Origin of the sequence: Lysinibacillus sp. CNPSo 3705, from assembly GCF_028674935.1 — a bacterium.
Lineage (GTDB): Bacteria > Bacillota > Bacilli > Bacillales_A > Planococcaceae > Lysinibacillus.
In genome coordinates this window covers 57672-115342 of record NZ_JAQZSD010000008.1, presented here as the reverse complement: position 1 = coordinate 115342, position 57671 = coordinate 57672, and the positions used below count along the sequence as shown (strand labels likewise).

Sequence of the window (57671 nt, the reverse complement as noted above, 5' to 3'; positions counted from 1 at the left end):
TGCAATCTCTTCTGGCGATGCGAAACTTCGCATCGTTCGTTCCCCTCTGGATTCGTCTCTATTCCCTTCAAAATCTATTCTCTAGCAGGACATATAGCTAGAACCATATTCGAGGCTGCTATTACAAAGGGGATTTTTCTCATCCCCTTTGTTTTAAATTTAATCACTATTAATACCCTGTTCTTTTCCTTTTAATCGACCATCAATCGACCAATTCGTCCATATCCGTAAAGCCTGCTCAAATGGCCCACGCTTGAATTTTTTTAAATAGAAGACGCTGCCAATGCACTGCACACAATAAATACCTAATCCAAATAACATCCCATTCAAGACACCTAATTTTCCAAACAACCCAAAACCATAGCCAAAAAATACTGTTGTACAAATAATAGATTGCATTAAATAATTAGTTAAAGACAGCTTACCAACACATTCAAAGGCATGAATAATAGACGACGTACGCCATTTCCTATAGAGTAAGGCGGCCACACATACATAGCCTAACGCTAAAACTTGTGCCCCACTCATCTGCAGCATAGTCGACAAATCTCCTTCTTTTAAGCTCAAATATTTACATAGTAACCCTATAGGTACAAGTATCATACCAAACTTATACCATTTTTGTTCCCGCTCCATATTTACAAATGCCCGCATTTTTGCAAGCGCCATACCAAGTAAAAACAACGGTGCATAAAATAATGGCGCTACAAATAATAGGATAGATGTTTCTTGTTCCGGCATTAGCCTATTTAGACGAAAATTAACGACATCTAAATAACTACCATGTGCATAAATGGCATCTGCTTGTTCAATATACGCATTGATATCCTGCTGATTTGCTGGGAGATCTAAGTTAATATTCATTATAATTGTGACTGAAAATACAAAGAAAATACTAGCCCATATGATAATTGTTTTTGCTTTTCGATTAATGAATGGTAACAAAAACAGAATCATACAACCATAATATAAGAGTATGTCACCTTCCCATATAAATGTAGTATGCAGCCAGCCTAATACAATGAGCCCCACGCTCCGTCGAAGTATAATCCATCGACTTTTCACCCCTTTTTCGCGGACCGATTCAATTAGCTTTATAAAAGAAAATCCAAATAGCAGCGTAAAAATAGGCATAAAAGAGCCACCAATAAATACCCTCACAAAATCCCCTGTACTTTGTGATGATAAATTTTTTAAGGCTCCATGCATGCCATATTGAAAAATTACTAAATTAGCAAGTAAAATCCCAAGCAAACTAAATCCACGAAGACTATCAACGAACGAAACCCGTTTCAATCCCATCATGTTTCCCCTCTCCATTCATTTAAAGAAAGAATAACGTAATAACCTTATAGCTATTTAATCGTAACCTTAAGACGGTCTTAAAAACAGAAAAATAGGACTATTCTGTTATAAATGCACTGGGGGACATGGGAATGGACGTTTGAATTTTGTTCGATACAAACAAAGACTTCTACTCATTGAGTAGAAGTCCCATGTTATTGATAAGCTATTTTCTTACTTGAACATTCTTCAGAAAACGAAGGGTAAATATCCGTTCCGACTGAGCGCCTTCCACGGGTCGTCGTTTGTCCGAAAAGCGCAGCGACAGCAAAAGGGTTTTTATGCGCAAATGCGAAGCAGCAGCGCTTTGACTATTCTTTCCGTCGTCTTCGGCCTTTCTTTCCGTCGCTCTGACTCTTCCTTCCGTCGATTCGACTATTCTTTCCGTCATCCTGACCTCTTTCCGTCACTTTGGCTTTCCTTTCCGTCGCTTCGGCCTTTCTTTCCGTCGCTCTGACCCTTCCTTCCGTCGATTCGACTATTCTTTCCGTCGATTCGACTATTCTTTCCGTCGTCCTGACCTCTTTCCGTCGCTCTGACTATTCTTCCATCGCTTCGGCCTTTCTTTCCGTCACTCAGACCCTTCCTTCCGTCGATTCGACTATTCTTTCCGTCGTCCTGACCTCTTTCTGTTAGTAAAGGGTTTATCTGCGCGAATGCGAAGCAGCATCATCAAAAAAGGCGTTATTAAAATACCTTAATGCATTTAGCCTCCGTTCCCCTAACTCGCTTCACCAATCCAGGATCTCATCTAAGACTTACCCTCGAGGAAGAATTTAAGCTTTACATATTCATTTACTTCCTTGATATGCTTTAGCATCTATAGAATAATGAAGCAATCCTTCAAAATCCTTCAGTTCTGAATTAAGATTGTTATACGTATATTCATAGCTCATTCCCAGTTTATCTACAATTCGTAAAGATGCCACGTTTTCAGGATGAACAACAGCAATAATATTAGGTAAACCAATCTTATAAAATGCATAATTCATCAAAGCTTTTGTTGCTTCAGATGTTATTCCTCGCCCTCTATAAGCTTCAGAAATACCGTAATAAATTTCGATTTCTGTGTCTTTTACATCATCGGGGCCAAGCCCGCAATAACCAATTAATTTTTGACTCTGCTTCTCTACAATAGCTAGATTAAGCTTATGTACCTTAGTAGGCGTGTTTTTTAAGTTACATTGAATGGACCACTCTATTACTCGCTGAACATCATCGCGGCTTGGCACGTCCTCTGGGATAAATCGGTAAAAGTCAGGCTCAGAAACGACTGCATATAACTCATCCAAATCAGTGAAAGCATATGGACGAATTACTAGTCTCTCGGTTTCAATATGAAGATTTAAAAACATAATGATTTCTCCTTAACAAATAAAATAAAATAATATACTAGTCCCAATAATTCTTCATTAAATCAGTTGCCCATTGTGGCTGTTTTATTTCACCTTTCGGTAGAAATTCTTTCATTACAGGTTTTATATCAATGATTGGTGTGCCATCAATAGCATCTAAGCCTTTAACGATTATAGTTCTATCTTTTAATTCTAGTAATTCTACAACTGTTACGCCTATTTTATTAGGTCTATTTTTACCTCTCTGTGCAAAAATACCGACTTCCGGATAGTCCGTATTATTTCTTGGATGCCTCGCTTCATATTGGATTTTTTCAGCTGCCACTTTGTCAAAATAAAAAATTATTTCTAAATGAGAAAAATCATCAATCTTCTTTAAAGATGATTCATGCATACCTTTTGTCAATTCAATAGTAGAAATGACATCACCCCAATTGTCGTCTTCAATCATTGTTCGACTATTGCTTACCACAGCTATTGGTTTAATGTTATAAAGCATATCAAGACCTCTTCTCTTTGTAGATTTCTTCATGCATAGTTCCATTTATTCCTAGTATACTTCAGCAACAATCAATGTCAATTTAAGGTAATGTACTTGTCATTTCAAATGAGTTTCCCTATTTAATAAAGAACCCATAGCCTTATACAAATGATCAACAAATCTCATAAATGCATATATTCAATGTTCTTTTTAATTTTATTATTCGTAAAAATAAAATACATGAAAATGTTGCAAGGGATATGATATGGTATATTATCTACAATGAAATTTTAGAAGGTGGAAAACATGCTTGAAGTAAGTGAAAGTAAGTTATTACAATATATTTTACATTTTATTGACGATACACTTGTGTTAGGTGAGGAATCATTATCACAGCCAGAGGTCATGCTAGAGGCAGCTTTTACACAGCTAGCGTTTAGCAAAATCGATTTAGAGCAGCAATTCGAATTTTTTCATGAAACAGACATTGCCTTAAACGAGGTTTACACATATGTGAGGGCAATATTTGATCAGGAGACTAGTTTCTTAGAACAATCCATCAACATTGCTAAACACTTACATAGTGTATCTCAACATCCTAACATTAAAAGTGGCGAATTGTTTATTGGATTATTTGACAATTGTTTTCTAGCGACAGAAGCTAAAAAAATAATTGCCATCGTTAAAATTGATGAAAAGGAAATGTTTTTAGATGTAAAAAGCGATCACAACAAAATGGTCGTCAATGGTGTTGATGGAATTAATGTAAAGAAAATTAATAACATGGCCATTATCGTAGATATGGGAACGGATGTGGCACCTGCTGTCTTCATGAAAACAAAAAGGAAAGAAGATACTGTCTACTGGCAAGAACGATTTTTAAAGATTAAAGCAGCTGATGAACATTATTACAAAACGAATTTAGCATTAACAGAATGCAAAAAATATATTTTAAAAGAAGAGAGCTTTACAAATACTGAGAAGCTTGGGCTTTTAAACAAAACGCTTGATTACTTTAGAAATGAAGATGAATTTCAAGTAAATAATTATATTGAAACAGTATTTGATAATGCTGAACCAACACAAAAAGATATTATTATAAATTCGGTAAAACCATATGAAACCGTAATTTCCGAAAGTGCGCTTGAAAAGGCTGAAAAAAAATATAAACGTAAAATTAAACTCGATTCTAATATTGAAATTCAGGTAAATGTACAGGATATCGAGCAAGTGGAAGAACTAATTGAAGTAGGCTACGATGAATCTACGAATCGGAAATTCTACAAAATTTATTTTCAGGAAGAACTATAATGATATACTTGTGGCTTTCCAAATATTTATAGGAAAGCCTCTTTTTATAGTTAAAAAAACGTATTTCCAATCTCAAAAAGAATCGCACCTTTCAAATCATCACCTAATGTGTTACAATTTCCCAAAACAATTAAGGTGGGGCGTTTGTAATATGTCCTATATAAGCGAATTACTAAATTATATTGATAGTGCTTCCATCGAGATTTTACTTGAACTTCTTTTAGTAACTACATGTATTTCAACCATCATTTATTTAGTAACGAAAAACCAATATATTTCATACTTATCGTCTGCACCAATATTTTATTTTCTCTCATTAAATTTCAATCACAATTCTCACTTTATGCTGCTCATCTTAGCAATGACAGTTCAAGCCTCTGTCATTTTATTTATCCAAAAGAAGGATCTTCTAAAAGTCATTACAGCAAAAGAGCAAAGCTCACGTCAATATTTAAAATGATACACAATAAAGGACTTGTTTGTATGATGTATCCACAAGTCCTTTTACTTTATTATCCTATTAATTTGGCATAATTGCGTCGAAGGCTTTAGCTTCTCTTAGCGAGTGTTTGGACACCCGCTGAAATACCACCTTAAACTCTTCCATATTTTAATGCTCTGGCCCAATCAGACCTATTTTGAATTTCACTTTGTTTAATAGCGACCTTAGTATCATAAGGAATGCTTAACTGCTCAATCATCCATTCACCATTCCGCTTTTCTACAACTGTATAATTCGCAAATGGTGTACCGGATTCCATCTTATAATTGAATGGTTCAACTTCTTCATAAGCAGGCAAACCGACACTGCCTGGATTAATAATGATTTTGTTATTAGGTAAATAAACAATCGTTGGAAAATGGGAGTGGCCACAAAAAATAATATTTTGTGGGATATCTTTTACTAATTTCATTATTTCCTCTGTCTGTTTTAAAGTAACACCATTTGGCGTTATATCATTCAACATATATAGCTCATCATTTTCAGGTGAAGCATGACAAAAGTAAAAATCATCTGTCTGAATGGAAAATGGCAGGTTAATTAACCAGCTTTTTTGTTCTTCTGAGAGCACGTCTATTACATATTGCACGGTTGGATTTTCCGATGAAGACGCCAACAATATCCGATCACAATTCCCACTTACACTTTTAATATTTGTACTCTTTATCATTTCATATGTTTCTAACGGGAATAACGGTCCGTAAAGAGTGTCACCTAAATTATATATCTTATCGATACTTCTATATTTTATATCCTCTAACACTGCTTTTAATGCATCTTTATTTCCATGAATGTCTGATAATACAGCTATTTTCACACTATCATCACCCTAATTAGTTTTACATTTTTGGAGCTTCCATACCGAAATTTATCCATTCCTCTTTAGCTGGCCCATAAATGCCTGGGACAGTTAATCCCGCCTGTCGCATAAGAACCGTCATTTGTCCCCGATGGTGATTCTGATGTTGAATCAAGAACATTAACAAAGTACCAATTCGCATTTCTTGACCGAAAAAATGGATGTCCTCGTGAAGGGTTTGATCAGTCCAATTTGTTTTTATTGCCTTCACAAATGCATTATTAGTTTGGGAATAGCTATCTGCAATAAATTGCGCAGAAGTGGGAACAGGATAATCTTTAGATGGAGCATCAAATGGTAAACTTGTATTTGAAGTAATGATTCGAATTGCAGTAACAGTATGCCAAGCAATACGTCCTAAAGTCCAATTGTCAGACGTTATTTCCTGTTTAAGCGATTCATCAGTTAGATTATTTAATAACCTCTGTGTACAATTTGCTTCGAACGCCCAAGACTTAAAAAAATCATTTAAACTCTGATACATAATAATCCCCCTCTTTCTTAAAAGTGACGCCAATAGAAAAGTGCTCTCATCATAAAGGAAATGTTTATAGATTAGTAGAGGTTTTCAATATATTTATTTAATTCTTTTTGATTAATCGATCCTTTTATCGTGTACATTAATTTACCTTTGGAATCAAATATAAAAGTTGTTGGATAAGCCATTATTTCAAATGATTTTTGAAGTGTACCATCTAAATCAAGAAATATAGGGAAATTCAATTTGTATGACTCTTGAAATTTCATGGCATTTTCTCTACTATCTTTAGAAGTTGCATTGATCGCTAACAGCTCAACATTTTCTGGTTTATTGGTATAAAAATCCGTAAATTCAGAAGCCTCTTCTTGGCACGGTCCACACCAAGATGCCCAAAAGTTAACGATTAGGACCTTGCCATTGTATTCTTTAAATGTTGTTGATGATTCGTCTAATCGTGTTAATTTTGCATCAAAAACAAGCTGTTTTGTTCCATCTTCATTTTCTACTATCGGTTTGACTGTTGTTTCTTTTATGAATACATTTTTCACAACAATTCCTACAAGTAATACGACTAACAAAGCAGATATATATTTACCTAAACGCTTTTTATCCTGCACAAACAATCACCTACATAACCCTTTTTAATTATCGTTTTCTCTTAAAACGTACTAGATTGAATTTCGATAAGCTAACATTAATTTTTCTTTGGCTTTCTGACCTGCTATGCCGTTTTTTAATAATTCATTAGATTTTTGGTGATCTAAAGTTTTTGTAAATTGATTGAATAGGTTATCCAACAAAACGTCCGTCATCCCGCCTGTGCTTTGCTCTGTATCTTGTCCCTTTGGTAATTTTGTTTCTTTAATCAGTACTCTTTCACCATTTAAATTTGTTACATAATGACGAAGATAACCACCTTCTCTTATAATTTCATATTTCGCTTTTGCCTCTTTCTTTTTATCTAAAAATAAATCTGGAGATAGTCTATTAATTTCACCTTTTTTAATCGTATGTATGTAATTATTATTTGTAGATTGGATTCTCATTCTATTACCCTCTTTCATTCGTTTTTCCGATATTCAAAGAATAATGCTTATTTGATTTCCATTATATAAACCAATTGGATCATAACCAAAACGTGTGGTTGATTTCCGTTCCGACCGGGCGCTTTGTTGCTGACGCTTCGCTTTCGCACAGTCAAAACATTTGTTGCTGTCGCTTTGCTTCCTCACAGAGCAAAGCTTCTTGGGGGTGTCTAGTCTCCACTCCAATCAACTATTTACATAGTAGAAGTTTTAACAAAAGTCATTCACAACTTTTGATGATGAACCAACCAATTACCATTTTAACCAATTTAATGAATTCAGTCTACTCTCTATATAACTATCCCATTTCATCAATGCAGTCTTACAAGATAACATTTTAACTAATTTGTTCATCTGATCCATTATACAAAAAATTTTCCATATAAAGATTGACCTCCGAATTTGTCCAATGTTATATTTACTAATGCAGTAATTTACTAAATTACTAAAAATTAAACGAACAAAGGGGGATGTAATTATGAAAATACCTACTCATTTAAAGCATAAACCTGTTATTGTTGCTGAAAATTATGCCAATATTGATGGGCGCTCTGCTTATCATACAGATGCGCAAGGGCTGTCACTTGGCTTAGCTCAATGGAATGACAGAGGTAAGGTTGATATTTCAGCTAAAGTATGGCGTCATACAGGTGGTAAATGGTCACGTCAATCGGAAGAATTACCGCTTCATCGCGTGCTTGACCTTGCTATATTAATTTGTGAATCTCAGCTTCATTTTAAGGAAGCTTATCGCTACGATCATTTATATGATGAAGAAAACCCTGTTATTAAACGTATTGGCTTACAAGGGGATGCAATGACAGTGGAAGTATGTATGGAAAATGAACAAATTGAAGAGGATATTAAGCTCTTTAATCAAGCTTTAAGTGCGGATGGTGAACTAATTGGCGAACGCCTGCGCACGCTATCACATATTTTAAAGGAAATGGGTTATTAAAACCCAAGAGGGGATAAAAATGAACCAACAAATTTTACATGATGATAAGAAACTGCAAAAAGCTTTTTTTAACTTTTTAATCCCAGTTATGCTAGCGAATGTGCTGCAGTCACTAGGGCAAGTCTTTGGCATGTTTATAGTTGGGCGCAATTTAGGTGTTGATGCGCTAGCCGCAATTTCAGCATTTTTTCCATTCTTCTTCTTTTTAATGGCATTTGCTATTGGGATTGGCTCAGGTAGCTCGATTTTAGTAGGGCAAACGTATGGGGCTGGCAATCATGAGAAGATGAAGGAGGTTGTAGGGGTAACTTTAGCCTTTACAACAATTTTATCGATTGTTGTCGCAATTTTTGGTGGCTTTTTTATTGAGTGGATTTTACGCTTTATGCAAACACCCGCAAATATATTAGATATGAGTATCAGCTATGCTCAAATCTTATTTTTCACATTACCAATTATGTTCTGGTATTTGGTGTACACAACCTTTATGCGTGGTGTAGGTGATTCCAAAACACCTTTTTTATTTTTAGTCATAAGTGTTATTTTAAATATCGCATTCCTACCACCATTAGTTTTCGGCTGGCTTGGTCTGCCTAAATTTGGTTTGAACGGCGCTGCCTATGCCTCTGTTTTATCCAATCTAGTGACGATGTTATTATTATTTGCCTACTTGCATAAAACAAAGCATATTTTACGCTTAGACAAATCGATTCTACAGCATTTTAAATTAAAGAAGGATATTTTAGCTTCATTATTAAAATTAGCCATTCCGGCAAGCATTAGTATGGTTGCAATCTCTGTAGCAGAAATTGCTGTAATAGGCTTTGTTAATGTTTACGGCTCCGATGCTACTGCTGCTTACGGTGTTGTCAATCAGGTCGCTAGCTATGCACAGGTGCCGGCGATGAGTATTGCTATTGCGACCTCAGTATTTGTGGCGCAAGCTTTAGGGGCAAACTCTACGGATATGATTAAAAAAATTCGTCAATTTGGTGTGCTCGTTAACTATATTTTAGGTGGCGCGATTATTTTAATCATGTATTTATTTGCGGAGCCTATTTTATCTTTCTTTATTGATAAACAAGATACGGTACTTATCGCCAAGGATTATTTATATATCGCGTTTTGGAGTTATTTAATTTTCGGCCATACACAAACCGTTTCAGCTACAATGCGAGCTACGGGTGTTGTCTTATGGCCTACAATTTTCCTAGTCATCGCTATTTGGGTAGTCGAGGTACCATTGGCGTTTGTTTTATCGCACTACACTACATTCGAGCTAAATGGCGTTTGGATTGCTTACCCTACTGCCTTCTGTGTACATTTTGTATTACAATACGCATACTTCAAGCTAGGCTGGCAAAAACGAACATTAAAAGCAATGCTCAGCGATTAATTATATGATAGGGTCTGTAGACAAAGTTATATGTAACTTTGTCTACAGTAATTTTCTATAGGTGTATAAAGTAAATAGTTTTGTTGACCCACCATTATTTAAGCTTGTTATATATCCTCCTACTCTTCAAAGTTTACCTTCTAACTATGTATACGGATTGATTTTTTATATAGTTCCAATTTTACACTTATTAACAATTCCATTTTGATTACAACTCTTCTTTTTTTGCATAAAAAAAAGGCATCCTACTGAAAGGATGCCTTTTTTATGGTTACATCATTAAAATTAAAGTTTTACGATGTTTGTAGCTTGAGGTCCGCGTTGGCCTTCTTCTACTGAGAACTCAACTTTTTGGCCTTCTTCAAGTGTTTTGAAACCATCACCTTGGATAGCTGAGAAGTGAGCGAAAACGTCATTTCCACCTTCTACTTCGATGAATCCAAAACCTTTTTCTGAGTTAAACCATTTTACTGTACCTTGTGCCATTTTGCATGACCTCCATTAATTGTATTTAAGTAAAATCATTTTACTTCAAAAGAAAAAATCCACATATTACAAAAAGCATCAAACAAAACACGATTACTCTTTGTAATATGTGAATTTATTGTTCTCTTGAAAACGATTTTATTATACTTAATATATAAGAAAAAATCATATTTGTCTAGTGTAAAAGCAGATTTTCTAAAATTTAGTTTCTTACTTCCCCGCTTCGTTACAAAAATAAGTTCAACTACGAGGTATATTTCATCCTTTTTAGATCCATGTACTCCGTTAGTTTACTCCTAATATTTTAAGAAAGAAGATAAAAAAGAAAACCAATTTGAGCAAATATTACAATGACATAAATTTTAGTTATCCTTTAAAATAAAGTTTAACAAACGAGCTTTATTAAGCTAACACAAGCACATTCTTTGTATTAGTAGGTCCGTCTGGTTCAGGGCGTACATTTGCGGCTTGGGGTAACAGCGACAGGATGCTTTTTTGAGCGAAAGCGAAGTGGTCAGCGACACGAGGTTGGTCACGCAAGCATTATCAAAGCCTGTGATGGTCTTAGCCTTCGTTCCTTTACTTGCTCGCTCTAAGGTCTCATCTGTCACGCTAATCCCAAGGAGCCGCTCCCATCTTCTGAATGACACCCAAATTTTTAGTGCTGAAAGAAGTTAAAGCGTTTGATATATAACTTGTCCCATTTGAGTGACGTCATAATCTCCTAGTGCGACTACTTCTGATTGGAATTCAGGTGAATTTAAAATCTCTTTTACCGATTCAACCAGCAGTTGGTTTTCAGGTGTTTTTAATAAAACAATATCATAACGTTCTCTAATAAGTGGTATAAAGTCAACCTCTATGAGTTTTGATATTTTTTCAATGCCTAGTCCAATGTCAGCATGCCCATTTGCGACAGCAGAGGCTACATCTATATGGCTCATTTCTTCTTCGTTATACCCATCTATTGAGGTTGGCGATATGTGATGAATACGTAATTGTTCATCTAGGAAAGTACGAGCACCTGAACCTTTTTCACGGTTCATCAATTTTAATGATTTGGTCTTAAAATCATCCATTGATTTAATTTGCAACGGATTTCCTTTTTGAACATAAAAGCCCGCTCGGCGTGAAATCAGATTGAGAAGAATATAAGAGTGACTTACAAAAATCTTTTTTAAATAAGGTGTATTATATTCCCCTGTATCCCCATCGTACAAATGTAAACTAGCAATGTCACAATCCCCGTTATACAGCGCCATGACACCGTTAAAGCTACCTTCATGCGAGCGCAACACTTTAATTGATTGTTTTTTCTCTATATATTTTCCTAATAAGTCTAAGGCTAAATCTTGTCCGCTAATAATAATTTTTTTATTTTTTGTCGAAGGAGTTGTCGAGGCAGTAGATGCAGCAGGAATGACCCCTGTCTTACTCTTTTGTATATATAATTGTAAATCGGTTTTATCCACTCGCATTTGTCGGCCTACACGAAAAATAGGTAAATCTCCCTTTTTTACTAAATCGTAAATCGTTAATTTTGAAACCTTTAATAATTGAGCCACCTCTTCAATCGTATAGGAATGTTCATGTGACATGTAAAAAATCTCCCCTTCTGCTTCTATTGATTCTATAGTATCGTAATTATCATATTTTTTACATCTTAAAAGTTTCTAGTGATTTGGTATTTCTTTTTTAGACATAACTAATTATAATTAGTTATGTCTTGTTATAACGAGTTATAAAAGGAGTACAATCAACGTGAAAAAGTATTATAGTTTAATAGCTTCAATGGTACTACTTATCGGCATTTTAGCAGGTTGTGGTAGCCAAGGAAGCAACAACAAAGTAAACGAACCAGTCGAATTAACGATTTCCGCAGCAGCTAGTTTACAAGATTCATTAGAAGAACTTCAAAAAAACTATGAAAATGAACACGATACGATTAAAATCACATTTAACTTTGGTGGCTCTGGTGCTTTACAACAACAAATTTTAGAAGGTGCTCCTGTGGATCTTTTCTTTTCAGCAGCAGAAGATAAGTTTGATGAGCTAGTTCAAAAAGGTTTAATCGATAAAAAACAAGGAACGGATCTTTTAGCAAACGAATTAGTGTTAATCGTTCCGAAGAAAAATGACAAACATATTCAATCATTTGGAGACTTAACAAAAGTTGATAAGATTGCTATTGGTACACCTGAAACGGTTCCTGCTGGCAAGTACGGTATCGAGACATTGAAAAACATGAACCTATGGGAAAATGCAGAACCAAAAGTAGTGTATACAAAAGACGTACGACAAGTTCTTACTTATACAGAAACTGAAAATGTTGATGCAGGGCTGGTTTATAAAACAGATGCCCTTGTATCAGAAAAAGTCGATGTCGTTGCTACAGCTAAAGAAGATACACATACACCTATTATTTATCCTGTAGGTGTTATCAAAGATAGTAAGCATGCAAAAGAAGCAGAAGATTTTTATCACTATTTACAAAGTGAGCAAGCGATGAAAGTATTTAAAAAATATGGCTTTCAGGGAACTCATTCATAGATGAGTACGGATTTCTGGTCACCGCTTAAACTTTCTATCGAAATAGCGCTTGTGTCAGGAGTAATTGTAATAGTAACAGGTATTCTATTAGGTAAATGGATGGCAAAGCGTAATTTCAAAGGAAAATTATTTTTAGAAACAGTGTTACTTTTACCATTAGTATTACCTCCTACTGTAATAGGTTTTCTTCTAATTGTTATTTTTGGTAAAAACAGTGTACTTGGTAACTTGATTACATGGCTTTTTAATCAACCCATTATGTTCACATGGTGGGCGGCGGTCATTGCCTCTACTGTTGTGGCATTTCCTTTAATGTATCAATCAGCAAAAACTGGCTTTGAAGCTGTTGATGTGGACATTGAAAACGCTGCACGTGTTGATGGTGCTCACGAATGGCAAGTTTTTTTCTTTATTTCTATCCCTCTTGCATTAAAATCAATTGTCTCAGGTGGAATTTTAAGTTTCACACGAGCTTTAGGTGAGTTTGGTGCAACCTTAATGTTTGCCGGAAACCTTCCAGGCAAAACGCAAACTACGCCACTTGCTATTTATATGGCAATTGGTTCAGGTAACATGTCACTCGCTTGGTCATGGGTGATTTGTATGATAGGTATTTCCTTTCTTATGCTTCTGAGCGTTCATTTCATGAAAGCATAAAATGAAACGTTAACCAGTAGCTCTTTCCCTACAAATATAGTAAAAGATGTAGTCGGTGCAAACTAAACTGTACCAACTACATCTTTTCTTTTACCCGCCACTAATGGGTGGAATAAACGCGATTGTATCCCCTTTTTTTACAACCGTTGCATCTGTTGCAAATTCCTCATTTACTGCTGTCATGACATGTTGTAAATTAACTTGTGAATATTGCGTTTCCATCCATTCTTTAATTTGTCCAACTGTATGGTCAGCTAGGTCTATACATAATTTTGACTCACCGATCATTTCTTGTAAGTGCGCAAACAATAATATGTTAATCACAAGATTCCTCCTCACCCATTGATGGATTTCCATTTGGATAAGGGACATTTTCTAATTGATCACCAATCCATTCAGTCCCATCTTCCCAATACTCTTTTTTCCAAATAGGTACAATTTGTTTAATACGGTCAATAGCATATTCATTGGCTTCATAGGCTATTTTACGATGTGGTGATGATACCGCAATTACTACGGCAATATCTGAAATTTCTAAATGACCAACACGATGTGTAATGGCTACTTTCGCTTCTGGCCATCGCTCTTGTATTTCTTTACATATTTGTTCAAACATTTTAATAGCCATAGATGGATAAGCTTGATATTCCAAATGTAGTGTTTTCTTGCCTTTCGTCATTTCACGTACTGTTCCGATGAAAACAGTGATTGCACCAGCATTTCGATCTGTTACTTTTTGTCTAACTTCTTCAACATCAATTGGTTTATCAATGATTTCAAACAACGATGTAGTCATGATTTTCTCCTCATTTCCTGCATAAGAAAATCCATATATTGTGCTTTTTCATTAATTAAAAAAGTTGGATAATCTAACGGTTTATTTAGTGGATATGTTGGCCAATAAAGAACACAGACGATATTGGTTACTTTTCCTAGCAAAGATTCATCTTCCGCCTGTCGCAAAAGAACAACCTTCGGATAGTCTTCATTTTTATAGCCTTCAATGAAAATGATATCCATCTGAAATGTTTCATAAATAGCTAGTATATCAGCAAGCTGCCAGTTACTTTGGTGAATACTCATGCGCAAAGTACCTTGTCCTTCAACTGCTGTTATACTTGCGCCAGCCTTCTCATGACGAACACTATCTTTTGAACTTTCGATCATAGGGATACCACCGTGTCCATGGTGCTTGATTGTTCCTACACGAAAACCTTCTGTCGTGGCTTGTGTAATGAGCTGTTCCATTAACGTTGTCTTGCCACTATTTTGGTAGCCTACGATTTGTAAGATTTTTCGATGTTGCCCCATGGCCACTCACTTCCTTGCAAATCTTCTAACAATAAAACAACAACTTGCATGCCTTTTTCGTATCCACGTGATCCACCTGGTAATACAATAAAGGCATTTGCCTCTGCTAAAGAAGAAACGGCACTAGATTTATCGAACCCAGAAGGAACTGCCATTAATTGACCGTTTTCGTAAGACGCATTCGCACGCACAAAACGGGTAAATGGATTCGGTTTTTTAAAGTCCGCATTTAAAATAGCGTGCTCTCTACGTAAATGTGGTTGCTTATTGCCAAAAGCCGTACGAATAATCGGTCGTGTAAATAATTCAAACCCAACATAGCACGCTGATGGGTTACCTGAAAGCCCAAATAATAATTGACCATTTCGAGCCGCAACAGTTGTGACACTACCTGGTCGCATTGCTACTTTATTAAAAAGTACTTGTGCGTCAATGGCTTCATAAATGGCAGGTAAGTAATCATAATCACCTACCGATACTCCTCCTGTTGTAATCAATATATCTACTTCCTGAAGAGCTTTTTCAACAGCTTGAATACATAAATTTAGCTCATCGCTAAACTTACCAAAATATTTGACGGTTGCTCCAGCACGTTCAATTTGAGCCATTATCATATAGGCATTACTATTACGAATTTTTCCAGGCTGTAAAGCATCACTTGGTTCTAGTAATTCACTTCCTGTTGCAATTACGCCAACGATTGGTTTTCGAAAAACAGGTACTTGATCATAGCCAAAAGTAGCAAGTAATGCGACAACACCTGGATTGATGTATTGCCCTTTCTCCATAAGAATTGCGCCTTTTTGAACGTCCTCTCCCTTATAGGAAATATTTGTTCCTGGTTCATAAGCGCGTTTAATCGACATATAAGGTTGATTGTCTTCTTCAAATGTGTGCGTTAATTCGAGCATTACGACTGCATCACATCCGTTCGGGATAGGAGCTCCTGTCATAATGCGCACCGCTTCACGATCACCAACTTCTCCCTCAAATACATAGCCCGCGCCAATTTCCCCTACTACTTTAAAGATTACTGGATTGTCTGAACTTGCCCCTTGACTATCGACCGAACGAATAGCATAACCATCATAGGGTGAACGATCAAAAGCTGGTACATCTTGGTCAGCAGCAACATCTTCTGCTAAAAAACGTCCATGTGCTTGCTGTAGTGAAACGACTTCTATTTTTTCTTGGAAGGCAAACTCCATGACACGTTGAACAGCTTCTCCAACAGCAATTGGTTTTCTTTTTTCTAACATTTTAGAACACTCCTTTATCCGAATAAACGATAATAAATGGTTTTAGCTTTTTGTATATCTTGTACACCGTGAATGACAACTCGTCCATCTTGGAAAATCACTAGTCGATAATCTTCAGCTTGGCAAGATAGTAAATAAGGATTTTGTTGAATATCACCATAGGGACTAAGTTGAACTGCGAGCTGATCAAAATTATAATGAATCGTTTTTACCGGACGTATTTGAATAGCATCGCGACCACATAATACGTTTAACTTTGTTTGATTTTCATATGATAAATACGGATAGGTCGGATTTTTGCCACAGGATGGACAATCATGATTGCGAACTTTTTCAACGTTAATTTCATAATGTTGATTTTGCCAAACATCAAAAGTTAAATAACTTTTTCGTAATGCTTCTTCAGCACCTACTAAAAACTTTAATACCTCAGCCACCTGATAAGCAGCTACGATTTGAACAGTCGGACTTATAATTCCTACTGTATCGCATGTCATCCCTGTATTGGGCATCGCTGCTAGCAAACAATGTAAACAAGGTGTTTTACCTGGCACAATCGTATAAGTAGCGCCATAACTGCCAACACAAGAACCATACACCCAAGGAATTTGATATTTTTGTGCAAGATCATTCATCATAAAGCGAATATCAAAATTGTCCGTTGCATCCACCATCATATCTACACCTGCAAGCAGTGGAATTATTTGCTCTGTATACGCATCAAGAATATATTCATTAATTTCCACCTCTGCGTTAATGCTTTGTAGTCGTTTTTTTGCAGCGATTACTTTCGGTACTTTTTCTTGCGCATCTTGTTCGGTAAATAGTTGTTGTCTTTGTAAATTACTCCACTCTACATAATCACGATCAATAATCGTCAACTTTCCGACGCCTGCCCTGACAAGCGCCTCAGCGCTAGCACTACCTAAAGCACCAACGCCTATCATCAGGACATGCTTTTCTTTTAGTAGTAGCTGCCCATTCTCTCCGATTGGGCTGAATAATTGTTGTCTAGAATATCTATTATGCATAAACGTTTTTGCCTTTCTTTCTATGAATTTTAGTTTGACCTTTTAATATATAGCTTTATAATAAAAGCAATGTTTTTCAGCAAAAACAAAAATCAACTTTATAAAAGGAGGTCTTTTACCTTGCATCCCACACATAGTGAACTTCTTATCCGAGCTGCCATTTTAACAGTGAGTGACACACGCACGAAGGCGGATGATCGTGGTGGTCAGCGTATTCAATCATTACTTCAAGAAGCTTCATTTGAATTAGTAGACTACCAAATGTCAAAAGATGAACCTCTTGAAATCTCCAATCATGTACTTAAATGGTGCGATGATCAAAGCATTAATACCATTATCGTAACAGGAGGAACAGGATTTACACCGAGAGACCAAACTTACGACACGATTCTCCCTCTTTTCGAAAAAGAAATGATGGGCTTTGGTGAATTATTTCGAACACTAAGTTATGAAGAAATTGGCCCAAAAGCCATGTTTAGTCGTGCAACAGCGGGTAGTCGCGATAAAACGGCTATCTATGTGCTACCAGGTTCCACGAATGCCGTGTCACTTGCCATGACAAAACTGATTCTTCCAACTGTGCAACATTTTATCGGTGAGTTGAATCGCATATGAAAATAGCTGGTGTTGTCTTAGCTGGCGGTCAATCTTCTCGGTATGGTCAACCGAAAATGTTTGAATTATTTGCTGGTCTGCCTTTATATAAGCACAGTCTCATAGCCTTCCAAAAAAATCAACTACAGCCTTTAATTATTGCTACAAATGCTAGCTTGCAATCGAAGTTTGTAGAAGAAGATGTCCAATGGAGCATTGAAAAACAGCCTCATCAAGGACCACTATTTGCCTTGCATCATATCATGACAAACTTCCCAGAAGTAGAGTGGTTTTTCGTCATAGCAAGTGATATGCCTTTTATTAATGCAGAATTTGTCCAAACTATGCTCACATTTATCGATAATCGTTATGATGCGATTGTTCCTAAACAAGCTTCAAGATTACAACCTCTTGCTGCTTTATATCGACGCAGCGCTTTACCAAAAGCACAGCAATTAGTCCAACAAAACAAGCGAAGTATGAAAGTCTTGTTAGAGCAACTTCAAGTATGTTATGTCCCATTTGAAGAAAGCTCCACATTTATCAATATCAACTCTCAACAAGATTGGTTACAAACATTCGAAAGGAAGTCTAATAATGAGTAATTTTACACACTGGAATGAAGAAGGTCGTCCGAAAATGGTCGACATTTCAGATAAAACAATCACAAACCGTACAGCGATCGCTCGTAGTACAATTACGTTATCCGATGAAGTCTATCAAGCTATCCAACAAGGAGGCATTAAAAAAGGCGACCCAACGCAAGTGGCACAAATTGCAGGGATTATGGGTGCTAAAAAAACTGCTGATATTATCCCAATGTGCCATCCAATTATGTTACAAGGAACAGATCTTCAATTTGACTATTCAAAAGCAGAAGTAGGTTACGAACTTCACATTCAAGCTACAGTAAAATGTAATGGTAAAACAGGTGTTGAAATGGAAGCACTAACTGCTGTATCCATTGCTGCTCTGACTTTTTATGATATGTGTAAAGCCGTCGACAAATCTATGGTGATTAAAGAAACATTCCTCGTTCAAAAAACGGGCGGGAAAAGTGGCAACTTTGTGCATAAATAAACAGAAAAAATCCGGCATTATTTTGCCGATTTTTTCTGTTTTTTTATCCCCATACGAACAGCACTAACTAATACCAACGCTATTTCGTCTAACCACCGATATGTGACATTTCAATTTTTGCGTGTTTCCTTTTTTCCATTGTCTGTTCATTTCGTTCATCGGAATAGCGATCTTTTCTATTTTCCCAAACATTCGAAATGCATTGGGTAATCGTTTCATCATCTTCCCCTGACCTTAACAATTCTCGTAGATTCGTTCCTTCTGTAGCAAATAAGCACGTATATAATGTTCCCTCTGCCGAAATACGGGCACGTGAACAACTGGAGCAAAACGAATCTGTTACAGATGATATTACGCCAATTTCACCTTGAGCATCCTCATATTGATAACGTGTAGCCACTTCCCCTTTATAATTAGGCGCAACAGGATGCAGAGGGGAAAGTTGATGGACTTGGTCAATGATTTCTTTCTTCGACACAACTTCATCTAGGCGCCAACCATTCGAATTACCGACATCCATATATTCAATAAAGCGAAGAATATGCTGTTTCTCTTTAAAATATTGTGCCATCGACATGATATCTTGCTCGTTTTTTCCTTTTTGAACGACCATATTAATCTTCACTTGTAAGCCTGCTTCTGCCGCTTTTTCTATACCTTCTAATACCGTTTTCACCTTTCCACGATGGCCATTCATCTCGAAAAAACGTTCCTCATTTAGAGAATCTAGACTAATAGCTACTCGTGATAAACCTGCTCTCGCCAATTCATTAGCATATTTTTTCAACAATGTGCCATTCGTCGTTAAGGCAATATCTTCCACTCCAGCTATACGATGTAGACGTTCAATTAATGTCGGCAGATCACGACGTAGTAAAGGCTCACCACCAGTAATGCGTACTTTTTTCACACCTAATGAAACGAAAATCTTTACTAATCGTTCGATTTCTTCAAAACTCAATATTTTATCGGACGGTAAAAAAGCATAATCTGGACCAAATACTTCTGCAGGCATGCAATATTGACAACGAAAATTACAACGGTCTGTTACTGATATCCTTAAATCTCTTAATGGTCTGTGTAGTTGGTCTTGTAGGTTGGTAATGTTAATCTCTTCCTTTCATTTTATTTGTAGGTAAATGAATACGTTCTTTGTGTGTATAAATATTAAGTGAATTTTGACGAATAAAGCCTACCGTCGTAATACCGAGTTGCTCCGCCAATTGCAATGCTAATTCTGTTGGAGCAGATTTAGATAGCACAATTTCACAGCCAATTTTCGATACTTTAAGTAAAATCTCAGATGAAATCCTTCCGCTAAATACGATAATTTTGTCCTGAATGCTAATTTTGTTTTTTAGGCAATAACCATAAATTTTATCTAAAGCATTATGACGCCCAATATCCATTCGGCTTAATAAAACGCCATTCGCATCACATAGCGCTGCATTATGAACACCACCAGTTTGTTTGAATGTTTCGGCCAAATCTTGCATATCGCGCATTAAACGAAAACAATCGTCTGTAGTAATACGCACATGAATGCCTTCCATTTTTTTAGCGACTAATGCATCATTAGCAAATACAAACCCTTGACGGCTCATGCCACAGCAAGAAGTAATGTAACGTTTATTTTGAATTTGTTGAAAGTAAGGATTCACACGCTTTGTTTTAACGTGCACAAATCCTTCTTTTTCTTGATGCCAAATGGCTTCAATATCTTCGTAATCGCGAATAATTCGTTCAGAAGCCAAATAGCCAATAACCATATCTTCTACATACTCTGGTGTACAAACCATCGTCACGAATTCTTGCTCATTAATCTTCACTGTGACCGCATATTCTGTGACAACAGTATCTTCTATTTCTTTGAATTGATTACCTTCAACACGTATAATTTCTCTAGTTACTGCGCGTTCCATATGGCATCCCCTTTATTCGCTAATATTATCTTCAAAAACAAAGACAGAAATAGCAAAATCTTCTTCAATTTTGATATCTGAAAATAAATGGAGTAACTTAGTGCCCATCAATTCTTCCATGCCGTCTGGAGGTGATTTAGTATACAAATCTTGAATCATTCTTGTACGTGCAGCATGAACCATTTTTAACCCTTCAGGCGTACTCGCAATAAATTTTTCTGTCGGTGTGATATTACCATATAAAGTTGAGACAGCCATGTTCTCTACGAAAACTGTATGAATACGCTCCGGTCCTTTTCCAAATATATCTTTGCGTAGTTTTCGAATAATGTCGTTGAACTCATGCACTTTTTTTGACATTTTAACGATTCTCCCAACGTAATTAATCTTTTTATCCTATGTTATGGGGGTCACCCTTACAGTTTGTTAATAATATAGCAACTTAAATAAAAATTAAAGAGAAAATATCCAATGATAATTATTATCAGTCCTCGATCAATTAAGCCTGCACAATTCATTCCTTTTAAAATCCGTGACATCCGCCGGAGGCTTTATCTTCATTCAGGAAGTAGGGAAACCTATTGAAAAAGAAGCTACATCTGAATTTATCTAACCACCTTCTGAGATAGGAATTTCTACTGAATGAAGATAAATTTTATTATAATTATTGTCGATTTTGGCTGAAAAGGCTATAATAATTGGTATTACATATGGAATGAAAGTATTTTGATTCCTTTGTCATGGTTTCTTACAAACAAGTTTGAACTATAGGCATGGTGGTTTTAATATTTAAATTCTATAGTTATATTGAATAAAAAATAAAAGTTGATTGAATTTTTAGCAAGACCTGTTAAGAATTTTATCCACCATGAATAAATAGCATGTTAGTACATGCCTTTTCATGGTGGATTTTTTTATTTTTGAGCAATATCAACATCGACAACAAATACTACATGTTTTTTGCATCTATGTTGGTGTAGAAGTTGGACAAATTGGGAAATGACATTATAACAAGACAAATTAAAATAAAAAAGCTCGTAACTCTATTCCCGTTTATCCTAAGTATTAACCTGTTGTCAAATAAGTCTCAAAGAGCAAAAGGAGGAAAATACCTTGACTACAATTAAAATTAATGGCCAACCGTATGATGTAGCAGAGGGGGCTACAATACTTGATACCATTAATCAAAATGGCATCGCCCATCCACAAATTTGTCATGTACCAGCTGTTGATCCTATCGAAACGTGTGATACATGTATCGTCGAAGTGAATGGACAATTAGTTCGCTCTTGTTCAACAAAAGCAGTAAACGGCATGGATATCCAACTTACTTCTGATAAAGCGAAAGCTGCACAAACAGAAGCGATGGACCGTTTACTAGAAAATCATTTGCTGTACTGCACAGTTTGCGATAATAACAACGGAAATTGTACATTACACAACACAGCAGAATTAATGGAAATCGAACATCAAAAATATCCTTATCAACCAAAAGTTGAACCACATGAAGTAGACATGTCTCACCCGTTTTATCGATATGATCCAAACCAATGTATCGCATGTGGACAATGTGTAGAGGTTTGTCAAAACTTACAAGTTAATGAAACATTATCTCTTGACTGGGAAGCCGAAAGACCAAAAGTAATTTGGGATGAAGGCGTGGCCATTAACGATTCTTCATGTGTAGGCTGTGGACAATGTGTGACTGTTTGTCCATGTAATGCTTTAATGGAAAAATCAATGCTTGGTGAAGCTGGTTTTATGACTGGGCTTAAACAAGAAACATTAGATCCGATGATTAATTTAATTAAGGAAGTTGAACCTGGGTATAGTGGTATCTTCGCTGTTTCTGAAGTCGAAGCAGCTATGCGTAGTAAACGTACGAAGAAAACAAAAACAGTTTGTACTTTCTGTGGTGTAGGTTGTTCGTTCGAAGTGTGGACAAAAGACCGCAAAATTTTAAAAGTGCAACCTTCTGAAGGTCCTGTAAATGCTATTTCTACTTGTGTAAAAGGAAAATTCGGCTGGGACTTCATCAACTCTGAAGAACGAATTACAAAACCATTAATTCGTAAAAATGATGCATTTGTTGAATCTTCATGGGATGAAGCGCTTGACTTAATTGCTACTAAACTAGGTGGTATTCAAAAAGAATATGGTTCTGGTTCTGTTGGCTTTATCTCTTCTTCAAAAATTACAAACGAAGAAAACTATTTAATTCAAAAAATGGCACGTCAACTGTTCGAAACAAATGACGTTGATAACTGCTCACGCTATTGTCAATCACCAGCTACAGATGGTCTACTACGCACAGTTGGTATAGGTGGCGACGCTGGAACGATCAAAGATATCGCAAAAGCTGGCCTTGTTATTATTGTTGGGGCAAACCCTGCAGAAGGTCACCCTGTTTTAGCTACTCGTGTAAAACGTGCCCATAAGTTACACGGTCAAAAATTAATTGTTGCCGACGTTCGTAAACATGAAATGGCTGAGCGTTCTGATATTTTCATGCGTCCAAAACAAGGAACAGACCAAGTATGGCTAATGGCTGTTACAAAATATATGATCGATCAAGGTTGGCATGATGAAGCCTTCATTCAAGAGAATGTGCACTTCTTTGATGATTTTAAAGATGTACTTGAAACATACACACTAGAATATGCAGAAAAAGAAACGGGCATTTCAAAAGAAACGTTGATAAATGTTGCCAAAATGATTCGTGATGCTGACGGTACATGTGTACTTTGGGGTATGGGTGTTACACAAAACACAGGTGGCTCCTATACATCAGCTGCAATTTCTAACCTACTTCTAGCTACTGGTAACTATCGTCGTCCAGGTGCAGGTGCCTACCCTCTTCGTGGTCACAACAATGTTCAAGGTGCTTGTGATATGGGTACACTACCAAATCTTTTACCAGGTAATCAAAAAGTAATAGACGACGAAGCACGTAAGAAATTTGAAGAAGCATATGGTGTGAAAATCAAACCTGAACCAGGTCGTACGAATATGGCAATGTTAGATGCGATCATGGAAGGTAAAATGAAAGCAATGTATTTAGTTGGGGAAGATATGGCACTAGTAGATTGCGATGCTAACCATGTAGATAAAGTACTTTCACAATTAGACTTCTTTGTTGTACAAGATTGCTTCCTTTCACGTACAGCACAATATGCAGATGTTATTTTACCAGCAGCACCTTCTCTTGAAAAAGAAGGTACGTTCACGAATACAGAGCGTCGTGTGCAACGACTATATCAAGTATTACCAACACTTGGTGAATCAAAAGCTGATTGGGAAATCCTTCAATTAGTAGCACGTCGCCTAGGTGCTGACTGGAATTACAGCCACCCAAGTGAAATCTTTGCTGAAATGGCTAGTCTTGCACCATTCTTCTCGCAAGCAAACTATGATGTATTAGAAAATTGGGGTAGCTTCTGTTGGGGTAGCCATGATGGTAAAGACACACCATTACTATATGAGGATGGCTTTAACTTCCCTGACAAAAAAGCTCGATTTGCTTTAAATGATTGGATTAGACCGGTTGAATATGAAGCGCAATATGATTGCCATATTAATAACGGTCGTATGCTTGAACACTTCCATGAAGGTAATATGACAAATAAATCAAAAGGGATTCAATCGAAAGTACCTGAAATTTTTGTTGAAGTATCACCAGAGCTAGCAAAAGAACGCGGCATTGAAGATGGAGCTCTTCTTCGTTTAGTGTCTCCTCAAGGCGCATTAAAATTAAATGCCCTAGTAACAGATCGCGTACAAGGAAATGAACTTTTCTTACCTATGAACTCTGTTAGCAAAGATTCAGCGATTAATTTCTTAACGGGTCCAGCTGGAGACATCAATACATCGACACCGGCTTACAAACAAACAAAAGTACGTGTAGAAGTATTGAAGCAAAAAGGAAAATCACCACTTCCTAGAACAAACCCACGTTATAAAAAACGTCATCCACAAAATGGTGTTGAGGTACAACGTAAATGGAACCGTCCTGGTTACGTTCACTTAACAACTAACGAAAGGGAGTGATTTCATGGCTGCACCAATTACGACAATTAAAAAAGCGCAACTAACTGAAGAACAACTAAAGGAAGAAAAGTTAGAAAATTTAAAGCAACTTCTTTCTGAGAATGAAGAAATGGTTAACCAGGTCTTTACGATCATGGCAGAATTAAATGATATTGGAGCGCTAGAAGCTGCTACGAAACTACTTGAAGCAAAAGAGGATGTTGCACATATTGCTCTTGGTCAATTAACGCGTAAGCCAGTGACGAATATTATCAACAACTTAATGGGTGTTGCGGGAGCATTAACCGAACTGAATCCCGAAACAACAACAAAGCTTGTTGAGGGCTTAAATACTGGTATAAATGAAGCGAACAAGGCCGTTGAATCGGACGAAAAGGTTAGTGCCTTTAAGTTGTTCAAAATGTTAAACGATCCTGATGTTAATCGTGCTGTAAACTTTGGCGTTCACTTCTTAAAAGGGCTTGGCAAAGGCCTAAAATAGGAAGGTGGTTTCTAATATGCTAACGAACGAACACATTTTAAAAACTTTGCAGAAAATCGATGATCCAGAACTTCATAAAAGCATCGTTGACTTGAATATGGTACGCAATATTCAAGTCAACGGTACGGATATCTCACTTGATATTATTTTGACTATTCAAGGATGTCCTTTAAAAGCCAAAATCCAACAAGATGTTGAAGAAGCGTTGAAAGCGATCGGCGCATCAAAAGTCTCCATTACATTTGGTTCTATGACAGATGACGAACGTCGTAGTTTAACAGCTTCTTTAAAATCAGAAAAAGTGACGGATAAAGGTATGCCTAAAATGCTTCTTCCCGATTCTGGTGTTAAATTTATAGCAGTTACTAGTGGTAAAGGTGGCGTCGGTAAATCTACCGTGACAATTAACTTAGCAGTAGCTCTTGCCCGTCTTGGAAAACGTGTAGGTATTTTAGACGCCGATATATATGGCTTCAGTATTCCTGCCATGATGAAGATTCAACAAAAGCCAACAATGATTGACCAAACGGCTATTCCAGTAATAAGTCATGGTGTGAAGATCATGTCGATGGGTTTTTTCACAAACGAAAACCAACCTGTCATGTGGCGTGGTCCAATGCTCAACAAATGGATTCGTAATTTCCTTGTCAATACACATTGGGATGAATTAGATTATCTCCTTATAGACTTACCACCTGGTACAGGAGATGTAGCCATTGATATGGCAGCAATGATTCCACAAGCGCAGGAAATTATTGTCACAACACCACACCTTGCAGCTTCTCATGTTGCTTCTCGTGCAGGTCTGATGGCTCAACATACGAAACATACGATTCTTGGTGTAGTTGAAAACATGGCCTACTTCGAAAACTCAAATGGTGAAAAGAACTATTTATTCGGTCAAGGTGGCGCAGAAAAATTAGCAGATGAACTTCAGACAAGTATCCTCGCTCAAATTCCATTTGCGCAACCTGAGGAAAATACAGGTTCTTCCGTTTATGACGAAGACTCCATTATCGGTGAGGTATTTACCCATCTTGCCGAAGATATGATGTATCCATAAAGAGAAAGTAGGCGGTTTTCTTCATCCCCTACTGAAGATTAGTCTTTCCCAATCAGGCTTTTACCGGCAGTTATTCTCCTGCCAAAGAGCATGATAAAACACAAAAATCCTTGGCTCGCTTTTACACGAGCCAAGGATTTTTTTACGGAGCAATGTTCAAATATGAAACACTCCCCTATATGTAATTCAATAGCCCGCTTTTTTTAAAACTTGCATAAAATAAAAACGGTACGTATTTTTAACGAAAGAATCTAAAGGCAGCCCAACATTTAATTGATACTTTGTAAAAATAAAATAAAAACGCTTATCCCATTTTAATCGTAATAACTCCCCAGCATCGTCACCGTATTTCTTCGTAAATTCCTCAATTAAAGGTTCAATCATATAGTAGCAATAATCTTTTAAGTTTGCGAGAGCCTCTATATCTTTCTCCTTTTGAAAACGTGTAATCCAATCTTCTAATTGTTCGTTCATTCTAAATTCATCTCTCTTTATTGAGTTTCTTCCTATTATATTATAACGCTTTTTATAAGTTTTAGCTCCTCTTGTGCTATCATTAACTATGCTAATTTATAAGCCGTTTATTATATTCAATCCACTTTTCCATTTCTCTCTCCACGGCTCGATTTTGCCATTCAAACCAAATACCAGAACATTCACTACAGTGACTGTCTACCCCATTTTTATTATGCATATCTTTTCGAGTAAATACAGTTTTTTTCCGACAGCTGTAGCAGTAAACTTCTTTCTCTTTATCAAATTCCATCACTATCAACTCCAACATTTTTACACATATTCCTTTCCGTTTTTTATATAAATTATTCTAAAACAGGGAAAACGGCCTAAAATCGTATCGCCCTTCGAGTTGGCTCTCAGTTGTTCACAACCTTGTATACAATGACTCTAACTATAACATTAGGATGAACTTTAAATAGTAGGGTTTTATTTTAAACACTCTTCCTATAAGGGAAATAATACATGCTGATTAACAAAAAGAACCACATACGTACGGTGAAGTACGTATGTGGCTCTTCCACAAGTGCAAATGAAGTCATAATGTGTAGTTAAATGCGAAAGTTGAGTAAATATTTATTTGTTTTTTCTACCATATAGCCATAATGAGATAAGCGTAAAAACAATAATAGAAGCAATAATATAAATTACACTATGCATTGGGGAAAAAATCATATCGTTCCATTCATAATGGACACCAAATTGAATTTCATAATTATTCCCTGCTTCAGGTGCACCTTCAAAAACCTTATCAAGGGAATCACGCATCAAAGCTTCTCTAAACAAAACTGTTGTATGACTAATCGGGAATATCATGATTATTTTTTGTACAAAATCAGGTACTGCGCCAAGTGGCACATATACTCCGCATAAAAAACCAATAGCGGTACCTACAACTGTATTTAAGGTTGAAAAAGCATTTTGTGTTGAGACTAACAGAGTAAGAAATAGGTTAAAAACACTGCTTAGTGTAACTGCAAGTACAATAATCCCAATTAGTTGAACTATTTTTTCAAACGTATACCAGGATCCGCCCATGAACACAATAAATAATTGACATGCAATTAACCCAATAAGCGATAAAACAAAGCCAATAAGCAAGGAATTGATAACATAGCTTAATTGAATTTTTGCACGTGCATTAGGAGTTGTTAAAAAATCAGCCATTACTTTTGTCTCTAAGTCCTTTATATAAATACCTAGAGCTGCTAACGTTGTAGTTACAGCAATAATGGAGAGTAAGCCTGCAACCATCCATTCATTCACCATAGTTTTCAATTGATCCGATGCTGGTACTAATTGTTCAATGGCATCTACTTGTGTTTTTTGAATAAAAATCGCATACAGCATGATAACAATAATCACTGATAAGATTGAAAAAAATACAAGCATACGATCACGTCGAAATACTTTATTATGCCTACTAACCAAATTCATCATTGTGTTCATGTTAATGGCACCTCCTCATTAATACGAATAAATACATCGTCCATCGAACCTTTCTTTACTTCAAATGAGCTGATAAAAGTCTGAAGTTCTTTTAAAATATCAAGTGCATGAATGGTAGATTGAACACGTACGCGGTACTCGCCATTTTTCTCTTCAAAATTAAGATTGTTTTGCGTTAGTAATGATGAACCATCTACACCGTTATTAAAAAAGACAAATAATTCATCATATGTATATTGCTCTTTTAATGTATTTGGTGTACCTTTAGACACGATTTTCCCTTCCTTCATTACTACTATCTCATCCGCTACAGCAGCTTCTTCCATATAATGAGTAGTCAAAAAAATCGTCATATTCGTTTCTTCTTGTAGCTTTTTAATTGCATCCCAAACAAAGACGCGTGTTTGTGGATCAAGGCCTGTTGTGGGTTCATCTAAAAATAAAATAGTTGGTTTATGAATAATTGCTCTTGCAATATCTGCACGTCGCTTTTGACCGCCAGATAATGTCCCATATTTTTTCTTCGCAATATCTTCTAAATGTAAATAGCGATCCACAAATCCCCAGTTTTCTTGTAATTCTTTTTTTGTCAAGTTATATATGTTACCTCGATGTAAGATATTTTCTTTCACTGTTAGACGCGCGTCCAAAATGCTTTGCTGAAAAACAACCCCTATTGCTTTTCGAATTAAATAATTATTTGTTCGACTACCTAGAGTCACACCATTAATTTTTACATCTCCTAAAGTTTTTTCCAATAATGTACACAACATTTCAATAGATGTAGATTTTCCAGCACCATTTGTCCCTAAAAATGCAAATAATGCACCCTTCTTTACCTCAAACGAAATCCCCTTTACTGCTTCATGTGAACCGTATTTCTTACTTAAATTTTTCACGTCAATTACTAATTCCATTTAACTAACCTCTCTTTCTATTTTGTAATAAGTTATTAATTTCATCTACTTCACGCTTTGTTAGTAGCCATAATAGAATCCAAATAATGATATAGGCGATGGCTTCAATTAAAAAAACTGGCCAGATGGTATGCCATTTTGATAATTCAAACCAAGAGCCGACCAATCCTGCGACAAAGACACAAATAGTAACAAAACAGAAATGAAGTGTTAATTGAACATTGAAAGACACAATTCCCGTTTCAAATATAAGTGTTGCAATGCCAATTAAAATACCCATAATTGCTGCAGTCAATAGCTCTCTTAATAGATCTTGACCACTAATTAAACTATCTGGGTTGGCAACACTACCTAGTGTTAATATTACATAGGACGTGCTTAGTCCAATAAGAAGTCCAATTATCCCATTTTGTATAATTTTTATTGTTAATTCCTCCCAATACCGAGTGCTTGTTTTAGTTTCTTTAAATAATTTCGACTCACAACAACGGAAATCTCATTTTCTAAAAGTAGTTGTGTTGATCCAAGTGGCCCTAATTGTATAGAGGTAATTTTAGAAATATTAACAAGAGTTGATTTATTGACACGCACAAATTTGTCGCCAAGTAATTGTTCCAATTCATAAATTCTCCGTTTTGAGTCAAATTCTTCTTCTTCAGTTTGAAAAAAAACTTTTATACCTTCTGCATAGATACAGTAAATATCATTCGTTTTTAACATGTGAATTTCATTATCCCTATACCCATCAATGGCATTAACTTCATTCTTTTTTAATTGTTTCATCAACTGTTCAATTTCAGCGTTATATTCATTTGCATAAATGTGTACTTCTATTTCATCATATTGCTTTTCGATATTTATCTTTATTTTCATCTAGACCTCCATGCCACTAAAATAATGATACCATTTAATTTTCCATAAAATTAAAAATCTAAATGAAATGTATTAAATTAACTATAAGGTGTTTATTTTCTTTAATAAGTTGCATATTTAAGTTTTTGCCTCTTAGATACATCAAGCACTTAACACTTCGAATTAAGTAACTGAAAAAGTAATTGAAAGTGGAATTCCAGTCCAAATTACCGAGATAACTATTCAACAAATCCTTTTTATGCATCTAAATAGAAGAAAAACGTTTCAAAAACATTGAGCTTTTGAAACGTCTAGGTAAATCGAAATTACTATTATTAAAGTTGAATTTATTTTTTATTCATATACTTTTCTAACTGCCTCTTCTCCCATTCTTCCCCCAAAAACTTTCCTCTACTAAATACTGAAATACCATGTGCTACAATTCCGATTCCCCAACCTAGTAAAGTATAAATAAACCATAAGCTTCCCGGTGAAGAGAATAAGTTAATAATTATCAATCCTAAATTGACAATTATATATACAAATAAGTGGATATAAAAACTCTTCAATGCTCGAACTCTCTTTATCGAACGTTCATATTTTTCATTATCACTCAAAAATATCCCTCGCTTTTTGATAGAAAAGTTGTTTAGAGCATATAGGATCCATGTTTCCCTCTATTTTCGAAACTCTTTAAAATCCTGCTAACAAGGATTATCCATTTATACACGGCTTTTATATGGTACGTATATATTTATATATCTCAGAAAGAAGGCGATCCTGCGAGCTATTTAAAAAGAAATGATTCCCTGGTAACAAAAACATTTGAAAGGATGAATTTGTTATTTTTCCCCATTGCAAAATACTCTCTTCACTCACCTCTTTATCTCGCGTTCCGCCAAACGCAATAATAGGAATTGTTAGAGACGGCCCTTGTTCATAAACATAGCACTCACATATTTCTAAATCAGCTTTTATCATAGGTAAAGAGAGTTGAACAAGTTCTTGCTCTTCAAAGAACCAATCTGGTGTTCCATTTAGACTCTTCAACCTTTCTAAAAGTTCATTATTTGGCAGAGTATGATAAAAAGTTGAAGATTTCCGTGGTAAATGTGGTGCCCTGTGAGCAGAGACAAATAAACAAACTGGACGAACACCATGACGCTTCTCCAAATGACGGGTGAACTCAAAGGCTATTAATGCGCCCATACTGTGTCCAAAAAATACAAAAGGAACATCATCTATAAACGACAAAAATGCTTCTTCGAGTGCTTCTAAAAGATTCGGAAGATTAGAAATTGGCTTCTCGATCAATCGATTCCCTCTACCAGGTAATTGAATACAGCATACCTCAACATCTTCAGGTAAATAGTCACCCCAATCTTTATATGTTAGGGCATTCCCCCCAGCGAAAGGGAAGCAAAAAAGGCGTAGACGTGGTGCCTTTATAGCTTTAAAAGTAACGATCCATGGATTGTACTTAATGAGAGTTAACTGATTCATTTTTAACATTCCCTTCAAACGACCTTGCTTTAACCGAATTGTTTTCTATTTCCAATTGCTCTTCAATATAAGTGGCCATCTCTTCAATTGTACTGGTTTGTAATAACGCCCTTAAAGGGAAATTGATTTGATAAGTTTCTCGGATTTCCTCAATCATTTTCATTGATTGTAAAGAATCTCCTCCAAGTTCATAAAAGCTATCATGTACGCCTATTTTATCCAATGCAAGTAAACTAGACCATATTTCGGCTATTTTTTTTTCTACTACAGTCCGAGGTTTTTCGTAACAATTAATTGTTAAGCTCTCTACATCTACATTTCTTATTAGAAGTTGACGATCTACTTTCATATTTGAAGTTAAAGGGAAATTATCAACTTTTATATAATTTTTTGGAATCATATATTCGGGTAATTTTTGAATAAGAAATGTTCGTAAATGTCTACTCTCGACAGTTTCACCATGGGCCTGTATATAAAAAGCCAAAAGTCTTTTAGTTGTTCCTTCGTCAGCAACAGTAACAACTACATCCTTTATAGCAGGATGTTGAAGTAACATATATTCAATTTCACCTATTTCAATACGATATCCATTAATTTTTATTTGAAAGTCTTCTCTACCTATAAATTCAATGTTGCCGTCTGGTAAATATCTACCCAAATCTCCTGTTCGGTATAAACGTTCATTCGTCTTAGGATGATAGATAAAATTCTCATTTGTTCGGACTTGGTCTTTCCAATATCCAGTAGACAATCCTATACCACCTATATAAATTTGTCCTGTAACCCAATCAGGGCAAGGTTCTAGTGACTCATTTAAGACAAGCATTTTTTGTTTAGAAAGCGCTTTTCCGTAAGGTACACTTTTACTACTAGCTTGCAAATTTTCAATAGGGTAGAAAATAGACCAAATAGAAGCCTCAGTTGCACCTCCTAAACTTATAATTAATTCTGTAGATGAATACGAACGAATAAGTTCTGGCAACGAAACGGCTATCCAATCCCCGCTCAGCATAACTAGTCTAAGATTATCAGCATATCCATTTTTCTGCGATAAATGATTCATAAACATCTCCATTAAAGCAGGGACTGAATTCCACACTGTAACTTTCTCAATGCTCAAAAGCCATTCCAAATGCTTTGGATTAAACCCGGCATCTGCATCAGGTATGACAATACTAGCACCTGCGGCAAGACTTCCGAATATATCATAGACTGATAGGTCAAAATGTAAGGCTGAAAGTGCAATCACACGATCTTTCTCCGTTACATTAAACTTGCTGTTTATATCAATAATGGTATTTACTGCACCAGAATGAGTAATCATCACTCCTTTTGGATCACCTGTGGAACCAGAAGTAAATATTACATAGGCTAAATCATCAGGACTTTGAACGAATGGCAACGGTTCGTCAGACCAATCTGACAAAAATTGCTCATTTACTTCGTAAATAGATATCTCTTCTGGTAATTCTATTTGAGATTTCATTCCTGATTGGGTAAGAATAATTTTTACACCCGTAGAACGTAGAAGATATAGAATACGTTCATGCGGAAGTGCCGGATCAATAGGTAAGTATGCTGAACCAGATTGTAAAATACCAAGTACACCGACAACTTGTTCCCACCCTTTCTCCATAAAGATAGCTACTAATTGATTAGTTTGGGTTCCTTTATACTTTAAAAATCTGCCTATTTTATTGGACCATTTATAAACTTCATCATATGTCATTGTTTTATGGCTGCTGATAATCGCAGGAGAATTAGGTTGACTCTTCGCTTTTTGATTAAATAGTGAATGTAAAAGATCCGCCGACTCAATGTTTTCATGCAAAATAATATCATTTCTTAGTTCAAGTTGTTCTAGAGGAATTAATGGAATAACTTGCTGATTCCAAATCTCTTCCTCATTCGCAAGTCGAGTAACTAACGACCAAAATGTTGAAAACATGCTACGAATAAAGCCTGTGGGATAAATTTCTTCAACTACATCCCAATTACAATAAAGTCCGTTACGATCATCCCAAACGCCGCAATCTAGCCATACCTGGGAAGTTTGTGTAACACCATTTACATTCACAGGTTTAATAGGGAACGGGACATCTTTTTCCTCCGGTATTGGAACAACTAGCGCACTGGTAAAGACAACTGGCATCTTTGCTTCAAAGGCGCCTCCTTTTTTCGTTGTCATTTCACGAAGCACTTGAACACCACTAATATAATGATTTTCAAGGTCACTCCATAAATCAGCTTGGATCTTCCTTGCGCGCTCAATAAATGAGCATTCATTCGAATTTGTTACTGCCAATAAATTAACTGATGTAAACTCTCCTACAATATCATTTACTTGAGGATGTGCAGCATTTCGATTTAAAAATGTTAGATTAAGTGAAAAATCAGGGCTATTACTCCAATATCTTAGTACCTCCGTAAATGCAGCTAACAAAATACCTGTGGTAGTAATTCCCGCTTTCATTGCTTTTGATTTCAATCTCTTCCATGACTGAAAATCTAAACTTTCGTGAAGACGTACAAATTGTGGATTTCTTAATTCCTTTGGACTTTTTGATAGAGGAAGCTCTGGTGCCATAGGTAAAGAATCAACACGTTTTTTCCAATAATCAAGAGCATTATTATACCTATCTGTTTTTTTGAATTCTTCAATTGCCATAACGTAGTCTCTAAAAGAGATTTCCAATGGTGCTAGCTCATTTTCTTTTCCTTGATAAATTGTCACTAGCTCCCTCATTAAAATAACAAAGCTCCATACATCCCACATTAATGCATCTGAACTAAAATGGATAAGTGATTTTTGATCCTCAAGTAGAGTAATTCTTATATCAAACACTGGCCACGTATAAATATCTAGTACTTGATGGGATAATTCTTCCCTTGTAGCTTTAACTGCACTTTCTACTTCATCAGGATTTTTCCCCCGCAAATCCGTTATTGTAATTGGATAATACGGTACTTTTCGATAAACTTGTTGTTTGCCGTCTGATGTTATTACGGTTCTTAACATATCATGTCTTTTTATTAAATAGTTCCATGCCTCCTCGAACTTATTAATATCTAAATATTGTGCTTCATATTCATCATAACTATGTGTAGCAACATTACCTAATTCGTATACATCATTACGTCCAATCCAGTATGCTTGTTGGATATCAGTTAGTGGGAATGGCTCATATCTGTCTTGTAGATTAGGTTTAATAACTGGAAGTAGCTGCTTATCATCAAAGTACTCTTGATTTTTCCCTTTTAGATTATCAATTTCAATAGCCAATTTCGAAATTGTTGTAAAGTTGAATAAAGTTTGCAACGAGAATTCAATCTTAAAAATCTTCCTTACTTGTGCCGTTATTTTCATGGCAAGTAAAGAGTAGCCCCCTATTTGGAAAAAATCATCATTTACACTAATTCTAGAAACACCAAATACTTCTTTCCATATATCAACCAAGATTTCTTCTGTAAGCGTTCGAGCTGGTGTGTATTCATTAAGCATATTCCATTCAGTAATATCTGGTTCTGGTAGTCGCTTCCGATCAATCTTGCCATTATTGGTTAATGGAAATGCGTCTAACAAAACAATATAGGATGGAACCATATAATCGGGTAGTTTCGTATTTAAATAACTTTTTAAATCCCGAATAGAAACTGCACTATTTTTCTGACAAATAATATAAGCTACTAAGCTCTGCAATTCGGAATTACCGGTTCTGACAACTACAATACTTTGAGTAATCCCCGGATACTGGAGTATGTTGTTTTCAATTTCATTTAATTCGATTCGGTAACCACGTATCTTTATTTGAAAGTCTGAACGTCCAATTAATTCAATATTCCCATCTGGTAAATATTTAGCTAAGTCACCTGTTTTATATGCCCTTTTCATTGTTCCTGATTCATCAGATAATAATATAAATCTTTCAGAAGTTAGCTCTTTTCTATAAAGATAGCCTTGAGCAACTCCATCACCTGAGACGTATAATTCACCTGGAATGCCAACTGGAACTACCTGACGATATTCATCTAAGATCAGTAGCTGGGTATTAGGAAATGGTTTACCGATAGGCAATGAATCGTTGGATTGTAATTGATTATTAGCACACTCGAAGTAAGAACTATCAATTGTTGCTTCTGTTAGGCCGTAAGAGTTAATAACCCTTGTTTGTGCCCCACAATAATTACAAAGTTTCTGATACTCCTCTATTTTCCAACTATCTGAGCCGACAATGACTAACTTCATAAAATCTAATTTTTGTTGACTATCTTCTAAGTACTGTAACAAACTACGAATAATTGCAGGGACGAACTCCGCACAATCAATTTTTTCATGAAGTAAAAGTTGATATAGTTGTTCTGGGTCTAATAAAACTTCTTCTGGACATAACACTAATTTTGAGCCAGAGCATAGCGCACGAACAATGTCACCAACGCATACGTCAAATGAAAAGCTAGCCATTTGTAAATGGGCATGAGTATTATTCATTAACTGATATTCATGTTCCCAGCCATTAAAAGTGTGCACCAAATTATTGTGGCTTACCATAGTCCCTTTCGGAAGACCTGTAGAACCAGATGTGTAGATGATATAAGCCAAACTATCTGGGTTAATCTTAATTGGCTTATTTGTCGATTTTTCTTGATTTAACTTCTCTTTTACCTGTGTATCGTCAACAACAATAGTATTTAGGCTCGATTCAGCTAAGAGCGAACTATTAAGCACTTTATTAGTGATAATAGTAGCTACCTTGGAATCTTTGAGCATGTAATGTAGTCGATCGCTTGGATATGAAGAATCCATTGGTAGATAAGCTAGGCCTGTTTTTAATACCCCTAAAACGGATATAACTAAATCCATTGATTTAGGCAAACATATCCCAATAATTGAATCCTCCGCTTCCTTTTGTTTCAAAATCAAAGATGCAAGTTGATTCGCTTTTACATTAAGCTCCTTATAGGTCATGGATTCATCTTTGAAAATGATGGCTATTGCATCTGGATTTCTCTCAACTTGTTTTTCAAACCATGTACATACGTTTTCATCTTTAGGGAAATCAATGATATTTCCATTCCATAACTTTAATTGATTCAATTCCTCAGTTGTCAAATAATTTATTTCACCAATTGGCTTATCAGGTTCAGACAGAATTTTTTCTAGTAGAATCTGGAAGTGCTCTGCCATTTTGTAAATAAAGGTACTATCAAATAGATCGGTATTATACTCCAAAATGCATTTCTGTGGATAAATATCTCCGCCATCTAAAATATCAAGAGACAAATCGAACTTTGCTGTACCACCATCTATAGGTTGATAATTCATCAATACATTATTAAGTCGATAGTTTGGAACCGCATTTTGATATGTGAATAAAACCTGAAAAAGCGGGTTAAGACTTGAGCTTCTTTCAGGAGCTACATTCTGAACAATACTCTCAAAAGGAACATCTTGGTGAGAGAAAGCTTCTAAAGAAGCTTCCTTCACCTGCTTAAGTAAATTTTTAAAGCTTAAATTTCTAGACAGCCTTACACGAAGAGGCAAAGTATTAACAAATACACCTATTAACTTTTGGAATTCATTTCGGTTTCTTCCTGAGATAGGAACACCAACGATAATGTCATCTTGTCCAGTGTAACGATATAACAAGGTATAAAACACTGTAAGCATTGCCATAAAAGCTGTCGACTCTTCAGAATTACATAATTTTTTCAAATTATCACTAGTTGCTTTTGATAACTCAAAAACATATGAGGATCCCTTAAAAGTTTGTATTGCTGGACGTAAGTAAGTCGTCGGTAGTTCTAAAACAGGCGGAGAGCCTTCGAGGGCTGTTTTCCAATATGTTAGCTGTTCTTGAAAAAGTTCATCAGTCAAATGCTTCTGTTGCCATGACACGTAGTCAGAATATTGCATTGTAAGATTCTTTAATTTAGAAGGTGTGTTGTTGATAAAAGCTTCATATAACTCACTAAGCTCTTGTAATAATACTGTAACGGACCACCCATCAAAGATAATATGATGCATTGTAACTACTAGGTAGTGTTCATCATCATTCAATTGAAGTAAAACGACTCTCCATAAAGAAGAGTCATCTTTTAAATTAAATGGTTTTTGAATTTCCTCATTGACGATTCTATTTCGCTCTTGACGTTGTACGTCTTTAGGCAATTCTCTTAAATCTAAAAATTCCATCATCACTGAAGATTCGGACGTTATTTTTCTTATAGGTTCACCGTTCCTATCTTCAACAATACTTGTACGAAGTGTTTCGTGTCTATTAGCTATTTCTTTGAAACAAGCCTGCAAAACATCAATATCAAGCTCTCCCAATAACAGAAAAGCAGAAGGAATATTGTAAGCAGAGCTCTCAGGATCTAATTGACTTAAAAACCATAATCTTTTCTGAGGAAAAGATAAAGTTTGGTTTTCAGTTTTAGGGATTTCTCGGCCAATTAACTTTGACTTAAGTTGATTTACCAGCAATGCTTTCTGTTCATCTGTAAGTGTTCCAATCTGATCAAGATACTTATTCAACTTGATCCCTCCCAGCTGCGACTAAACTAATAATATCGTTTATTTTGTCTTCTGAAAGTTCTCCTAAATCCGAAATAATCTGTTCTACTTCTTCATCTTGGATTAAGTTGTGCTTTTTATCTAGCATTTCTATAATATTCATTGCTAACTCTTGTGAAGTTACCCCACGTAATAAATCTACAACAGCAATAGTAACCTGAAGACTTGCTTCAATTGTATTTTTCAACTCCATTGCCATCATGGAATCTAAACCAAAAGCGTTAAGTGGTACATTTACTTCTATCTGTGTACGATTTAAACGCAACACGGCACAAGATAATTCCATAATGTGTGCTTCAAGTTGTGATAGCTGTTCCTTACGATCCTTTAATTGTAATAAACTATTCAAAAAGTCTTGCGAATTATCTTCTGAATTATCCGTGTGACTTTGTAATTCTCTATGTTTATTAACAAGTTCGGCAATGATAGGAGGTACATTTCCAAGAGGATAGTTTTTATCGGCTACTTTTGGCCAATCCGCTCCTACTACACTGAATTGCGCTCTATTCTGACATAATAATTGGTTAAGTGCCTCAAGCCCTTGATCATTTGTCATCGAATATAAACCGCGATTATCAAAGTAATTTAGCAAATCAAGCTGTGTAGCCATCCCAGATTCTAGCCACGGCCCCCAGTTAATACTTAATCCATGCATTCCCCGAGATCTTCGATAATGTGCCAATCCATCTAAAAATGCATTGCCCGCTGAATAATTAGCCTGTCCACTCATAACTACAACAGATGCAATGGATGAATATAGAACAAAGAAATCTAGTGATTGGTTTTCAAAATGTTCATGTAAGTTCCATCCGCCAATCATTTTTGGTCGAAGAACATCGGTAAATTGTTGCTGATTCATTTGATATAATAATTGTGGTCGAGCTACCCCGGCTGTATGGATTACTCCACGGATTTCTGGCCACCCAGCTTCAGAATAATGAAGCAGAGATTTCTCTATTTCACTCTTATTACATACATCAGCAGTAGCTATATGGATAGTAGCTCCCAGCGACTCTAGCTCTTTTATAGCTGTAATACGCTTCCCTTCTACACTATCGATATCTACTTTATCCCAATCTAAACGATTGTGGAATTTTCCACGGCCCATTAAAATTAAATGCCTAGCGCCTTTTTTAATCATCCAGCGAGCCGTTAATAACCCTAAACCACCAAAACCACCAGTAATTAAGTAACTTGCATCTGGTCTGAATACTATTGGAAGTGGCTTATTAAGTTGAACATCTTCTTCTAACCGAACAACAAAACGTTCCCCTTGTCTAAAGGCAACATGATCTTCTCCATCTGTATTCCAAATCTCTTCAAATAATAGATTACTATTTTTCTCAACTGACAAGGAATCATCTAAATCTATAATTCCTCCCCATAAATTCATATGTTCCTGATGCCCAATCGCTTTTGCTAGCCCCCATACAGCTGATTGAGCTACGTTATTCAAACCGTCCGTACCTACTTGCTGTGCTCCAGTTGTTGCTACCCATAAACGAACATTATCTGGAAGCTGCTTATGAACAATAGATTGAACAAGGTGAAGCAAACCAACACAACCCAATTCTTCCACTCTATTTAAGCCATTGGTGTTTAAAATATCCGTTACTTTATTATCGAGTGCCCAACCATAAATAATTCCTCGACATTGAGCGGAATCTGAAAGTATATCATCCATTAATATAACGAAATCTTCAGAATTTGAAGGGTTTATAGTAAATATATTATTTGTTTTTTCGTATTTAACTCCTGGATGCACAGAATAACAGTGCTCTCCTACCTTAAGTAGCTTTTCTGCAACAGAATGTCCTATTTTTCGTTCGTCTTCAAAAATTATCCAATACCCTTTGTCAGAAACGTTTTTTACAGGAGAATATTCACTAGCTTCTTTTCTTACTTGCGTATGCCATTGCAATTCATATATATCTTGTGTTCCTAAAGATTTGTTAGATGAAGTTGTATCCTTTAATGAAACTGCGTTACATCCTAAAATTTCCATAATAATATTTCCTTCAGAATCAAAAAGGTGTATATCTCCCTCTAATGATGTTTCTGTTTTGTTCAAAATAGAAGCATGAATCCACAAATCTGTATTTAAACGAACTTTTTGATGTAAAGCTCCCTTTGCTACACCTACAGGCATATAAACTGTCGTATTCTCTTCGTCCTCTTGGAATGGCAATGCAGCAGCAAGTACTTGGAAACATAAATCCAAGATAGAAGGATGTATTTCATACTCATCCAATTGAGCTCCAATTATTTCGTGTAAACTTATCTTTGCCAATGCTTCTTGCTCGCCTTGCCATAGTGTTTCAATACCCTGGAAAGTTTCTCCATACTCAAGACCAAATTTACGGAATTGTAAATAACATTGTTCCTGGGAAAGTTGTAAAGTACAACGTTGTTTTAAGACTTGAAGTTCTTTGTTTTGAGATTTAAGACTAACGTTCGGTCTTATCTGCCCTTCAGCATGTAATGTCCAGTCCTGACTTACTCCCGTAGGCTGACTATAAATAGAAACTGTTGAGTTTTCCACTGAGTAAACCAGTCTTAATTTTACGGACTCTCCTAATGTTAAAAACAAGGCTTTATTAAACTTAACACTTTCACCACAGACGAAACCAGTAGACCCAAATAATTCTTTAGATGCTGCTAACATCATTTCAACATATGCCGCCCCAGGATATACATATGCTCCCTGAATTTGATGGTCGCATAAATAAGGAAGGCGATTCAAATCTAAATCATTTTCCCAAGTAGGCTCAGGTGTATTTAATTTTTTTCCTAGTAATGAATGGACATGTGTTCCCAGTCGCTCTTGTTCGGATATTAAAGACTCTTGCCAATAGCGTTCTCTCTGCCAAGGGTAAGTAGGTAAACAGATCGTATTATCCGCCTTTTTGTGTATGTTATCCCAATTAATAGCATACCCTTTTGTATATAAGGCACCAAGAGATTCGAATAATACCTCCTTATCTACGGCTTTGCGACGTAAAGAAGGGATTATTAGTCCTTGAACGTTATGAAGTGACAAGCATTCTGAAATAGAATTAGCTAAAACAGGATGTGGGCCTACTTCTATAAAATTATAGAAACCATCTTCAATCATGTTATTCACTGCTGCTGCAAAAAGTACTGAATCTCTTACGTTTTTCCACCAATAGTAGGCGGTAAAGTCATCATTACTCATTAACTTGCCAGTTACAGTAGAATAGATTGGAGTGTGTGGTTTATGAACTTTAATATCTTTAAGAGCATTTAAAATATCTTCTTTTAAAGGATCCATATAATGACTATGATACGGAACTTTAACATTTAGGTATTTATAAAATATTTTTTTCTTTTCGAGTGATTCAATAAGTATATCAAGGGATTCAGGAGCCCCAGCAAGCGTTACAGCATTAGGACTATTAATAGCAGCTATAGATATTTGATCAAGATCTAGAATTTCAATTCTGGCTTCTTCAAAAGATAATCCCACCGCTACCATCTGACCTAATCCAGTAGTACGTTGCTGTAGATTACTTCGATGGTATATTACCTTTACTGCATCTTCTAAACTGTAAACACCAGCACAATAAGCTGCTGCAACTTCTCCAGCACTATGTCCTACGATAGCATCAGGTGTTATTCCCCAAGATTTCCATAATTCAGCCAAACCAACTTGTAGCATAAAATTAGCTGGCTGTGCAACTTCAGTTTCCTCCATTTTGGATGATAGTTCATCAGCTAGCATAGCATCAATTATTGACCATCCTGAAAGACGTTTAAATATCTCGTCGCATTGCTCTACGGCTTTACGGAACACATTATCTTTTTGAAGAAGTTCTCTACCCATAGCCCACCATTGCGGACCCATTCCAGTGAAAACTAAACTTAAAGGTGATTTTTTATTATCAGCGACTCCTGAGACAATACCAGCTTCTTTACCATCTTCCAGGAATACATCTAATTTCTCCATTAATTTATCCACAGAATTTGTAGTTATAGCTAATCGATGACTATGATGGCTACGTCTTGTAATAGCGTTATACCCAATATCACGTAATGAGTATTTATTATCAGAAATAGCTCTTTTGAAATCTTTAGCATAGTCTTTTAATGCCTGAGTATTCCGTGCAGATAAAACTATTGTTTGGAGATCCTCCGTTTTTCCTATGTCCTGAATAGTCTCATTAGGTACATATTCTTGTAAAACCACATGGGCATTTGTTCCACCGAATCCAAATGAATTAACACTAGCAATTGCTACATCAGTTTCTGGCCAAGCAGTTAATTTTGTTGGAACTTTAATATTTAGTTTTTCAAAATCGATATCAGGGTTGGCATTCTTAAGGTGGAGATGAGCCGGTATTTGACGGTTCTTCAAACAAAGAATTGTTTTAATTAATCCCGCTACACCTGCTGCAGCTTCCGTATGCCCAATATTAGTCTTAACTGATCCGATATAACATTTGTCCCCAGGAACTCTATCAGCCCCCAAAATACTTCCTAATGAATTAGCTTCTATAGGATCTCCAACCGGCGTTCCTGTTCCATGAGCTTCTACGTACTGTACTTGATTAGGTTTAATACCACTCTTTTCATAAACGTCACATAATAATTGTTTTTGTGCTTCTGCTCTTGGCACAGTAATACCTTGGGAATTACCATCTTGATTAACCCCACTACCTCTAATAATTGCTTGGATAGGGTCATTATCCTGAATTGCTTGAGAAAGTGGTTTTAATAATACAACTCCTGCTCCTTCGCCACGTACATAACCATTAGCAGAAGAATCAAATGCTTTAGATCTCCCATCAGCTGATAACATCCCTGCTTTAGATTCAGCAATAAAATATTCTGGCTTAATCATTACATTGACACCGCCCGCGAATGCCATTGTACTTTCCCCATTCCTTATACTTTGACAAGCTAAATGTAACGCAACAAGGGATGAAGAACATGCTGTATCCACCGTAATACTTGGCCCACGGAAATCATATGTGTAAGAAATTCGGTTTGCCAATAACGTCATCATCGCGCCTGTAGCTGAGTGTGCATCTACTAAATGTCTGTTAGATTCCGAAAATTGCAATAATTTATAATCTAAAGTGAAAGCACCCATGAAAACACCTACATTTGTACCTGCTAAACGTTCCTGCATTTGACCTGAATTTTCCATAGCCTCCCAACAAACTTCTAGAAGCAAACGTTGTTGCGGATCTAATAAAGCTGCTTCCCTAGGAGATATACCAAAGAAAGAGGCATCAAATTGATCTACATTGTCTAAAAATCCACCCCACATAGAATTCGATTTCCCTTGGTTTACCTTATTAGAACTATAGAAGTTTGATATACTCCATCTATCACTTGGAATTTCAGTTATAGCGTCCACTTCATTACTTAATAACTCCCAGAAAGATTCTGGTGAGTTTACACCTCCTGGGAAACGGCATCCAATACCTATTACCGCAATTGGTTCTATTAAATTATCTTTTAATGTCATCATATTCCCTCGCTTATAGTAGTTTTATGTTTTGAAAAGAAGTTTTTTTATCTTGCGTTTAAAGTAGCAATGTATTGTTCTTTGTACTTCCTTAACTACGTATAAAAGAATGTATATCAAACCTTCACAGAATTGGATACTAGAGGTTATTTCGATACCAATCTAACGTTTCTTTTATAGCTTTTGCATGCGGTGTCACCTCTAGACCAAACGTACGCTCATACTTACTATGATCAACGATATATGGTTGATTATAAACATAATAAATTTCTTTCATTTCACGCATATAAGGATTAAACAATGCCATTAATCGGAATATTTGTTTCGGAGCACATTGTACTTTAAATGTTTTCTGTATTTCTTTATAAACTAGTTGTATTAGTTCTTTAGTAGTGACAGTAGTATCACTCGGGATATGCCATATTTCTCCAAGCGATTCTTCATTCTCTGCTAAAGTTACAAGTCCTCTAGCGAAATCATTTATATAAATATGTGTATGAGGAACATCTATGCACCCAATTACTTTAGCTGCTTTTCCTTGTAACGCAGACTTAAATACCCTTTCACCTAGGATTGAATGTAAAACATTTGGACCATAAAAATCAGGTCCTCTTCCAATAGCGGCCCGTATTGTACCACTATAGTGAGCTTCTAATATTTCTTCAGCCATTTGAGCTCTAACTAACCCCTTCCGATCACTCGCAAGATTTAACGACGATTCATTGTACGGCTGTTTTGAAGAACCATACATAAAAAGGTTATCTGCATAAATCAATTTAGCCCCTGCTTGACTTGTTCCATAAATAATTCCTTTGTTTAAATTCGGAAATTGCTCTGGCCACTTCGTATAATCAGGTTTGGCACAATGATATACAACTGTTGCTCCCTTAAATGCATTAGCTGACTCTTCAAAATTTGAAACATTCGCATGGATTAACATTACGTCCTTAGGAAGTTCGATGAAACTCTTTTGGTTAACCATTATGACCTCTTTCTCCCTAATTAGAAGCTCTCTCATTACTGCAAGCCCAAGTGGTCCAGTTCCAACTACAACATGTTTTTCTTTATTAGCACACATTTCAACCTCCTATAAAACACTTTTTTTGGAAAACAAAAGGTAATATAACAAATAATAACATTAATCCACCCTTTTTTACTCTACCATATTTGTATCTTATTGGAAATAAATATTTCTGAATTTTATGTTAAAATACCTATGTTTATATTTGCTACCTTTAGAACTATATTGATTTCAAATACGCATTAAAAGTAGGATAAATATTCCAAACCTCTTTACTTTGAAATGAAGGTGCAAATGTATTATTTGAATAATCGTTTAAACGGTAAAAAATCAGTTATATTAATCTAAAAAGATCCAAAGCATAAGTATTAAGATTTTTCTAGTCTCTGTCGCACTTGTCTTATAGTAAATTATTTTAAAATTGTTCTAAGACTTCCTTCCATCAGTGAGCCATGCCTTTCCGTCGCCCTTGGATTGCCATCCGTCAATGCCTGAACAAAAACAATAAGGAAATAAAAAGTGGAGGTAAAATGGGATAAGAATTATTCGGAGTTGTGAAATGATAGAAACACTTTATTTTTCAACTTATGGACTTGAAAGAAAGTTATATTAAAGCTGTTGGGGAAGGTCTTTCTATCCCTTTAAAATCAATTTCTTTTGAGATTGATTAATGAAAACGAAATTATTTTTACTAATGGTTCATTGACGACAAATACAGATTATCTGTTTGTAATGAAAATGCTTTATTCCCTAAAAAATTAGATCTAGAGTTTTCACTAAATTTATTAAGATTCTATTAATCTTTTAAAATTGATTTAAAAAAATTCTTCTTTTTGTAGCCTTTGAGAAGCGTCTGATAGCGTCGTACTAGCATCATAATCGACGAGTTTATAGACAATAACAAAAAAAGAGAGCATAAACATTGATTTATGCTCCGCCTATTAAACGATAATTTTATAACTTTTTTAGTATGCAACGATATTTTTTTCTCCATTTTTTTAAGTTTTTTTAGATGATATGATACATTTCTCCATAAAAATTTTCTCCTATTCATTCTCCATCCTTTTCTAACGTATTCTCAAAAAAGGAAAAGCACTTCAAATCCTTGATAACAAAGGATCTAAAGCAGTTGGTTCAAATTTATTCTATCTGGATCTATAGACGTCCCAGGAGGACAATACTGATATATCAACGGTTTACAACTATCATGTTTACCCTAATTTAAAGATAACCCATCACACCTGAATTTGTCTTTTTCTTCTTTATCGAAAGTAGGATTAAATCAAGCAAAGACCAAGTTTGAGTAATCTAATACTAAACTCGGCCCTTTTATACATTACTGTTTTTATTTTAGCAGTCTTAGTTTTGGATATATTTTGGAAATTCCTATACCCTCTATTGTTGCATTTTCAAATAGTTCATTGTAGCCTTTAAACTCTTGTGTATACGAATCTTTAGTTCTTGATAGGAAGGATTTTTCTAAACTATGACTTATCCAGTATTCATCCTCTTTATAGTAAAAATTGAGTTCGTCACCCATTGAAATGAGTTTTTGAATTCTAAATATTCTTTTTCACCCATGTACTTTGCTCCTTTTTAATAAACTAGACCTCTACTAGTGCAGTTCCAGTCACGTTTATGAGTTACTTTTGGGTATTACTTCGAATTTCCATGATTTGTATAGTCAATATCCAGGTCAGCATTCCCATTTTTATCATAATATCTTCCTTGCTCAACTTTTCCGTTTCAAGCGCCATTTGCAGTTCTGTCACGACTAGTAAGAGCACCATCAAATTTTACCTATAAAGTATATTTAAATAAGCATCTTTTGCTACGTCTTTGTTGAATCGTATTATTAATTCAATTAAACGATCCCTTATTCTATAAGTCTTTTATTCCTTTTTCACTAGGAATTACAACCTGAAATTTTCACAAAAATAATCCTGTACCAATTACAAGTCGTTCTTTCCTTCTATTCTTCTTTTTCCGGAAAGGCAGCTAAGCTCCCGATTCTTTCTCGCCAAAGTTTGAAATCATCTGCGTTGCATTTCCTGTGATTCCTTTAGAATAGGTCTCGTCAATTCCAAATAACCTTTCAATGTCTGATGAGCCGTAATAAATACAATTCATATCGTTTACACCCTATTCTCTTATCGTCATTCTAACGTAAATAGAGCGGTCATAATATCCAACAATTCGGGTATTTAATTTGAGAAAAACAAAGGAATCTTGACGGATATTATTCGGTAACACTTTGCGATATTGTTATATTACGGGGAAATCGCTATGACGCATTTCTGACGCAAGTTAAAGTGGAATAATACATTCCCGTATATTTGAAATAGTTACATGTATACCCTGTTTTAAAACACGCACACCGCGCTCGAATAACGCCTCGACGACATCGATACCCTCTTTAGTGTTACGTGCTAGACGATCGAGTTTCGTTACTACCAACGTATCACCTTCCGTTAATAACGCCATGACTTCATTAAATACCGATCTATCCGTCTTAGTCCCCGTAAACTTCTCTTTATAGATTTCCGTACAACCTTCTGGCTCTAACGACTGTATTTGCGATTCTAAATCTTGCGCTACTGTCTACCACCCGAGCATATCCGTATTTAGCCATTATATCGCCCCCTGCTTTTGGTAATAAGTTTTGAAGTATCTATACCCCCGAGCATAATCCCGATTTCGGACCACTTTATTCAATTAATCATGAATGACCATATTTAATGGAATAATAATCCTGTTTACCTTGATAAGAATATAACGATAAAATATGTTAGTTCAACTTTATATTTGCTACAATGAAATATTCAACAGTTATACATAGGAAGTGAAGAATTGTATTATATAGTACTTTCAATAGGATTATTGCTTGTTCTCTCGCAAGCTATATTATTAATTTTTATGTATCAAGACAAAGAACTTCTATCCTTTGATGCATTTAAGTCTCTTTTTGGTTTTTTAGTAGGTGTTACTTTGTTAGTGCTTACCCTACCAAGTCTAAAATCTGTTATTCAAAAAGATTATGATGTTATTAGTGGGGATTGTACGATTGAAGTTTCTTCTTCCGGGCGCTCTGCAGAAGCATCTTTTAACATGATAGATACTAATGAACAATATTACTTTAGCGAAATACCTGAGCTAGATGCTTATGGTAAGTCAATTCCTTACTATTGTAAGGTGACTGTTACAAAAGACCATATCTTTGAAATCGGTTATGAAATTTATGATGCCAAATCACGAAAATTAATATCAAAAAATGACTAGAGACGTTTGTAGCCGCCTCTAGTTTTATTTTGGTCAATGTTGGTGCAAGCCCAAGCGAATGCCGATACTGTTGGAGCAGGATTAGCGACTCAACCCGTTGGCGTGGGTGAGTATTTAACCGGAATGTCGTTAATTACACCATTACATATATAAACAAAGCTATATCGTTAAGCCAACCATTATTAAAACACTTGCCGAGAAACGCGCAGAAGCACTTCAAACGAACGCGCTTTGTCGTATTCTTTACTTTCATTTGCCCTAACCATCCGTAAATGGCGTCAGCATCTATAGCAAGCAAGTATTCAACGTCTGTCTTACGAACAAAATTTACGTACGTTTCATAATCGTGAACAGTACGCTCACGCAATCGCTCGCATCTGTCTTACAATAATTTCTAACGCTTTTTCGATAGATAGCGCAGACTTCGGATTAACAACGATCGGGTTCTTGCTATCCTCCGCGCTGAATATTCATTTAAACCGTTTCTTTTTTAGACAACGCAAAAAAACCTCCTAACGTTTAGTTAGAAGGCGTTTCAATTTCCGCAGTTAGACACCACTTCATTGACCGCTATAAAACTACGCTAGAAGGCTATTTTTTTATACCGCAATAATGACGTCCCAGGAGGACATACTACAATATTGATATATCAATGGTTTACAAACAGAATGTTTACCTTTTGTTTACCTTGAATTTTTTGACCACTCATCACGGAGTGGTCTTTTGTTGTTATTAAAAGCAAAAGTAATGTTAGTTTAATAGAAAATAATTCATTACTTTTTATTCATTTCATTTAATGGTATAATCTAACTAAATAGGAGGTTAGTAAATGAAAAAACTACCATTATCATTGGCTGCTAGTAGCATCTTTTTATCGATGTTATTTACTCCAGCCCATGAAACTGTACAAGCAAAAGAAATGGAAAACAAAGCGAATTCAAGCACATACATGGTTGCTTTAAAGAATCAGCATACAAAAGGTGGAGGTAAAGAAGTTGAGGTTAAAAAGGTGGAGACTAAAATTGAATCACCTCGTCAGTTAGAATCTTATTTAAAAGAAAACTACCCAGAATTAAAAACTGACCTTGTTACAGTAAAATTTGATTACACCGTGATTGAAAATGATGATCTACGATTTGATTATGATTATAGTATAAACTATAAATTGACTTTTTCACCATGGCAATCGAACTTCGAATCTGCAATGGATAATCACTTAAGATCGATTAAGCATCAAGATACAGCCCAAGAGGATGTCGCTAAAGCTAGAAAACAGCTTAATGATTTTATAGAAACAATGGCTAAAGATGTAATAGGAAAACTGCCAAACAAAAGAATACTAGGGGAGAATTTCGAAAGTTGGTATAAATATCCGAACTTAAGAATGGATTGGCATTGGTCATCAAAATATAGCTGGACTAATTATGAACCAATTAGTATGAAGCACGTTTGGGTTGATCGACCAGAAGATTATTATAGGGTAACGAACCCAGTGGATTTTAATCCAACTTCTCCAGCGTCCCCGTTAGAAATTCAATATCGCAATGAGGAAAAAGAAAGAAGTTCCTTTGAAGTGGAATATTTACTATTAAAATATAAAGACTTCCAAATTACGGAATTTGGTTGGAGAAAATATTTAGATGGTTCTCATTGATATAATTATTTATTAGCACCTTAATAGGGTGCTTTTTCAATTAATAAAACGAATAAAACAATTGTTTTTGAAAAAAATCATAACATTTGTTGCTTAACCCATTCAAAATAGAGCATCTTTTATTCCCCTATCTACCATTCAAGCCAATTTTCTAAGTTTGGTCTGCTATTTGTTTGTGTACGGTCATCATGTTCATTAAGCCAGTTATAAAATGGTACTGGACGTTCTCTATTTGGTGTTTCTTCTATATATGATGATTTACTAGACTTAATACTTAATCGCTCTATAGCTTTACTATATGCCCCTACGACTACGGCTCTTAATGTACTAGCAACTGTCAGTACACCTTCTTTAATGTCCATAGCAATTTTAAACATCACATTCTTAGCTGTGATAAAGTCAGATGCATTTTGAACCTGAGAAGCTAATATACATTTATGTAATTCGTCTTTTAAGTTATCTGCTAATGGTAGCGAATGCATGAAATCAAATAGCATTACCTGGTACTCATTCATGTATTCTTTTTTCTTTTCAGCTTGCAAAGCTAATTCATTTTCAAGACTCATAATATTATTTGCTTGTTTAGAACTTAAAAGATTAAAAGAGTTAAAAGATAGGTTTTCGGATTGTTGCACTTCAACCTTACTCTAACAAGGCTTTTCAGCTTTTTCACGCTCAGACATTGCCGCTGGGACATTGTAAGGCAAAATGATATAAATACTTGCACCTTGTCCACCTTTGCTTTTTACAGTCGTTTCTTTCTTGATGATTCCTAGTGATTCCAATTTTGAAATAGCACGATAAACCGTCTTTGTGCTTATCTCCAATGATGCAGCAATAGTAGCAGCTTTTAAGTGACAAGCCCCTGGGTATTCCAAAACGTGACTAGAAAGCTTGAAAACGATGGCACGTTCGGATTCAGTCAAATCATAGTAGTGTGCTGCCATGTGGTTCTCAACAGCTGTGTCCATATCTGCTATCGATTCAAACGTTTTGTAAGTTGCTAAGTATTCAAACGCCATCGTTTTCACCTCACTTTCATTATTTTTTATAACTAATTAATGATAATATATACCATAAAAATTATATTGTAAAGCTTTTTATAATTTTTAAGTGATATTTTATTTATTTTTAATTATCATTTGATGTATTATAGTTATAAGGAAAACAAATGAAAGAAGGTGTTTATATGGGGATGGCTAAGAAAATCAAAATGCTTATGGTTGAAAAGGACTTAACGCTTTCCGAGCTCGCTGAAAAAATGGGTACTTCTCAACCTAACATTTCAAACAAATTAAAACGTGACAATTTCAACGAGAAAGAATTAAACCTTATCGCAGAAGTATTGGGAGTTAAATACGAGGCTAATTTTGTATTAGAAGATGGGCGGAAAATATAAAACAAATAACTATTGTGGAGTGATTCAAATAGAAATGAAAGATTTGGTGAAACAAATAGCTGCAAAACAAAATAAGGCTATTAAAGACGCTATCCAATATCGTTTAAATGAAGGTTATCATTGGATGATTTAGAAATCGAATATGACACTACTACCACAAAAAAGAAAAACATTATTAATTCCACTTTAAAAATAGAAGTCAAAGTAATTGGTAAAACAGATAACTAATCACAGTTGTCTGTTTTTTTATATGTACATATGTCTCTATTTTCCCTAAAATGGAAAAGTAGAGGAGGAATTATGAAATGAAAAAATTAATTTTTAGCGGGGCTTTAGTATTAAGTCTAGGATTGGCAGCTTGTAGCGAAGAAGCTGAAAAGCCAATACCTAAGGATCAAACAATTGAGAAGCCAACACAAAAAGTTTCTGCCGAAATGAAATGGCAAGACGAAATAACAAAGTTAGCTTCAAATTCTGATAGTGCATCTGATAAGTTTTATGCACTTGAAAAATTATTAATGGATTATAAAGCTACTGAAGCCGAGGTTAAAGAATTTTCAACGTACATCATTGATGACTACAAATCAGGTAACTATCTTAGTGATATTGGTAATCATGAACGCATGTTATCAAACATTTTTAAATCCTATTACGTAGAGAAAAATAGTGAAGGTGCTCTAAAGGACTTTGCTTTTGATTACTTCCAAAACATGAAATATACATATCGTGGTGCCGATACTGTTGATAGTGAAGCTGTAAAATCAAATGAAGAGCAAATGAATAAAGCTCTAAAAGAAATAAAATAAATGTTAAAGCCATTCTTACGGATGGCTTTTTCATATGTACTAATGGCAAGATTTTCTATAGAATTAAATTACATAAATCTGTAAGGAGTGCATGACATGGGTACAATAGCACAGTTTCGATGTTATGGCTAGTGTTGTTTATTCTAAAACATGTAATAAAAAAGAAATGAATAAACAAAAAATGACCAGGTACTCACTTTCAATTGAGCGCCTGGTCTTTGTTTTTGTGACTTAATAATATTTTTTCCACTTGTGTTTTCAATGCCATGTTAGCATACGTTAGCTCTAGGTCTTCACCAGCTGTGGCAACGGTCAAATCACTAAAGTACTCGTCAATCTTTTCCCACTTCACAACTCTAATTTTATCTTTTGCCAACAGCCTTTTAGAGTTGTAACATTCTTGTGAAATGTCGTCTAAAAGCTTATCAAGAATTGGCAAATATACTTTGCTCAATTTAAGGTTTTCAATCACTTTATAATCACGCTGTAACGACTGAACAGCCATATCATAAACCACATATTTGTGCATTAATCGTCTTTGTTCAAAGCTAATCATACAACCTCTCGCTCCTTGTGGAAGACTGGAACAACTGCCAATACACTATCAATCATAAATGTACGCTTGGCTTGCTTTGTAAAACAATATGCTTGAAACGAATCACCGACAATCTTAATGATTTTGATACGTCTTTTTGACACTTTACCGTCTTTAGCCATGTACATCATATTTAAAAATTGATAACGTTGCATTGCCTTAATTAGTTGTTCTTTCATCATTCCACACCTCTCCGCAAGAACATTTGTCCGCACCCATTTTAGAACAAACGTTTGTGTTTTGACAAGAAAAAGTTTTTGGAAATACAAAAAGCCCATGCTCAAAATTAATTGAGTACCTGGGCATTTTGTTCAAAATACGATATTTTTTTAGAACTTATGTAGCTCTATAAAGAAGATTGTTTGCATTTTCTGTGGCAAAAACAGATTACAGTGTTGTGTCACAGTTAATAAACAACAACTTCATAAGATATATACATACCATTCTTGTAATGTTCATGAACGACAGCTGTTCCACGCTTCAATGGCTTATGCGAGTTACCAGTTAAAGAAACTATATTAGCACCTGAAATAATTTCTACTTTACTAGTATCAGCAAAAGTATGCATTTGACTCATCGGCATACTTATATATGATGTATTAAAAAATCTATCATCTGGTAATTTACAATTTGGACTTGCAGTAGACACTTGCTGTGTTGTTGTTAATGGTACTGCAATCGCTGATAAAGCTAATGCAGAAGCCAAAACTATTTTTTAAATTTTTTTCATGTTGTTTTTCACCCTTCTATATAAAAAATAAATTTAAATTACTCTAAGCTATAGCAGAATACCCTCGAGTAATTATTATCCTATCATTCCTCAAAATAAAAATTCAATTGAATAAGTACGCCAAATCACGCCACTTATACCGTCATTATTTGGCGCACCTTTATTATTTTATATAACATAAGTAACATTTTTAGTGAAATTCACACTAAAACACTTGATATTTTCATTTAGTTTTATTCTTATACTCAGATAATAATTTTCACAAAATCGTCACTTTAGTATTATGTAATAAGTAATATGACTAGCTCAGCTTTTTAGCTTTGCTAGTCCTCATTGCTTATTTATTACGTCTTTGTTGAATCGTAATATATAACCCAACTAATCGATCAGTTATCATTACTCCACTTTGTAAATCCTTCAAATGCGAAGCTTGAATAATACCATCCTTAACCGCCTGTGCGATATAGTTTTCTGCTTCTGTTTGCATAGTTGGTGAACCTGGATTCCAATTTGTATTCGTCACTTTATTTTCCTCCTTTTTGTCTTCCACAATTAATTGAACTTTTCCTTTGCTGTTACTTGGTACGATTACTTGTCCTTCTAACTTATAGCCTTTAGGCATCTTCCAAGTTGATTTAACTTCGAAATGAGGTCGGTCAATACTGCCTACCCAATCACCGCCCCATGTAATACTTAACTTACGAGCGATAGCACCGATTCGATTTAATGTTGTTACATCATATAAAGATTGTGGAGGACCAACAGCAATATCCCATGCTAGACGTGATTTATGATTACTGTTTAGTGTCCAAGTAACAATTTGCCCTGGTCGTGTTCGTCCTTGCGCATTTAGGTAATTTTGCCGTTCCTGAGAGCGATACGTCTCTGTAATAAAGGATGTTCTTAATACCAGCTTTAAAGCATTCTTGGAACAATAATCGGCATGCAGTTTATGCAGCTGGTAATAGTTCGGCTAAGTCACGACATGTAGTAGTTACGCTTGTACTCATTTCGTTTCACCGTCCTTTGGTTTGTCATAATACATGCTAGTTGACTATCTGAAACGCCTCTTGTTGTTGGGTCGATGATAATACCAAGTAAACCTAAAATGCTTAGAATCGTTTCCGAAATGGCTGTAACTTGATCGTTGTAAATCGTAATATCGAAAAATTCTTCTGATCGTGTTCAGGAATACTTCAAAGATAAACCTATTCAAAAAATAGCTCGAGCAGATTATCAGTTGTTTTTGAATGAATACGGCAAAGGGAAATCAAAAGAGACTGTTAGAAAACTTAATACACACATAAGAGCATGTGTAAGGGATGCTATAGAGGAAGGTTATATTACTATTGACTTCACTCGTAAGGTAGAATTAAATGCTTCACATAATGCTAAGAAGAGTGAAGATAAGCACTTGAATTATAATGATAGTGTTAACCTTTATAATGAATTATTTAATCGTTTATCGCCTTCCACAAGTACTTACCATCTAATATTATTAGGTCTTGTATCTGGATTACGATTTGGTGAATTGGCAGGTCTAACAACAGATTGCTTCGATTTTAAAAGCAATCAAATAAAAGTTTATAGAGCATGGGATTACAAAAGAGGAACTGGATTCGGACCGTTAAAAAACAAACAATCAGAAAGAAAAATTTCTATTGATAAGAAAGTTATGAATGAATTTAAAAAACTAATACTAGCTCTACCTGAAAATGAAAATAACTTAGTTTTTTATAGGCAATCAGTCATTAAAACAGTAACAAATGAAGGTGCTAATAAATTATTGCGAAAAACATTGGAGGCATTAGAGATTGAGTATATTTCAATACATGGTTTACGACATACTCATGCCAGTGTTTTGATATATAAAGGCGCTAATATTCATTCTGTTTCAAAACGCTTGGGACACTCTGATATTCAAACAACACTTGACCATTATTCGCATGTATTAAAAGAGATGGAAGAACGCGATGAAGAAATAGCAATCAACGTTTATTCATCTTAATTTTTTGTTTACTTTGTTTACATTTTGTTTACCTAAAATAGATTTTATATGTTATTCAATCCGATTTTCAATATTTATCAAAGAATGAAAAAACGCTCAAAACCTAGTATTCATAAGGCTTTAAGCGTTTTTCTTTTTGGTTGAAAATCAACCTTTATTTTGTTATAGACGTCCCAGGAGGGATTCGAACCCCCGACCGACGGCTTAGAAGGCCGTTGCTCTATCCTGCTGAGCTACTGAGACATAATGTTAATTTATATGTAGTCCATATCAAGGACAATACTTATTATATGTGCTTTTTATCATAATGTCAACATTAATTTAACTATGAAGGCAAGGTTTGCCTCAATATTAATATTATATGATTTCCTATCCACCATTATGCCCTCTTCATCTCTACTTTTGCCTAAATAATACTATCATGTTTAAAGATTTAGTAGTCATCGTAACTGGTGGTGCGCAAGGCATAGGTAAAGGCATTGTACTTACGTATGAACGAAATAGTGCCTATATTGTTATTGCTGATGTAAATAAAGATTTAGGGCTTCGTAGGAAAAGATTTACTTTTGCTAGGTTATTCTGTTCTTTTTTCAAACCGATGTTGCGAAAGAACAAGACATTTTTTATTGCAAAAAGTGGTTGATCATTTTTTGTACTATCCATATTTTAATTAATAATGCAGGGAAATTTCAACATAAATCTTTTTATGACGTAACATTGGAGGAATGGAATGATATGATTCAAACAAATTCAATTTCTTTCAGCAGATGTCACGGAATTTTGCTAAGGCATAATTCATGAGCCCAACAAATAATTTTTTTACAGACATTAATCTAACAGTAGATGATGGGATGACTAAAAAATGATAGAAAAGCTATATTTACTCCTTTCACAAATTGGTTCTTTTCATATACAGAAATACCTTGGAGTATTCTACATTAGGAAGAAAATTAGAAGGAGTGGAAATACATTGTGCCCATATCAAACGGAAAATTCGTAAGTCCCTTAAGCAAGCTCTATAATGCCTCTTACACACAGTATACTGCACCTATTCGCCATTTTTCACAGCCACAGAACGATTATCGTCGCTGTATCAGTAAGGTTGAATCGGATTTTATGGCAATGAATTGTATACTATGCATGGAGCATGTCAATTGGACGAGGATGACGATTATAAATATTGTGTTTGGCTTACCTGATTTGCCTTTTGTGCAAGAACGGCTGTTACAAAATGCGACGGACTTAGGCAATTGTCTACGTCCATTTTACGGTGACCAAATTGCTGAAATCGTTATGCTGAATTGATTATAGAACATCTTCTCATTGCTGCGCAGTTAGTCACTGCAGCTGTCAAAGGAGATGTTGCAACACCGGATGCAAAGGAAAAGGAATGGTATCGTAATGCTGACGACATTGCAATATTTTTGAGAGGAAGTACAAAAAATGTTCTACACACATTTAGCTTTAACAAAAAAGGAAGCCGTAACTATGATTCAGAAAAACTATCAAGAGGATATTCAAGTTTTTGATGCTATTGAAGCTGAGGCACTTGCTATGTCGGATATGATTGCAAGCGCCATTGTAATGCAATTTTATTACCTCTTTTTTTAACATTAATAAATCTTTTTGTTTTCCAAAATTGGTGAGAAAATTTTAGCCTGTTTCCTTTTCGAATAATGAGCAATCGGTTGAATGCCTTGTATAGATTCCTTTACGAATGGAGCTACTGTGTTGCTTTCAATGTGAAAATGAACTCGCTGCAGCTGCCATGGCTTATGATTTATATCTATGCGAACTAGAGAACTTTTACATTTCGACCAAGAATGATAACGTTCCACTAACCATTTGTCAAAGGTAGAACTACTTATTTCACCGGCAATCGGTTGATACGACATTTTCAACCTTTCATCCCGTGCACCGTGATATAAACTTGTAAAAGAAAAATTATTCTCTTTTTGTTGTAAAGCTATTTTTGAATGACGATATGATAGACTACCCATTGTAGCTATTTGAACAATAAAACGATTCGTAACATCTGAATTAAAGAAATAGACTCCTTTCATGCCGTTATATGTAACATAAGTCCGGACATTAAGCTGCAAATGGAAACCTACTCCTGGTAATGGTGGTAGAAATCTTAGTCGTTGTCCTTTTACTTGAAAAAGGACAACACTTAGCCAAGCGTTATTTTCATAGAGATCCAGTTGCAATTCTTGCGGAATGTACTGCTCTAAATCCTTAGGTGGTACTGGCCAATGCAGAAACAACACATCTTGCCATATTTGCGTTAAAATCCACGGTTTACTCCACATAAAATAACTCCTTTCTGTAGTTAAATTCTTTCCTACAAAGGAGTTATTCAAACGAAAATGTTTATTTTTGTTCTGAATCGAATGTTTCTATTGCAACATATCGGTAGTATAAATTGCGTAATTCGGATTCTTTATAACTGCCTAAATGACTTTTATATTGTGGATGCACCAAAATACCATGATCTCGAAGTTGTTTCACAAACCAACCTTTTGAATACTTATGCACTTTACACATTCCCTTCACTACTATTCATAACATAGCGTATGCTCAGGAATTTGTGTAGTGACATTTTTTCAAAATAAAACGAAGAA

57 protein-coding genes, 1 tRNA gene and 2 pseudogenes are annotated in these 57671 nt (G+C 35.3%); 20 read left to right on the top strand and 40 right to left on the bottom strand.

Going from position 1 to position 57671, the window contains the following annotated elements; all coding sequences use genetic code 11:
- Positions 1 to 159 precede the first annotated feature (159 nt).
- From PVA17_RS05165 to tsaA, 3 genes are all read right to left on the bottom strand, one after another.
- Positions 160 to 1305, bottom strand: a complete 1146-nt coding sequence (locus PVA17_RS05165) for a DUF418 domain-containing protein (protein ID WP_274067092.1) — start codon at positions 1303 to 1305, stop codon at positions 160 to 162.
- An 830-nt stretch (positions 1306 to 2135) separates the two neighbouring features.
- Positions 2136 to 2699, bottom strand: coding sequence for a GNAT family N-acetyltransferase (locus PVA17_RS05160; protein WP_274067091.1), 564 nt, complete (start codon positions 2697 to 2699; stop codon positions 2136 to 2138).
- Positions 2700 to 2736: 37 nt separating this feature from the next.
- Positions 2737 to 3198, bottom strand: a complete 462-nt coding sequence (tsaA, locus tag PVA17_RS05155) for a tRNA (N6-threonylcarbamoyladenosine(37)-N6)-methyltransferase TrmO (RefSeq protein ID WP_274067133.1) — start codon at positions 3196 to 3198, stop codon at positions 2737 to 2739.
- Positions 3199 to 3486: 288 nt separating this feature from the next.
- Between tsaA and PVA17_RS05150 the strand changes: the two genes are divergently transcribed.
- Both PVA17_RS05150 and PVA17_RS05145 read left to right on the top strand, forming a co-directional pair.
- The gene (locus PVA17_RS05150; protein WP_274067090.1) at positions 3487 to 4491 is read left to right on the top strand and encodes a nucleoid-associated protein; all 1005 of its coding nucleotides are present in this window, start codon (positions 3487 to 3489) and stop codon (positions 4489 to 4491) included.
- 151 nt (positions 4492 to 4642) lie between these two features.
- On the top strand, positions 4643 to 4951 hold the full coding sequence (locus tag PVA17_RS05145; protein WP_274067089.1) for a hypothetical protein: 309 nt from the start codon (positions 4643 to 4645) through the stop codon (positions 4949 to 4951).
- Positions 4952 to 5084: 133 nt separating this feature from the next.
- On the opposite strand, the gene PVA17_RS05140 is transcribed toward PVA17_RS05145, so the two are convergent.
- The 4 genes from PVA17_RS05140 to PVA17_RS05125 form a co-directional block, all read right to left on the bottom strand.
- Positions 5085 to 5810: a metallophosphoesterase family protein gene (locus PVA17_RS05140; RefSeq protein ID WP_274067088.1), complete on the bottom strand. Its 726-nt coding sequence runs from the start codon at positions 5808 to 5810 to the stop codon at positions 5085 to 5087.
- A gap of 22 nt (positions 5811 to 5832) precedes the next feature.
- Positions 5833 to 6336: a DinB family protein gene (locus tag PVA17_RS05135; protein ID WP_132357027.1), complete on the bottom strand. Its 504-nt coding sequence runs from the start codon at positions 6334 to 6336 to the stop codon at positions 5833 to 5835.
- Positions 6337 to 6407: 71 nt separating this feature from the next.
- Complete coding sequence (locus PVA17_RS05130) at positions 6408 to 6950, bottom strand: TlpA family protein disulfide reductase (RefSeq protein ID WP_274067087.1); 543 nt, start codon at positions 6948 to 6950, stop codon at positions 6408 to 6410.
- 51 nt (positions 6951 to 7001) lie between these two features.
- Positions 7002 to 7379, bottom strand: a complete 378-nt coding sequence (locus PVA17_RS05125) for a hypothetical protein (protein ID WP_274067086.1) — start codon at positions 7377 to 7379, stop codon at positions 7002 to 7004.
- A 517-nt stretch (positions 7380 to 7896) separates the two neighbouring features.
- Between PVA17_RS05125 and PVA17_RS05120 the strand changes: the two genes are divergently transcribed.
- Together PVA17_RS05120 and PVA17_RS05115 are read left to right on the top strand one after the other, a co-directional pair.
- The gene (locus tag PVA17_RS05120) at positions 7897 to 8376 is read left to right on the top strand and encodes a DUF6530 family protein (RefSeq protein WP_274067085.1); all 480 of its coding nucleotides are present in this window, start codon (positions 7897 to 7899) and stop codon (positions 8374 to 8376) included.
- A gap of 19 nt (positions 8377 to 8395) precedes the next feature.
- Complete coding sequence (locus tag PVA17_RS05115) at positions 8396 to 9772, top strand: MATE family efflux transporter (protein ID WP_132357031.1); 1377 nt, start codon at positions 8396 to 8398, stop codon at positions 9770 to 9772.
- A gap of 285 nt (positions 9773 to 10057) precedes the next feature.
- Here the strand turns inward: PVA17_RS05115 and PVA17_RS05110 are convergent, their stop codons facing one another.
- Entirely contained in the window at positions 10058 to 10258 is a 201-nt protein-coding gene (locus PVA17_RS05110; RefSeq protein WP_049667605.1) for a cold-shock protein, read from the bottom strand.
- Positions 10259 to 10932: 674 nt separating this feature from the next.
- A complete protein-coding gene (locus tag PVA17_RS05105; protein ID WP_274067084.1) occupies positions 10933 to 11856 on the bottom strand; it encodes a helix-turn-helix transcriptional regulator in 924 nt (307 codons plus the stop codon).
- Positions 11857 to 12049: 193 nt separating this feature from the next.
- Between PVA17_RS05105 and modA the strand changes: the two genes are divergently transcribed.
- Positions 12050 to 12808, top strand: a complete 759-nt coding sequence (gene modA / locus PVA17_RS05100) for a molybdate ABC transporter substrate-binding protein (protein ID WP_483308006.1) — start codon at positions 12050 to 12052, stop codon at positions 12806 to 12808.
- Positions 12809 to 13465 (top strand): molybdate ABC transporter permease subunit, encoded by a 657-nt coding sequence (gene modB / locus PVA17_RS05095; RefSeq protein ID WP_274067082.1) that lies wholly within the window; start codon positions 12809 to 12811, stop codon positions 13463 to 13465.
- 90 nt (positions 13466 to 13555) lie between these two features.
- Here modB and moaD read toward each other — a convergent pair whose 3' ends face one another.
- Genes moaD through PVA17_RS05070 form a run of 5 tightly spaced genes read right to left on the bottom strand, consistent with a single transcriptional unit; the run spans position 13556 to position 17066 of the window.
- Positions 13556 to 13789 carry a molybdopterin converting factor subunit 1 gene (moaD, locus tag PVA17_RS05090; RefSeq protein ID WP_132357035.1) on the bottom strand — a complete coding sequence of 78 codons (234 nt, stop codon included), beginning with the start codon at positions 13787 to 13789 and terminating at the stop codon, positions 13556 to 13558.
- Positions 13782 to 14261, bottom strand: coding sequence for a molybdenum cofactor biosynthesis protein MoaE (locus PVA17_RS05085; RefSeq protein ID WP_274067081.1), 480 nt, complete (start codon positions 14259 to 14261; stop codon positions 13782 to 13784). The genes moaD and PVA17_RS05085 overlap by 8 nt, the downstream gene beginning before the upstream one ends.
- Complete coding sequence (gene mobB, locus PVA17_RS05080; RefSeq protein ID WP_274067080.1) at positions 14258 to 14782, bottom strand: molybdopterin-guanine dinucleotide biosynthesis protein B; 525 nt, start codon at positions 14780 to 14782, stop codon at positions 14258 to 14260. The genes PVA17_RS05085 and mobB overlap by 4 nt, the downstream gene beginning before the upstream one ends.
- Positions 14743 to 16035 (bottom strand): molybdopterin molybdotransferase MoeA, encoded by a 1293-nt coding sequence (locus PVA17_RS05075; RefSeq protein ID WP_132357038.1) that lies wholly within the window; start codon positions 16033 to 16035, stop codon positions 14743 to 14745. Before PVA17_RS05075 ends, mobB begins: the two co-directional genes overlap by 40 nt.
- A gap of 14 nt (positions 16036 to 16049) precedes the next feature.
- Positions 16050 to 17066 carry a thiazole biosynthesis adenylyltransferase ThiF gene (locus PVA17_RS05070; protein WP_274067079.1) on the bottom strand — a complete coding sequence of 339 codons (1017 nt, stop codon included), beginning with the start codon at positions 17064 to 17066 and terminating at the stop codon, positions 16050 to 16052.
- 120 nt (positions 17067 to 17186) lie between these two features.
- On the opposite strand from PVA17_RS05070, the gene PVA17_RS05065 reads away from it, so the two are divergent.
- The 3 genes from PVA17_RS05065 to moaC are packed head-to-tail and all read left to right on the top strand — an operon-like array spanning position 17187 to position 18740.
- Complete coding sequence (locus PVA17_RS05065) at positions 17187 to 17681, top strand: MogA/MoaB family molybdenum cofactor biosynthesis protein (protein ID WP_274067078.1); 495 nt, start codon at positions 17187 to 17189, stop codon at positions 17679 to 17681.
- A complete protein-coding gene (locus tag PVA17_RS05060; protein WP_274067077.1) occupies positions 17678 to 18265 on the top strand; it encodes a molybdenum cofactor guanylyltransferase in 588 nt (195 codons plus the stop codon). The genes PVA17_RS05065 and PVA17_RS05060 overlap by 4 nt, the downstream gene beginning before the upstream one ends.
- Positions 18258 to 18740: a cyclic pyranopterin monophosphate synthase MoaC gene (gene moaC, locus PVA17_RS05055; protein WP_274067076.1), complete on the top strand. Its 483-nt coding sequence runs from the start codon at positions 18258 to 18260 to the stop codon at positions 18738 to 18740. The genes PVA17_RS05060 and moaC overlap by 8 nt, the downstream gene beginning before the upstream one ends.
- A gap of 88 nt (positions 18741 to 18828) precedes the next feature.
- Here moaC and moaA read toward each other — a convergent pair whose 3' ends face one another.
- Genes moaA through PVA17_RS05040 form a run of 3 tightly spaced genes read right to left on the bottom strand, consistent with a single transcriptional unit; the run spans position 18829 to position 21022 of the window.
- Positions 18829 to 19845, bottom strand: coding sequence for a GTP 3',8-cyclase MoaA (moaA, locus tag PVA17_RS05050; protein ID WP_274067132.1), 1017 nt, complete (start codon positions 19843 to 19845; stop codon positions 18829 to 18831).
- A gap of 1 nt (position 19846) precedes the next feature.
- Positions 19847 to 20662: a formate dehydrogenase accessory sulfurtransferase FdhD gene (gene fdhD / locus PVA17_RS05045; RefSeq protein WP_274067075.1), complete on the bottom strand. Its 816-nt coding sequence runs from the start codon at positions 20660 to 20662 to the stop codon at positions 19847 to 19849.
- A gap of 12 nt (positions 20663 to 20674) precedes the next feature.
- Positions 20675 to 21022, bottom strand: coding sequence for a Na-translocating system protein MpsC family protein (locus tag PVA17_RS05040; RefSeq protein WP_132357045.1), 348 nt, complete (start codon positions 21020 to 21022; stop codon positions 20675 to 20677).
- Positions 21023 to 21775: 753 nt separating this feature from the next.
- Between PVA17_RS05040 and fdhF the strand changes: the two genes are divergently transcribed.
- The 3 genes from fdhF to PVA17_RS05025 are packed head-to-tail and all read left to right on the top strand — an operon-like array spanning position 21776 to position 26253.
- Positions 21776 to 24709, top strand: coding sequence for a formate dehydrogenase subunit alpha (gene fdhF / locus PVA17_RS05035; RefSeq protein WP_274067074.1), 2934 nt, complete (start codon positions 21776 to 21778; stop codon positions 24707 to 24709).
- A 4-nt stretch (positions 24710 to 24713) separates the two neighbouring features.
- Positions 24714 to 25190, top strand: a complete 477-nt coding sequence (locus PVA17_RS05030; protein WP_132357047.1) for a helical membrane plugin domain-containing protein — start codon at positions 24714 to 24716, stop codon at positions 25188 to 25190.
- Positions 25191 to 25206: 16 nt separating this feature from the next.
- The gene (locus tag PVA17_RS05025; protein ID WP_274067073.1) at positions 25207 to 26253 is read left to right on the top strand and encodes an Mrp/NBP35 family ATP-binding protein; all 1047 of its coding nucleotides are present in this window, start codon (positions 25207 to 25209) and stop codon (positions 26251 to 26253) included.
- 186 nt (positions 26254 to 26439) lie between these two features.
- Here the strand turns inward: PVA17_RS05025 and PVA17_RS05020 are convergent, their stop codons facing one another.
- From PVA17_RS05020 to PVA17_RS04965, 12 genes and pseudogenes are all read right to left on the bottom strand, one after another.
- Positions 26440 to 26727: a hypothetical protein gene (locus PVA17_RS05020; RefSeq protein ID WP_274067072.1), complete on the bottom strand. Its 288-nt coding sequence runs from the start codon at positions 26725 to 26727 to the stop codon at positions 26440 to 26442.
- A gap of 91 nt (positions 26728 to 26818) precedes the next feature.
- Complete coding sequence (locus PVA17_RS05015) at positions 26819 to 27019, bottom strand: hypothetical protein (RefSeq protein ID WP_132357050.1); 201 nt, start codon at positions 27017 to 27019, stop codon at positions 26819 to 26821.
- 323 nt (positions 27020 to 27342) lie between these two features.
- Positions 27343 to 28215, bottom strand: coding sequence for an ABC transporter permease (locus PVA17_RS05010; protein WP_132357051.1), 873 nt, complete (start codon positions 28213 to 28215; stop codon positions 27343 to 27345).
- Positions 28212 to 29132, bottom strand: a complete 921-nt coding sequence (locus tag PVA17_RS05005; protein ID WP_274067071.1) for an ABC transporter ATP-binding protein — start codon at positions 29130 to 29132, stop codon at positions 28212 to 28214. The genes PVA17_RS05010 and PVA17_RS05005 overlap by 4 nt, the downstream gene beginning before the upstream one ends.
- A 4-nt stretch (positions 29133 to 29136) precedes the next feature.
- A complete protein-coding gene (locus PVA17_RS05000; RefSeq protein WP_483308005.1) occupies positions 29137 to 29547 on the bottom strand; it encodes a DUF3021 domain-containing protein in 411 nt (136 codons plus the stop codon).
- An 11-nt stretch (positions 29548 to 29558) separates the two neighbouring features.
- The gene (locus PVA17_RS04995) at positions 29559 to 30005 is read right to left on the bottom strand and encodes a LytTR family DNA-binding domain-containing protein (protein WP_274067070.1); all 447 of its coding nucleotides are present in this window, start codon (positions 30003 to 30005) and stop codon (positions 29559 to 29561) included.
- A gap of 326 nt (positions 30006 to 30331) precedes the next feature.
- A complete protein-coding gene (locus tag PVA17_RS04990; RefSeq protein ID WP_132357055.1) occupies positions 30332 to 30601 on the bottom strand; it encodes a 2TM domain-containing protein in 270 nt (89 codons plus the stop codon).
- A gap of 118 nt (positions 30602 to 30719) precedes the next feature.
- A complete protein-coding gene (locus tag PVA17_RS04985) occupies positions 30720 to 31496 on the bottom strand; it encodes a thioesterase II family protein (protein ID WP_132357056.1) in 777 nt (258 codons plus the stop codon).
- Positions 31465 to 38022: a non-ribosomal peptide synthetase gene (locus PVA17_RS04980; protein ID WP_274067069.1), complete on the bottom strand. Its 6558-nt coding sequence runs from the start codon at positions 38020 to 38022 to the stop codon at positions 31465 to 31467. The genes PVA17_RS04985 and PVA17_RS04980 overlap by 32 nt, the downstream gene beginning before the upstream one ends.
- On the bottom strand, positions 38015 to 43558 hold the full coding sequence (locus PVA17_RS04975) for a type I polyketide synthase (protein WP_274067068.1): 5544 nt from the start codon (positions 43556 to 43558) through the stop codon (positions 38015 to 38017). The genes PVA17_RS04980 and PVA17_RS04975 overlap by 8 nt, the downstream gene beginning before the upstream one ends.
- Before the next feature lie 136 nt (positions 43559 to 43694).
- Positions 43695 to 44633 (bottom strand): NAD-dependent epimerase/dehydratase family protein, encoded by a 939-nt coding sequence (locus PVA17_RS04970; RefSeq protein WP_132357058.1) that lies wholly within the window; start codon positions 44631 to 44633, stop codon positions 43695 to 43697.
- A 2310-nt stretch (positions 44634 to 46943) separates the two neighbouring features.
- Positions 46944 to 47208, bottom strand: a pseudogene (locus PVA17_RS04965) (recombinase family protein); the annotation flags it as partial.
- A 218-nt stretch (positions 47209 to 47426) separates the two neighbouring features.
- Between PVA17_RS04965 and PVA17_RS04960 the strand changes: the two are divergent.
- The gene (locus PVA17_RS04960) at positions 47427 to 47855 is read left to right on the top strand and encodes a hypothetical protein (RefSeq protein WP_132357060.1); all 429 of its coding nucleotides are present in this window, start codon (positions 47427 to 47429) and stop codon (positions 47853 to 47855) included.
- A gap of 829 nt (positions 47856 to 48684) precedes the next feature.
- Positions 48685 to 49509 carry a hypothetical protein gene (locus PVA17_RS04955; protein WP_274067067.1) on the top strand — a complete coding sequence of 275 codons (825 nt, stop codon included), beginning with the start codon at positions 48685 to 48687 and terminating at the stop codon, positions 49507 to 49509.
- 131 nt (positions 49510 to 49640) lie between these two features.
- On the opposite strand, the gene PVA17_RS04950 is transcribed toward PVA17_RS04955, so the two are convergent.
- Positions 49641 to 50144, bottom strand: a complete 504-nt coding sequence (locus tag PVA17_RS04950; RefSeq protein WP_274067066.1) for a helix-turn-helix domain-containing protein — start codon at positions 50142 to 50144, stop codon at positions 49641 to 49643.
- Between the two features lie 12 nt (positions 50145 to 50156).
- Positions 50157 to 50531: a helix-turn-helix domain-containing protein gene (locus PVA17_RS04945; protein ID WP_274067065.1), complete on the bottom strand. Its 375-nt coding sequence runs from the start codon at positions 50529 to 50531 to the stop codon at positions 50157 to 50159.
- A gap of 149 nt (positions 50532 to 50680) precedes the next feature.
- Here PVA17_RS04945 and PVA17_RS04940 point away from each other — a divergent pair, with 149 nt between their 5' ends.
- Together PVA17_RS04940 and PVA17_RS04935 are read left to right on the top strand one after the other, a co-directional pair.
- The gene (locus PVA17_RS04940) at positions 50681 to 50908 is read left to right on the top strand and encodes a helix-turn-helix transcriptional regulator (RefSeq protein ID WP_241740671.1); all 228 of its coding nucleotides are present in this window, start codon (positions 50681 to 50683) and stop codon (positions 50906 to 50908) included.
- Positions 50909 to 51213: 305 nt separating this feature from the next.
- Positions 51214 to 51714 carry a hypothetical protein gene (locus PVA17_RS04935; protein WP_274067064.1) on the top strand — a complete coding sequence of 167 codons (501 nt, stop codon included), beginning with the start codon at positions 51214 to 51216 and terminating at the stop codon, positions 51712 to 51714.
- A gap of 199 nt (positions 51715 to 51913) precedes the next feature.
- Here PVA17_RS04935 and PVA17_RS04930 read toward each other — a convergent pair whose 3' ends face one another.
- From PVA17_RS04930 to PVA17_RS04905, 6 genes and pseudogenes are all read right to left on the bottom strand, one after another.
- On the bottom strand, positions 51914 to 52270 hold the full coding sequence (locus PVA17_RS04930) for a YhjD family protein (protein ID WP_274067063.1): 357 nt from the start codon (positions 52268 to 52270) through the stop codon (positions 51914 to 51916).
- Complete coding sequence (locus tag PVA17_RS04925; RefSeq protein ID WP_274067062.1) at positions 52267 to 52488, bottom strand: transcriptional regulator; 222 nt, start codon at positions 52486 to 52488, stop codon at positions 52267 to 52269. Before PVA17_RS04925 ends, PVA17_RS04930 begins: the two co-directional genes overlap by 4 nt.
- A gap of 227 nt (positions 52489 to 52715) precedes the next feature.
- On the bottom strand, positions 52716 to 53015 hold the full coding sequence (locus PVA17_RS04920; protein ID WP_274067061.1) for a BLB8/JUQZ-1 family protein: 300 nt from the start codon (positions 53013 to 53015) through the stop codon (positions 52716 to 52718).
- A gap of 361 nt (positions 53016 to 53376) precedes the next feature.
- Positions 53377 to 53562, bottom strand: a complete 186-nt coding sequence (locus PVA17_RS04915) for a hypothetical protein (protein WP_274067060.1) — start codon at positions 53560 to 53562, stop codon at positions 53377 to 53379.
- Positions 53563 to 53736: 174 nt separating this feature from the next.
- A pseudogene (locus tag PVA17_RS04910) lies at positions 53737 to 53808 on the bottom strand (M15 family metallopeptidase); the annotation flags it as partial.
- 209 nt (positions 53809 to 54017) lie between these two features.
- A complete protein-coding gene (locus tag PVA17_RS04905) occupies positions 54018 to 54149 on the bottom strand; it encodes a phage holin (protein WP_274067130.1) in 132 nt (43 codons plus the stop codon).
- Positions 54150 to 54279: 130 nt separating this feature from the next.
- On the opposite strand from PVA17_RS04905, the gene PVA17_RS04900 reads away from it, so the two are divergent.
- Entirely contained in the window at positions 54280 to 55047 is a 768-nt protein-coding gene (locus PVA17_RS04900; RefSeq protein ID WP_274067059.1) for a site-specific integrase, read from the top strand.
- A gap of 169 nt (positions 55048 to 55216) precedes the next feature.
- Here PVA17_RS04900 and PVA17_RS04895 read toward each other — a convergent pair.
- Positions 55217 to 55290, bottom strand: a tRNA-Arg gene (locus tag PVA17_RS04895).
- Positions 55291 to 55686: 396 nt separating this feature from the next.
- Here PVA17_RS04895 and PVA17_RS04890 point away from each other — a divergent pair.
- From PVA17_RS04890 to PVA17_RS04880, 3 genes are all read left to right on the top strand, one after another.
- Positions 55687 to 55848 carry an SDR family NAD(P)-dependent oxidoreductase gene (locus PVA17_RS04890; protein ID WP_274067058.1) on the top strand — a complete coding sequence of 54 codons (162 nt, stop codon included), beginning with the start codon at positions 55687 to 55689 and terminating at the stop codon, positions 55846 to 55848.
- A gap of 171 nt (positions 55849 to 56019) precedes the next feature.
- The gene (locus PVA17_RS04885) at positions 56020 to 56352 is read left to right on the top strand and encodes a hypothetical protein (protein WP_274067057.1); all 333 of its coding nucleotides are present in this window, start codon (positions 56020 to 56022) and stop codon (positions 56350 to 56352) included.
- Between the two features lie 138 nt (positions 56353 to 56490).
- Positions 56491 to 56658, top strand: coding sequence for a hypothetical protein (locus tag PVA17_RS04880; RefSeq protein WP_274067056.1), 168 nt, complete (start codon positions 56491 to 56493; stop codon positions 56656 to 56658).
- 2 nt (positions 56659 to 56660) lie between these two features.
- On the opposite strand, the gene PVA17_RS04875 is transcribed toward PVA17_RS04880, so the two are convergent.
- Together PVA17_RS04875 and PVA17_RS04870 are read right to left on the bottom strand one after the other, a co-directional pair.
- On the bottom strand, positions 56661 to 57359 hold the full coding sequence (locus PVA17_RS04875) for a YqjF family protein (protein ID WP_274067055.1): 699 nt from the start codon (positions 57357 to 57359) through the stop codon (positions 56661 to 56663).
- 61 nt (positions 57360 to 57420) lie between these two features.
- Positions 57421 to 57594, bottom strand: coding sequence for a DUF2639 domain-containing protein (locus PVA17_RS04870; RefSeq protein ID WP_274067054.1), 174 nt, complete (start codon positions 57592 to 57594; stop codon positions 57421 to 57423).
- Positions 57595 to 57671 lie beyond the last annotated feature (77 nt).

What these genes read in the sequence shown, in the direction of transcription:
- PVA17_RS05150 (WP_274067090.1), top strand. Translation starts at nt 3,487, where the DNA reads ATGCTTGAAGTAAGTGAAAGTAAGTTATTACAATATATTTTACATTTT.
- PVA17_RS05145 (WP_274067089.1), top strand. Translation starts at nt 4,643, where the DNA reads ATGTCCTATATAAGCGAATTACTAAATTATATTGATAGTGCTTCCATC.
- PVA17_RS04995 (WP_274067070.1), bottom strand. Translation starts at nt 30,005, where the DNA reads ATGAAAATAAAGATAAATATCGAAAAGCAATATGATGAAATAGAAGTA.
- PVA17_RS04870 (WP_274067054.1), bottom strand. Translation starts at nt 57,594, where the DNA reads ATGTGTAAAGTGCATAAGTATTCAAAAGGTTGGTTTGTGAAACAACTT.
- PVA17_RS05005 (WP_274067071.1), bottom strand. Translation starts at nt 29,132, where the DNA reads ATGGAATTAGTAATTGACGTGAAAAATTTAAGTAAGAAATACGGTTCA.
- PVA17_RS05020 (WP_274067072.1), bottom strand. Translation starts at nt 26,727, where the DNA reads ATGAACGAACAATTAGAAGATTGGATTACACGTTTTCAAAAGGAGAAA.
- modA (WP_483308006.1), top strand. Translation starts at nt 12,050, where the DNA reads ATGGTACTACTTATCGGCATTTTAGCAGGTTGTGGTAGCCAAGGAAGC.
- PVA17_RS05010 (WP_132357051.1), bottom strand. Translation starts at nt 28,215, where the DNA reads ATGAACACAATGATGAATTTGGTTAGTAGGCATAATAAAGTATTTCGA.
- PVA17_RS05060 (WP_274067077.1), top strand. Translation starts at nt 17,678, where the DNA reads ATGAAAATAGCTGGTGTTGTCTTAGCTGGCGGTCAATCTTCTCGGTAT.
- PVA17_RS05135 (WP_132357027.1), bottom strand. Translation starts at nt 6,336, where the DNA reads ATGTATCAGAGTTTAAATGATTTTTTTAAGTCTTGGGCGTTCGAAGCA.
- PVA17_RS05115 (WP_132357031.1), top strand. Translation starts at nt 8,396, where the DNA reads ATGAACCAACAAATTTTACATGATGATAAGAAACTGCAAAAAGCTTTT.
- PVA17_RS05110 (WP_049667605.1), bottom strand. Translation starts at nt 10,258, where the DNA reads ATGGCACAAGGTACAGTAAAATGGTTTAACTCAGAAAAAGGTTTTGGA.
- PVA17_RS05015 (WP_132357050.1), bottom strand. Translation starts at nt 27,019, where the DNA reads ATGGAATTTGATAAAGAGAAAGAAGTTTACTGCTACAGCTGTCGGAAA.
- PVA17_RS04925 (WP_274067062.1), bottom strand. Translation starts at nt 52,488, where the DNA reads ATGAAAGAACAACTAATTAAGGCAATGCAACGTTATCAATTTTTAAAT.
- PVA17_RS05165 (WP_274067092.1), bottom strand. Translation starts at nt 1,305, where the DNA reads ATGATGGGATTGAAACGGGTTTCGTTCGTTGATAGTCTTCGTGGATTT.
- PVA17_RS04875 (WP_274067055.1), bottom strand. Translation starts at nt 57,359, where the DNA reads ATGTGGAGTAAACCGTGGATTTTAACGCAAATATGGCAAGATGTGTTG.
- PVA17_RS05025 (WP_274067073.1), top strand. Translation starts at nt 25,207, where the DNA reads ATGCTAACGAACGAACACATTTTAAAAACTTTGCAGAAAATCGATGAT.
- PVA17_RS04880 (WP_274067056.1), top strand. Translation starts at nt 56,491, where the DNA reads ATGTTCTACACACATTTAGCTTTAACAAAAAAGGAAGCCGTAACTATG.
- PVA17_RS05075 (WP_132357038.1), bottom strand. Translation starts at nt 16,035, where the DNA reads ATGTTAGAAAAAAGAAAACCAATTGCTGTTGGAGAAGCTGTTCAACGT.
- PVA17_RS04945 (WP_274067065.1), bottom strand. Translation starts at nt 50,531, where the DNA reads ATGGCGTTTGAATACTTAGCAACTTACAAAACGTTTGAATCGATAGCA.
- PVA17_RS05030 (WP_132357047.1), top strand. Translation starts at nt 24,714, where the DNA reads ATGGCTGCACCAATTACGACAATTAAAAAAGCGCAACTAACTGAAGAA.
- PVA17_RS05120 (WP_274067085.1), top strand. Translation starts at nt 7,897, where the DNA reads ATGAAAATACCTACTCATTTAAAGCATAAACCTGTTATTGTTGCTGAA.
- PVA17_RS04955 (WP_274067067.1), top strand. Translation starts at nt 48,685, where the DNA reads ATGAAAAAACTACCATTATCATTGGCTGCTAGTAGCATCTTTTTATCG.
- PVA17_RS04970 (WP_132357058.1), bottom strand. Translation starts at nt 44,633, where the DNA reads ATGTGTGCTAATAAAGAAAAACATGTTGTAGTTGGAACTGGACCACTT.
- PVA17_RS05085 (WP_274067081.1), bottom strand. Translation starts at nt 14,261, where the DNA reads ATGACTACATCGTTGTTTGAAATCATTGATAAACCAATTGATGTTGAA.
- PVA17_RS04935 (WP_274067064.1), top strand. Translation starts at nt 51,214, where the DNA reads ATGAAAAAATTAATTTTTAGCGGGGCTTTAGTATTAAGTCTAGGATTG.
- tsaA (WP_274067133.1), bottom strand. Translation starts at nt 3,198, where the DNA reads ATGCTTTATAACATTAAACCAATAGCTGTGGTAAGCAATAGTCGAACA.
- fdhD (WP_274067075.1), bottom strand. Translation starts at nt 20,662, where the DNA reads ATGGAACGCGCAGTAACTAGAGAAATTATACGTGTTGAAGGTAATCAA.
- PVA17_RS04940 (WP_241740671.1), top strand. Translation starts at nt 50,681, where the DNA reads ATGAAAGAAGGTGTTTATATGGGGATGGCTAAGAAAATCAAAATGCTT.
- PVA17_RS05160 (WP_274067091.1), bottom strand. Translation starts at nt 2,699, where the DNA reads ATGTTTTTAAATCTTCATATTGAAACCGAGAGACTAGTAATTCGTCCA.
- PVA17_RS05070 (WP_274067079.1), bottom strand. Translation starts at nt 17,066, where the DNA reads ATGCATAATAGATATTCTAGACAACAATTATTCAGCCCAATCGGAGAG.
- moaC (WP_274067076.1), top strand. Translation starts at nt 18,258, where the DNA reads ATGAGTAATTTTACACACTGGAATGAAGAAGGTCGTCCGAAAATGGTC.
- modB (WP_274067082.1), top strand. Translation starts at nt 12,809, where the DNA reads ATGAGTACGGATTTCTGGTCACCGCTTAAACTTTCTATCGAAATAGCG.
- PVA17_RS04985 (WP_132357056.1), bottom strand. Translation starts at nt 31,496, where the DNA reads ATGTTAAAAATGAATCAGTTAACTCTCATTAAGTACAATCCATGGATC.
- PVA17_RS05105 (WP_274067084.1), bottom strand. Translation starts at nt 11,856, where the DNA reads ATGTCACATGAACATTCCTATACGATTGAAGAGGTGGCTCAATTATTA.
- PVA17_RS04930 (WP_274067063.1), bottom strand. Translation starts at nt 52,270, where the DNA reads ATGATTAGCTTTGAACAAAGACGATTAATGCACAAATATGTGGTTTAT.
- PVA17_RS05125 (WP_274067086.1), bottom strand. Translation starts at nt 7,379, where the DNA reads ATGAGAATCCAATCTACAAATAATAATTACATACATACGATTAAAAAA.
- PVA17_RS04975 (WP_274067068.1), bottom strand. Translation starts at nt 43,558, where the DNA reads ATGATGACATTAAAAGATAATTTAATAGAACCAATTGCGGTAATAGGT.
- PVA17_RS05040 (WP_132357045.1), bottom strand. Translation starts at nt 21,022, where the DNA reads ATGTCAAAAAAAGTGCATGAGTTCAACGACATTATTCGAAAACTACGC.